56 protein-coding genes and 1 tRNA gene are annotated in these 55,075 nt (G+C 62.8%); 32 read left to right on the top strand and 25 right to left on the bottom strand.

The window, feature by feature from the left end:
- Positions 1 to 346 precede the first annotated feature (346 nt).
- Positions 347 to 420, bottom strand: a tRNA-Cys gene (locus Q7C30_RS10830).
- A gap of 144 nt (positions 421 to 564) precedes the next feature.
- Entirely contained in the window at positions 565 to 1,590 is a 1,026-nt protein-coding gene (gene sohB, locus Q7C30_RS10825; protein ID WP_029613253.1) for a protease SohB, read from the bottom strand.
- A gap of 199 nt (positions 1,591 to 1,789) precedes the next feature.
- On the opposite strand from sohB, the gene Q7C30_RS10820 reads away from it, so the two are divergent.
- The 5 genes from Q7C30_RS10820 to Q7C30_RS10800 all read left to right on the top strand — a co-directional run bounded on the left by Q7C30_RS10820 (position 1,790) and on the right by Q7C30_RS10800 (position 5,767).
- On the top strand, positions 1,790 to 2,503 hold the full coding sequence (locus tag Q7C30_RS10820; RefSeq protein WP_317871489.1) for a histidine phosphatase family protein: 714 nt from the start codon (positions 1,790 to 1,792) through the stop codon (positions 2,501 to 2,503).
- Positions 2,504 to 2,560: 57 nt separating this feature from the next.
- Positions 2,561 to 2,878, top strand: coding sequence for an SCP2 sterol-binding domain-containing protein (locus Q7C30_RS10815; RefSeq protein ID WP_039577097.1), 318 nt, complete (start codon positions 2,561 to 2,563; stop codon positions 2,876 to 2,878).
- A gap of 198 nt (positions 2,879 to 3,076) precedes the next feature.
- Positions 3,077 to 4,144, top strand: a complete 1,068-nt coding sequence (locus Q7C30_RS10810) for a phosphotransferase family protein (RefSeq protein ID WP_317871488.1) — start codon at positions 3,077 to 3,079, stop codon at positions 4,142 to 4,144.
- A 39-nt stretch (positions 4,145 to 4,183) separates the two neighbouring features.
- Positions 4,184 to 4,951: an SDR family oxidoreductase gene (locus Q7C30_RS10805; protein WP_317871487.1), complete on the top strand. Its 768-nt coding sequence runs from the start codon at positions 4,184 to 4,186 to the stop codon at positions 4,949 to 4,951.
- Between the two features lie 117 nt (positions 4,952 to 5,068).
- Entirely contained in the window at positions 5,069 to 5,767 is a 699-nt protein-coding gene (locus tag Q7C30_RS10800) for a YoaK family protein (RefSeq protein WP_029613247.1), read from the top strand.
- A gap of 1 nt (position 5,768) precedes the next feature.
- Here Q7C30_RS10800 and Q7C30_RS10795 read toward each other — a convergent pair whose 3' ends face one another.
- The gene (locus Q7C30_RS10795) at positions 5,769 to 6,119 is read right to left on the bottom strand and encodes a hypothetical protein (protein ID WP_317871486.1); all 351 of its coding nucleotides are present in this window, start codon (positions 6,117 to 6,119) and stop codon (positions 5,769 to 5,771) included.
- A gap of 112 nt (positions 6,120 to 6,231) precedes the next feature.
- Here Q7C30_RS10795 and Q7C30_RS10790 point away from each other — a divergent pair, with 112 nt between their 5' ends.
- Complete coding sequence (locus tag Q7C30_RS10790) at positions 6,232 to 6,540, top strand: RcnB family protein (RefSeq protein WP_029613245.1); 309 nt, start codon at positions 6,232 to 6,234, stop codon at positions 6,538 to 6,540.
- A gap of 65 nt (positions 6,541 to 6,605) precedes the next feature.
- Here Q7C30_RS10790 and betT read toward each other — a convergent pair whose 3' ends face one another.
- Entirely contained in the window at positions 6,606 to 8,576 is a 1,971-nt protein-coding gene (gene betT / locus Q7C30_RS10785) for a choline BCCT transporter BetT (RefSeq protein WP_029613244.1), read from the bottom strand.
- A gap of 267 nt (positions 8,577 to 8,843) precedes the next feature.
- Between betT and Q7C30_RS10780 the strand changes: the two genes are divergently transcribed.
- From Q7C30_RS10780 to Q7C30_RS10770, 3 genes are all read left to right on the top strand, one after another.
- Entirely contained in the window at positions 8,844 to 10,550 is a 1,707-nt protein-coding gene (locus tag Q7C30_RS10780; RefSeq protein ID WP_317871485.1) for an amidase, read from the top strand.
- Between the two features lie 79 nt (positions 10,551 to 10,629).
- Positions 10,630 to 11,334: a PAS domain-containing protein gene (locus Q7C30_RS10775; RefSeq protein ID WP_317871484.1), complete on the top strand. Its 705-nt coding sequence runs from the start codon at positions 10,630 to 10,632 to the stop codon at positions 11,332 to 11,334.
- A 13-nt stretch (positions 11,335 to 11,347) separates the two neighbouring features.
- Positions 11,348 to 12,268: a pyridoxal-phosphate dependent enzyme gene (locus tag Q7C30_RS10770; RefSeq protein ID WP_317871483.1), complete on the top strand. Its 921-nt coding sequence runs from the start codon at positions 11,348 to 11,350 to the stop codon at positions 12,266 to 12,268.
- A gap of 171 nt (positions 12,269 to 12,439) precedes the next feature.
- Here Q7C30_RS10770 and Q7C30_RS10765 read toward each other — a convergent pair whose 3' ends face one another.
- Positions 12,440 to 12,649, bottom strand: coding sequence for a DUF2945 domain-containing protein (locus Q7C30_RS10765; protein WP_317871482.1), 210 nt, complete (start codon positions 12,647 to 12,649; stop codon positions 12,440 to 12,442).
- 214 nt (positions 12,650 to 12,863) lie between these two features.
- On the opposite strand from Q7C30_RS10765, the gene Q7C30_RS10760 reads away from it, so the two are divergent.
- From Q7C30_RS10760 to Q7C30_RS10745, 4 genes are all read left to right on the top strand, one after another.
- Positions 12,864 to 13,961, top strand: a complete 1,098-nt coding sequence (locus Q7C30_RS10760; protein WP_029614858.1) for a carboxynorspermidine decarboxylase — start codon at positions 12,864 to 12,866, stop codon at positions 13,959 to 13,961.
- A 34-nt stretch (positions 13,962 to 13,995) separates the two neighbouring features.
- Positions 13,996 to 15,240 (top strand): saccharopine dehydrogenase family protein, encoded by a 1,245-nt coding sequence (locus Q7C30_RS10755; RefSeq protein ID WP_029614857.1) that lies wholly within the window; start codon positions 13,996 to 13,998, stop codon positions 15,238 to 15,240.
- A gap of 179 nt (positions 15,241 to 15,419) precedes the next feature.
- On the top strand, positions 15,420 to 16,640 hold the full coding sequence (locus Q7C30_RS10750) for a putative DNA modification/repair radical SAM protein (RefSeq protein WP_317871481.1): 1,221 nt from the start codon (positions 15,420 to 15,422) through the stop codon (positions 16,638 to 16,640).
- Positions 16,631 to 17,464 (top strand): TIGR03915 family putative DNA repair protein, encoded by an 834-nt coding sequence (locus Q7C30_RS10745; RefSeq protein ID WP_116888006.1) that lies wholly within the window; start codon positions 16,631 to 16,633, stop codon positions 17,462 to 17,464. Before Q7C30_RS10750 ends, Q7C30_RS10745 begins: the two co-directional genes overlap by 10 nt.
- Before the next feature lie 223 nt (positions 17,465 to 17,687).
- On the opposite strand, the gene Q7C30_RS10740 is transcribed toward Q7C30_RS10745, so the two are convergent.
- A complete protein-coding gene (locus tag Q7C30_RS10740) occupies positions 17,688 to 18,767 on the bottom strand; it encodes an ABC transporter substrate-binding protein (RefSeq protein ID WP_317871480.1) in 1,080 nt (359 codons plus the stop codon).
- 216 nt (positions 18,768 to 18,983) lie between these two features.
- Here Q7C30_RS10740 and Q7C30_RS10735 point away from each other — a divergent pair, with 216 nt between their 5' ends.
- From Q7C30_RS10735 to Q7C30_RS10725, 3 genes are all read left to right on the top strand, one after another.
- Positions 18,984 to 20,636: a nitrite/sulfite reductase gene (locus Q7C30_RS10735; protein ID WP_029614854.1), complete on the top strand. Its 1,653-nt coding sequence runs from the start codon at positions 18,984 to 18,986 to the stop codon at positions 20,634 to 20,636.
- On the top strand, positions 20,620 to 21,114 hold the full coding sequence (locus Q7C30_RS10730; RefSeq protein WP_029614853.1) for a DUF934 domain-containing protein: 495 nt from the start codon (positions 20,620 to 20,622) through the stop codon (positions 21,112 to 21,114). The genes Q7C30_RS10735 and Q7C30_RS10730 overlap by 17 nt, the downstream gene beginning before the upstream one ends.
- Positions 21,115 to 21,255: 141 nt before the next feature.
- Positions 21,256 to 22,836 (top strand): hypothetical protein, encoded by a 1,581-nt coding sequence (locus Q7C30_RS10725; protein WP_317871479.1) that lies wholly within the window; start codon positions 21,256 to 21,258, stop codon positions 22,834 to 22,836.
- Positions 22,837 to 22,923: 87 nt separating this feature from the next.
- Here the strand turns inward: Q7C30_RS10725 and ureG are convergent, their stop codons facing one another.
- The 8 genes from ureG to Q7C30_RS10685 are packed head-to-tail and all read right to left on the bottom strand — an operon-like array spanning position 22,924 to position 28,471.
- A complete protein-coding gene (ureG, locus tag Q7C30_RS10720) occupies positions 22,924 to 23,547 on the bottom strand; it encodes an urease accessory protein UreG (protein WP_295481499.1) in 624 nt (207 codons plus the stop codon).
- A gap of 11 nt (positions 23,548 to 23,558) precedes the next feature.
- Positions 23,559 to 24,233, bottom strand: a complete 675-nt coding sequence (locus tag Q7C30_RS10715; protein ID WP_039577072.1) for an urease accessory protein UreF — start codon at positions 24,231 to 24,233, stop codon at positions 23,559 to 23,561.
- Positions 24,233 to 24,778, bottom strand: coding sequence for a HupE/UreJ family protein (locus Q7C30_RS10710; RefSeq protein WP_039577069.1), 546 nt, complete (start codon positions 24,776 to 24,778; stop codon positions 24,233 to 24,235). The genes Q7C30_RS10715 and Q7C30_RS10710 overlap by 1 nt, the downstream gene beginning before the upstream one ends.
- Positions 24,779 to 24,808: 30 nt before the next feature.
- A complete protein-coding gene (gene ureE / locus Q7C30_RS10705; RefSeq protein ID WP_295481494.1) occupies positions 24,809 to 25,276 on the bottom strand; it encodes an urease accessory protein UreE in 468 nt (155 codons plus the stop codon).
- A gap of 10 nt (positions 25,277 to 25,286) precedes the next feature.
- The gene (ureC, locus tag Q7C30_RS10700) at positions 25,287 to 26,990 is read right to left on the bottom strand and encodes an urease subunit alpha (protein ID WP_317871478.1); all 1,704 of its coding nucleotides are present in this window, start codon (positions 26,988 to 26,990) and stop codon (positions 25,287 to 25,289) included.
- Positions 26,987 to 27,304 (bottom strand): urease subunit beta, encoded by a 318-nt coding sequence (locus Q7C30_RS10695; protein WP_317871477.1) that lies wholly within the window; start codon positions 27,302 to 27,304, stop codon positions 26,987 to 26,989. The genes ureC and Q7C30_RS10695 overlap by 4 nt, the downstream gene beginning before the upstream one ends.
- Positions 27,305 to 27,323: 19 nt before the next feature.
- Positions 27,324 to 27,626 carry an urease subunit gamma gene (locus Q7C30_RS10690; protein WP_029614848.1) on the bottom strand — a complete coding sequence of 101 codons (303 nt, stop codon included), beginning with the start codon at positions 27,624 to 27,626 and terminating at the stop codon, positions 27,324 to 27,326.
- 11 nt (positions 27,627 to 27,637) lie between these two features.
- Complete coding sequence (locus Q7C30_RS10685) at positions 27,638 to 28,471, bottom strand: urease accessory protein UreD (RefSeq protein ID WP_317871476.1); 834 nt, start codon at positions 28,469 to 28,471, stop codon at positions 27,638 to 27,640.
- Positions 28,472 to 28,981: 510 nt separating this feature from the next.
- Between Q7C30_RS10685 and Q7C30_RS10680 the strand changes: the two genes are divergently transcribed.
- From Q7C30_RS10680 to Q7C30_RS10670, 3 genes are all read left to right on the top strand, one after another.
- On the top strand, positions 28,982 to 29,350 hold the full coding sequence (locus Q7C30_RS10680) for a histone-like nucleoid-structuring protein, MvaT/MvaU family (RefSeq protein ID WP_116888000.1): 369 nt from the start codon (positions 28,982 to 28,984) through the stop codon (positions 29,348 to 29,350).
- A 223-nt stretch (positions 29,351 to 29,573) separates the two neighbouring features.
- On the top strand, positions 29,574 to 30,101 hold the full coding sequence (gene gloA, locus Q7C30_RS10675) for a lactoylglutathione lyase (protein WP_029614845.1): 528 nt from the start codon (positions 29,574 to 29,576) through the stop codon (positions 30,099 to 30,101).
- 97 nt (positions 30,102 to 30,198) lie between these two features.
- Complete coding sequence (locus Q7C30_RS10670; RefSeq protein WP_317871475.1) at positions 30,199 to 30,441, top strand: hypothetical protein; 243 nt, start codon at positions 30,199 to 30,201, stop codon at positions 30,439 to 30,441.
- Positions 30,442 to 30,480: 39 nt separating this feature from the next.
- Here Q7C30_RS10670 and Q7C30_RS10665 read toward each other — a convergent pair whose 3' ends face one another.
- On the bottom strand, positions 30,481 to 31,302 hold the full coding sequence (locus tag Q7C30_RS10665; protein ID WP_317871474.1) for a shikimate 5-dehydrogenase: 822 nt from the start codon (positions 31,300 to 31,302) through the stop codon (positions 30,481 to 30,483).
- A 160-nt stretch (positions 31,303 to 31,462) separates the two neighbouring features.
- On the opposite strand from Q7C30_RS10665, the gene Q7C30_RS10660 reads away from it, so the two are divergent.
- Positions 31,463 to 31,813, top strand: a complete 351-nt coding sequence (locus Q7C30_RS10660) for a hypothetical protein (protein ID WP_039577049.1) — start codon at positions 31,463 to 31,465, stop codon at positions 31,811 to 31,813.
- A gap of 105 nt (positions 31,814 to 31,918) precedes the next feature.
- Positions 31,919 to 32,101 carry a hypothetical protein gene (locus tag Q7C30_RS10655; RefSeq protein WP_029614841.1) on the top strand — a complete coding sequence of 61 codons (183 nt, stop codon included), beginning with the start codon at positions 31,919 to 31,921 and terminating at the stop codon, positions 32,099 to 32,101.
- A gap of 64 nt (positions 32,102 to 32,165) precedes the next feature.
- On the opposite strand, the gene Q7C30_RS10650 is transcribed toward Q7C30_RS10655, so the two are convergent.
- On the bottom strand, positions 32,166 to 32,810 hold the full coding sequence (locus tag Q7C30_RS10650) for a glycoside hydrolase family 19 protein (RefSeq protein WP_317871473.1): 645 nt from the start codon (positions 32,808 to 32,810) through the stop codon (positions 32,166 to 32,168).
- A 361-nt stretch (positions 32,811 to 33,171) separates the two neighbouring features.
- Between Q7C30_RS10650 and pbpG the strand changes: the two genes are divergently transcribed.
- Complete coding sequence (pbpG, locus tag Q7C30_RS10645) at positions 33,172 to 34,092, top strand: D-alanyl-D-alanine endopeptidase (protein ID WP_317871472.1); 921 nt, start codon at positions 33,172 to 33,174, stop codon at positions 34,090 to 34,092.
- A gap of 32 nt (positions 34,093 to 34,124) precedes the next feature.
- On the opposite strand, the gene Q7C30_RS10640 is transcribed toward pbpG, so the two are convergent.
- Together Q7C30_RS10640 and Q7C30_RS10635 are read right to left on the bottom strand one after the other, a co-directional pair.
- Positions 34,125 to 34,544, bottom strand: coding sequence for a hypothetical protein (locus tag Q7C30_RS10640; RefSeq protein ID WP_317871471.1), 420 nt, complete (start codon positions 34,542 to 34,544; stop codon positions 34,125 to 34,127).
- A gap of 65 nt (positions 34,545 to 34,609) precedes the next feature.
- Positions 34,610 to 35,311 (bottom strand): NUDIX hydrolase, encoded by a 702-nt coding sequence (locus Q7C30_RS10635; RefSeq protein ID WP_317871470.1) that lies wholly within the window; start codon positions 35,309 to 35,311, stop codon positions 34,610 to 34,612.
- Positions 35,312 to 35,445: 134 nt separating this feature from the next.
- Here Q7C30_RS10635 and Q7C30_RS10630 point away from each other — a divergent pair, with 134 nt between their 5' ends.
- From Q7C30_RS10630 to Q7C30_RS10610, 5 genes are all read left to right on the top strand, one after another.
- Complete coding sequence (locus Q7C30_RS10630) at positions 35,446 to 36,096, top strand: nicotinamidase (protein WP_317871469.1); 651 nt, start codon at positions 35,446 to 35,448, stop codon at positions 36,094 to 36,096.
- A complete protein-coding gene (pncB, locus tag Q7C30_RS10625; protein WP_317871468.1) occupies positions 36,093 to 37,292 on the top strand; it encodes a nicotinate phosphoribosyltransferase in 1,200 nt (399 codons plus the stop codon). The genes Q7C30_RS10630 and pncB overlap by 4 nt, the downstream gene beginning before the upstream one ends.
- A gap of 169 nt (positions 37,293 to 37,461) precedes the next feature.
- Entirely contained in the window at positions 37,462 to 37,902 is a 441-nt protein-coding gene (locus Q7C30_RS10620) for a nuclear transport factor 2 family protein (protein ID WP_029614835.1), read from the top strand.
- Positions 37,903 to 38,023: 121 nt separating this feature from the next.
- A complete protein-coding gene (ppnN, locus tag Q7C30_RS10615) occupies positions 38,024 to 39,397 on the top strand; it encodes a nucleotide 5'-monophosphate nucleosidase PpnN (protein ID WP_039577036.1) in 1,374 nt (457 codons plus the stop codon).
- 226 nt (positions 39,398 to 39,623) lie between these two features.
- A complete protein-coding gene (locus Q7C30_RS10610; protein ID WP_317871467.1) occupies positions 39,624 to 40,262 on the top strand; it encodes a TIGR04211 family SH3 domain-containing protein in 639 nt (212 codons plus the stop codon).
- A gap of 59 nt (positions 40,263 to 40,321) precedes the next feature.
- Here Q7C30_RS10610 and quiC read toward each other — a convergent pair whose 3' ends face one another.
- Positions 40,322 to 42,217 carry a 3-dehydroshikimate dehydratase QuiC gene (gene quiC, locus Q7C30_RS10605; RefSeq protein ID WP_317871466.1) on the bottom strand — a complete coding sequence of 632 codons (1,896 nt, stop codon included), beginning with the start codon at positions 42,215 to 42,217 and terminating at the stop codon, positions 40,322 to 40,324.
- Between the two features lie 277 nt (positions 42,218 to 42,494).
- Here quiC and Q7C30_RS10600 point away from each other — a divergent pair, with 277 nt between their 5' ends.
- Complete coding sequence (locus Q7C30_RS10600) at positions 42,495 to 43,865, top strand: MFS transporter (RefSeq protein WP_029614832.1); 1,371 nt, start codon at positions 42,495 to 42,497, stop codon at positions 43,863 to 43,865.
- On the opposite strand, the gene Q7C30_RS10595 is transcribed toward Q7C30_RS10600, so the two are convergent.
- The 4 genes from Q7C30_RS10595 to Q7C30_RS10580 all read right to left on the bottom strand — a co-directional run bounded on the left by Q7C30_RS10595 (position 43,855) and on the right by Q7C30_RS10580 (position 48,607).
- Entirely contained in the window at positions 43,855 to 45,279 is a 1,425-nt protein-coding gene (locus Q7C30_RS10595) for a DOPA decarboxylase (protein ID WP_317871465.1), read from the bottom strand. The two genes, Q7C30_RS10600 and Q7C30_RS10595, sit on opposite strands and share 11 nt — an antisense overlap.
- Positions 45,280 to 45,387: 108 nt before the next feature.
- Positions 45,388 to 46,332, bottom strand: coding sequence for a LysR family transcriptional regulator (locus Q7C30_RS10590; protein ID WP_116887995.1), 945 nt, complete (start codon positions 46,330 to 46,332; stop codon positions 45,388 to 45,390).
- A 76-nt stretch (positions 46,333 to 46,408) separates the two neighbouring features.
- Positions 46,409 to 47,119, bottom strand: coding sequence for a YebC/PmpR family DNA-binding transcriptional regulator (locus Q7C30_RS10585; RefSeq protein ID WP_317871464.1), 711 nt, complete (start codon positions 47,117 to 47,119; stop codon positions 46,409 to 46,411).
- Between the two features lie 96 nt (positions 47,120 to 47,215).
- Positions 47,216 to 48,607 carry an FAD-dependent oxidoreductase gene (locus Q7C30_RS10580; RefSeq protein ID WP_317871463.1) on the bottom strand — a complete coding sequence of 464 codons (1,392 nt, stop codon included), beginning with the start codon at positions 48,605 to 48,607 and terminating at the stop codon, positions 47,216 to 47,218.
- Between the two features lie 128 nt (positions 48,608 to 48,735).
- On the opposite strand from Q7C30_RS10580, the gene Q7C30_RS10575 reads away from it, so the two are divergent.
- A complete protein-coding gene (locus Q7C30_RS10575) occupies positions 48,736 to 49,611 on the top strand; it encodes a LysR substrate-binding domain-containing protein (protein WP_317871462.1) in 876 nt (291 codons plus the stop codon).
- Between the two features lie 18 nt (positions 49,612 to 49,629).
- Here the strand turns inward: Q7C30_RS10575 and tam are convergent, their stop codons facing one another.
- Positions 49,630 to 50,406, bottom strand: coding sequence for a trans-aconitate 2-methyltransferase (gene tam / locus Q7C30_RS10570; protein ID WP_317871461.1), 777 nt, complete (start codon positions 50,404 to 50,406; stop codon positions 49,630 to 49,632).
- Between the two features lie 165 nt (positions 50,407 to 50,571).
- Here tam and Q7C30_RS10565 point away from each other — a divergent pair, with 165 nt between their 5' ends.
- On the top strand, positions 50,572 to 51,306 hold the full coding sequence (locus tag Q7C30_RS10565) for a FecR domain-containing protein (RefSeq protein ID WP_317871460.1): 735 nt from the start codon (positions 50,572 to 50,574) through the stop codon (positions 51,304 to 51,306).
- A gap of 64 nt (positions 51,307 to 51,370) precedes the next feature.
- Here the strand turns inward: Q7C30_RS10565 and Q7C30_RS10560 are convergent, their stop codons facing one another.
- Positions 51,371 to 52,783: an amino acid permease gene (locus Q7C30_RS10560; protein ID WP_039577013.1), complete on the bottom strand. Its 1,413-nt coding sequence runs from the start codon at positions 52,781 to 52,783 to the stop codon at positions 51,371 to 51,373.
- 332 nt (positions 52,784 to 53,115) lie between these two features.
- On the opposite strand from Q7C30_RS10560, the gene Q7C30_RS10555 reads away from it, so the two are divergent.
- Both Q7C30_RS10555 and Q7C30_RS10550 read left to right on the top strand, forming a co-directional pair.
- Positions 53,116 to 54,531, top strand: coding sequence for a PLP-dependent aminotransferase family protein (locus Q7C30_RS10555; protein WP_317871459.1), 1,416 nt, complete (start codon positions 53,116 to 53,118; stop codon positions 54,529 to 54,531).
- A gap of 261 nt (positions 54,532 to 54,792) precedes the next feature.
- Positions 54,793 to 54,942 (top strand): hypothetical protein, encoded by a 150-nt coding sequence (locus Q7C30_RS10550; RefSeq protein WP_317871458.1) that lies wholly within the window; start codon positions 54,793 to 54,795, stop codon positions 54,940 to 54,942.
- The last annotated feature ends 133 nt before the right edge of the window (positions 54,943 to 55,075 follow it).

Raw genomic sequence — 55,075 nt, 5'->3', positions numbered from 1 at the left:
GGTCTTCTGGCTAAAATCAGGGGTGACGAGGTTCCACCCACCTCAGACCTGTCGCTGATGGAGGGAACCATGCCACACCAACACTGTATACTCAACCAGTATTTTGAGCATTGTACTCCGCGAACTTCGGCTCATTCACCGCTTTTGAGGCGATGGCAGATCGAGATGCATCCGGAGATGCCCGGCTTTGGAGGTCTATTGAGGCCCTCGGGGGGCAACAAAAAACAGCACTAGGTGGGGGTAGGTGCGAGCCTATTCCAAATCTGCCCCAAATGCAGCGGGAATGGACAATCCGCAGGCATGAAAAAAGCCCCGCAACCTCAATGGCTGCGGGGCTTTCGAATGGTGGAGGCCGAGGTCGGAATCGAACCGGCGTAGACGGATTTGCAATCCGGAGCATAACCACTTTGCTACTCGGCCTCAAAGCTGGAGTCAGCTTTCGCTATCTCCTTGAAACTGCTTAACTTTTTCAAGCAAGCTGCGTTTCGATGGACGCCATTATGTCGGCATTCCCCGCCCCTTGCAACCCCTTGGAAGAAAAAAATCTTCAAGGGGCTCAAGGTGTTAGCGCAGACGGCCGAGCTTGCTCAAAAGACCGATCAGCGCCTTCTCAACAGCGCCGCTGGCCGCCACACCGATACGCTCCTGCAGCGACTTGCGCTCGGCAAAATGCACGTGGAACAGGTTGGCTTCCCGAGCGCGCGTGCTCAGGTACTCATCGCTGGTGCTCAACTCATCCACCAGCTTGCGATTCAGTGCGGCAACGCCCAACCATACTTCGCCGGTGGCTACCTCATCGATGTGCAACTGCGGGCGGTAACGGGCGACGAAGTCCTTGAACAACTGATGGGTGACATCCAGGTCCTCCTGAAACTTTTCGCGTCCCTTCTCGGTGTTTTCACCGAAGACCGTCAGGGTACGTTTGTACTCGCCGGCGGTGAGGACCTCGAAGTCGATGTCATGCTTCTTGAGCAAGCGGTTGACGTTGGGGAGTTGGGCGACGACGCCGATGGAGCCGAGCACGGCGAAGGGCGCGCTGACGATCTTGTCGCCGATACAGGCCATCATGTAACCGCCGCTGGCAGCGACCTTGTCGATGCAGACGGTCAGTGGGATGCCCGCCTGGCGGATGCGGGCCAATTGAGAAGCGGCGAGACCGTAGCTGTGGACCAGACCACCGCCGCTTTCAAGACGCAACACGACCTCGTCCTGGGGCGTGGCGAGGGTGAGCAACGCAGTAATTTCATTGCGCAGGCTCTCGGTCGCCGAGGCCTTGATGTCGCCATCGAAATCCAGCACATAGACACGGCCTTTTTCCTGCGGTTTGGCCTTGCCCTTCTTGACCTGTTTTTCAGCTTTGGCCTGCTGCTTGCGCAACGCCTTGAGCTCAGCCTTTTCGAACAGACCCGCTTCCAAGCGCTCGCGCAAGTCTTTGTAGAACGTGTTCAGGCGCGTGACCTGCAATTGCCCACCCGGTTTGCGCCGACCTTTACCGCGCAGATTGGCGATCCCCGAGAGAATGACCAGGATGGCAATGACCAGCGTGGCCGTTTTGGCGAGAAAGCTTGCGTATTCGGCAAGAAACTCCACAGTGACTCCTTAATGAACCTACGCCCCAGGGCGCGAAACTGTTGCAAGCATACCGGTGCGCTTGGGCGGCTACCAGCGTGGGAAAATGCTGGCAACACAGTTCAAACAACCTTTTCAAACGCTTGTATGTTTTTCCATTGACAGCCTCCACAGGCCGCCCTAACCTCGCAGCAACTTCATCATCCAGCCGGACAATGCAGTGGGCGACATCTACCTGATCCGACATGGCCAAGCCTCCTTCGGTGCCGACGACTATGACGTCCTTTCGCCCGTGGGCATCCGCCAGAGCCAGGTGCTGGGCGATCACCTCGGCTTGCTCGGTGTGGATCTGGACCGCTGCCTATCAGGTCACTTGCGCCGCCAGCAAGACACCGCACGCCTGACGCTGGAGGCAATGACCGGCGCAGGACGCCAGGTCGCGGCTCTGGAGACCGACGCGGCATTCAACGAATTCGATGCCGAGAGTGTGATCCGCGCCCTGCTCCCGGCCTTGCTGCCAAACGAGCCTGAAGCGCTGCATGTCCTGCGCAATGCTGCGCAGCACCCATCCGAGTTTCAGCGGCTGTTCGCGCTGATGGTGCAGCGCTGGCACGACGACGAGCACGACGCGCACGACGGCCTGGAAACCTGGGGCAACTTCCTCGATCGTGTCGCAGGCGGTCTGGATCGCGTACTGGCCACAGCCGGCAGTGGCGACTCCATCGCCATCTTCACCTCTGGCGGCACCATCGCCGCCCTGCTCCATCTGCTGACCGGCATCCCGCCAGCCCAGGCGTTCGCGCTGAACTGGCAGATCATCAACACCTCGCTGAGCCACCTGAAGTTCCGTGGCAGCGACGTGACCCTGGCCACCTTCAACAGTCAGGCACATGTACGGCTGCTGAAGACACCCGAGCTCCTCACCTACCGTTAGAGCCCGGTACATCCCGTCCCTATGCGGACCTGACTATCCCTCAATAAGGAATGCACAATGACCTCCGTAGCCGATGCCGTGAAGAAGATGCAAGAGAAGTTCAACCCAGCTGCGGCCGCCGGCCTGGACCTGGTGTTCGGCTTCAACATCACCGACGAAGACAAGCACTACGCGCTGATCGTCAAAGATGGCACCTGCGCGCTGCAGGAAGGTGAGAATCCGGACGCCAACTGCACCTTGGTAATGGACAGCGAGACACTCAAAGGCATCGTCAGCGGCGAGACCGACGGCATGCAGGCCTTCATGGGTGGCAAGCTGCGTGTGGAAGGCGACATGATGCTGTCGATGAAGTTGAGCGAGCTGTTCCCCTCCTGAGTGCCGCGCCGCGCTGATCGAAAAGAACCGAAGCTGTAGCCGCTTCGGTTTTTTTTCGCCCGCGCCTTTGCGGGGTTCATCAGGGACAGTGATCGACCAGCAACACCCTCGTCGATGGGCCATCTGGCACGCTTGTCCCATACCGGCAGGGCCATTAGATTAGCCAATCATCCTTGCCAACCGGAATAAGGAAAAGGCATGACGCTCACCGATCAGCCCACCGAGGCACGCCGCGGCGAAGAACTCGACGCCGCTCGCATCGACCCGTATCTCAAAGCGCATGTGCCCGGCCTCGACGGCCATCCGATCATCAGCCAGTTTCCGGGTGGCGCGTCCAATCTGACTTACCTGATTGCCTATCCTCAGCGCGAGCTGGTACTGCGCCGGCCACCGTTCGGGCAAAAGGCCAAGTCGGCGCATGACATGGGCCGCGAGTTCCGCATTCTCAACCAGCTCCACGCCGGTTTCCCCTATTGCCCAAAAGCCTATGCGCACTGCACCGATGAATCGCTGATTGGCGGCGAGTTCTATGTGATGGAACGGGTCAAGGGCATCATCCTGCGTTCGGACCTGCCGCCCGAGTTGGGCTTCGATGCCCGTCGCACCGAAGCCCTGTGCAAGAGTTTCATCGATCGCCTGGTCGAACTGCACCAGGTGGACTACACCCACTGCGGGCTGGCAGACCTGGGCAAGCCCGACGGCTATGTGCAACGCCAGGTCGAAGGCTGGGCAAGCCGCTACGAAAAAGCCCTGACCCCCGATGCCCCGCGGTGGGAAACGGTAGTCGCCTGGCTACGCGAGAAGATGCCTGAAGACCACCCACGGCCAGGCATCATCCACAACGACTACCGCTTCGATAACGTGATCCTCGACGCAGAGAATCCCATGCACATCATCGGCGTACTGGACTGGGAGATGGCCACCCTCGGTGATCCGCTGATGGATCTGGGCAACAGCCTGGCCTACTGGATCGAAGCGGACGATCCCGCCGCCGTGCAACTGATGCGCCGCCAGCCCAGCAATGCACCCGGCATGCTCACGCGCAGACAATTCGTCGACTACTACGCCGAGCGCGCCGGCATTCGCATCGACAATTTCGACTTTTACTACTGCTATGGCCTGTTCCGCCTCGCCGGCATCGTCCAGCAGATCTACTACCGTTTCCACCACGGCCAGACCCAGGACAAGCGCTTCGCCCAGTTCATCCACATGAACCGGCTGCTGGAGCACATGGCGCTGCAGGTGATCGACGCGTCTTCTCTCTGAACTGCGCAGGCCCTGAACTTCACCACAAGGAACCCCGGCATGTCCAAGACCTCCCTGTTCGACCTCGATGGCAAGATCGCCTTCGTGTCCGGCGCCAGCCGCGGCATCGGCGAGGCCATCGCCCACTTGCTGGCCCAGCAAGGCGCCCATGTGATCGTTTCCAGCCGCAAACTGGACGGCTGCCAACAGGTCGCCGACGCGATTATCGCGGCCGGCGGCAAGGCCACGCCCGTGGCCTGCCATATCGGCGAGCTGGAGCAGATCCAGCAGGTCTTTGCCGGTATCCGCGAGCAGTTCGGACGCCTGGACATCCTGGTCAACAATGCCGCCACCAACCCGCAGTTCTGCAATGTGCTGGACACCGATGCCAGCGCCTTCCAGAAGACCGTGGACGTCAATATCCGCGGCTACTTCTTCATGTCGGTGGAAGCGGGCAAGCTGATGCGCGAACACGACGGCGGCAGCATCATCAACGTGGCCTCGATCAATGGCGTCACACCCGGGCTGTTCCAGGGCATCTATTCGGTGACCAAGGCGGCGGTGATCAACATGACCAAGGTGTTCGCCAAGGAATGCGCGCAGTTCGGCATCCGCTGCAACGCCCTACTGCCGGGCCTGACCGACACCAAGTTCGCCTCGGCGCTGGTGAAGAACGACGCCATCCTCAAGGCCGCCTTGCAGCAGATTCCACTCAAGCGTGTTGCCGACCCCAGCGAAATGGCCGGCGCAGTGCTGTACCTGGCCAGCGACGCCTCCAGCTACACCACGGGCACCGCCCTCAACGTCGACGGCGGTTTCCTGTCCTGATCGACACCAGCAGCGGCAAGCTGCCGTTGGTCAGTATCGCGCTGCCATCCTCGGATATACTCCGCCAGCCGCAACCGCCGGGCCACTGACGCCCGGGAAGACTGGAGGAACCCCGCGATGCTGCCCCGCAGTCCGTCACCCAACAGCCACCGCCAACGTCATCTGCAGCGTCGTGGCACGGTGGGGCTGTACTTCGTCGCCGCCTTGTCGGTACTGGCCGGCATGACCGACGCCATCGGCTTTTTGGCCACCGGCGACTTCGTCTCGTTCATGAGCGGCAATACCACGCGCCTGGCGGTATCCCTGGGCAATGCCGAGTGGGGACCCATCGTGCGCCTGGCGCTGGTGATTGGCGCCTTCATCCTGGGCAACGCGCTCGGCGTGATTGTCGCGGCCCGCAGTGGCCGGCGCCACTGGCCCTTGCTGGGCTTGATCGGCTTGTTGCTTGCATTGGCCGGGCTGCTGCCCGAAGCGCTGCAACTGGCCGCACTGCTGGCGGCGGTCACAGCGATGGGCATGATCAACGCAGTAGTCGAAGAAGTGAACGGCTTGCCGATCGGACTCACCTATGTGACGGGCGCTCTTTCGCGCTTTGGCCGAGGCCTGGGACGTACGTTGCTGGGTCAACAGCGCCTGGGCTGGCGTGTGCAACTGGTGCCGTGGAGCGGCATGTTCATCGGTGCCGTGCTCGGCGTACTGCTCGAGCAACGCTTCGAACGCGCCGCACTGCTGGCCAGCGCGCTAGTGGCCGTGATGCTGGCGCTGGCCTCGTGGAAAATTCCGCGGCGCTGGCAACTGCGCTACATGCCGCGATGACTTACAGGCAGGTCGCAGCCGCAGCCTTGCGCTGCAGCGCGACCATGTCGCTCTTTTGCGCGTAGTAGTCGACCCGCGTCCCGCCGGCCTGCGGGTAGACGTCGACGAACGATTCCGCCTCGCGCGTGTAGACGGTGAAGCCTCCGGCCTTGCGCGACTCCAGATAGCCGCTGGCGTCGACGCCGAAGCGCGCCTCCTCCTGCCAACTGAACTGTATGCACTGGGCGACTATCTCCGGCGCCTTCTGCGAATCCAGGCGCGCGCCGGGCTGACCGGTGCGTGCAGCCTCCATCGTCGACGACGCACAACCGATCATCAGCAGCGCCGCGGCCAGCGGCAATAGTGCTCGCATGTTGCATCCTCGGTAGAAAAAAGAAGCGACTGTAGCACTGCGCTTCGCATGGAGTGAATTGTCACGCACAGGTCGCTGTCGTATTTACAGAATGTCCATGAGGAAAGCCTGCATGAAAACCCGTTCCCTGATGTGCGCCCTGCTCTTCACGTTGCCCCTGACCCAACTGCCACTGAGCGCGCAGGCGGCCGAGTCCAACGTCGAGAGCGTCAAGGCGCCCGAGTCGCATAACCGTGAACTCAAAGTCGGCGACAAGGCGCCCGACCAGTACAAGCGTGACGACGAAGCCGTGCGCGACTGGAAGGCCAAAGGCCTGCCAGCACCGGAGAAAGAAAGTCACTGGGTGAAGATGGCCAACAACTATGTCCTGGTGCAGACCACCAATGGTGTCGTGCTGGCGATCCAGGCGGCCAAACACTGAGGCGTGTTTTACTTCAGCCTTGCCAATTGAAACGGGCCGCATCTGCGGCCCGTTTCGTTTGCGACTCACCCCACCAAATGCAGGTAATGCAGGTGACGTTCGTAGTGATCGAGAATGTCGCCGATCACCTCGTCTTTCGACCAGCCCATCACATCGTGATCCTGCCCACCCTCGCGCAAATGCACTTCGGCGCGGAAATACTTGCGCTCCTCCCCGGCCATGTCGCTGAGCACGAAGCTGGGCATGGCATAGGCGCGCGGACGAATCTCGTAGATGAAGAGGTCGTCGCTGGGGCCGAGCTTGAGCGTTACGCGCCCGCCTTCACCCTCTTCGACACTGCAGTCATAGCCCTGTCGGCGCCATTCTTCGACCAACGACTGGCAAGCCGGCAACGCCACTTCCGAGATGAAACGCTGCACGTGCGAACGGCGCGGGAACATCGCCAAGGTGCGCAGGCGCCGCTGCCAATTTCCAGCCGCGCGCGATGCCGTCGGCGAAATCGCCAGCGCCTGGTAGCGCAAGTCGCGCTTGGTGGCATCGAGCTTGAGCGCCTTGAGCAGCCCGCGCATGCTCAGGAGCAGTGCCACGGTGAACGGCAGCGCACTGGCGATGGTCGCGGTCTGCAGCGCCTTGAGACCGTCAGCGAGCAACAGGGCAATGGCCACGATGCCCATGGTCGAAGCCCAGAAAATTCGCTGGCGCATCGGCGTGCCTTCCTGGCCGCCGGAGGCCAGCATGTCCACCACCATCGCGCCGGTGTCGGCCGAGGTGACGAAGAACACCACCACCATCACCACTGCCAAGGTGCTGATCACGCTGGCGAACGGGAAGTGCTCGAGGAAGGCGAACAGCGCCAGCGAGGTGTCCTTTTCCACGGCGGCCGCCAGATCGGTGAGGCCTTGGTCGAGGATCATGTGGATGGCCGTGTTACCGAACACCGTCATCCACAGCAGGGTGAACGCGGTCGGTACCAGCAACACGCCGGTGACGAATTCGCGGATGGTCCGACCGCGCGAGATGCGTGCGATGAACAGCCCGACGAAGGGCGACCAGGCCAGCCACCAACCCCAGTAGAACAGCGTCCAGCCACCGATCCAGTCGGTCGGTTGATAGGCGTACAGGTTCAGGGTACGGCTGACGATTTCACTGAGGTAACCGCCAGTGTTCTGCACGAAGGTCTGCAGAATGAGCACGGTCGGCCCCAGCAGCATCACGCCCAGCAGCAGCAACACCGCCAGGCCCAGGTTGAGCTCCGACAGACGACGGATGCCCTTGTCCAGACCCGACATGACCGACAGCGTGGCCAGGAACGTAGTACCGATGATCAAGGCGATCTGCACCGGTATCGATACCGGCACACCGAACAGCGCATTGAGCCCGGTGTTGATTTGCGACACGCCAAAGCCCAGCGAGGTCGCCACACCGAACACTGTGCCGATGATGGCGAAAATGTCCACCGCATGGCCCAGCGGGCCATGGATACGCTCGCCGATCAAGGGGTACAGCGCAGATCGCAGGGTCAACGGCAAGCCGTGGCGATAACTGAAGTAGGCCAGGATCAACGCCACCACCGCGTAGATGGCCCAGGCGTGCAGGCCCCAGTGGAAGAAGGTGATGCGCATCGCTTCGCCCGCAGCCATCACCGTTCCACCCTCACCCAGCGGTGGCTTGAGGAAGTGCATCACCGGCTCGGCGACGCCGAAGAACATCAGGCCGATGCCCATCCCGGCGGAGAACAGCATGGCGAACCAGGTGGCGTTGTTGTAGTCGGGGGTGCTGTGGTCCGGCCCCAGCTTGATGTCGCCGTAGCGGCTGATCCCCAGGAACACCACCGTACCCAGGATCAGCGCCACCGCGAGAATATAGAACCAGCTGACATTGCCGATGATCCAGCCCTGAATGTGGGCGAACAACTCTTGGGCGTGATCGCGGAACACACTGGCGTAGAGCACCAGCAGCAGCAATATGACGGCAGAGATCCAGAAGACCGGTGGATTGATGGTGGGACTGCGCGGGGGTTCGGGGGATCTTGCCATGTACGATTACTCTCCAGCTTGGCGCTTCATGCGCACGGTTACCTACGACAAACGGTAGACGCTGAAGGTTTTATCGGACAAGAAATATCAGACCTTCTTTATTCTTACCCAGGGCTTTTTCCTACAGCGCTCGGTGGTATCCCCATGCCTTCGCTGCGCTGCCGTGCCCCGCTGCAAACGGGTTTTTCCCCTGCGCAAACCTGCGTCTGCGCAGGGCTTCTTGTACACTCGCCGGCATGAAATCCACCTGTACAGTTTGGTGACAGCATGATCGAGGTAACCGAGGTTTCCATTGCCGAGCTGCGCGATGCGCTCGAATCAGGTCGCACCACAGCGCTCGAGCTGGTCCAGGCTTACCTGGCCCGGATCGATGCCTATGACGGCGCCGATACGCCGACCGCGCTCAATGCCGTGGTGGTGCGCAATCCCCAGGCCTTCGAGGAAGCGGCGGCCTCCGATGCACGACGCGCCGCGGGGAAAACCCTCGGCCCGCTGGACGGCATTCCCTACACCGCCAAGGACAGCTACCTGGTCAAGGGTCTGACCGCCGCCTCCGGCAGCCCGGCATTCAAGCACCTGGTCGCCCAACGCGACGCCTTCACCGTCGAGCGCCTGCGCGCAGCCGGCGCCATTTGCCTGGGCAAGACCAACATGCCGCCCATGGCCAACGGCGGCATGCAGCGAGGCGTGTACGGCCGCGCCGAGAGTCCGTACAACGCGGCCTTCCTCACCGCACCGTTCGCCTCTGGCTCCTCCAATGGCGCCGGTACCGCCACGGCGGCCAGCTACAGCGCGTTCGGCCTGGCCGAGGAGACGTGGTCGAGCGGACGCGGCCCGGCCTCGAACAACGGGCTGTGCGCCTACACCCCCTCGCGCGGGGTGATCTCGGTGCGCGGCAACTGGCCACTGACGCCGACCATGGACGTGGTAGTGCCATATGCACGGACTATGGCTGACTTGCTGGAGATCCTCGATGTGGTGGTGGCCGACGACGCCGACACCCGTGGCGACCTGTGGCGCATGCAGCCCTGGGTGCCGATTCCCCCTGCCTCCAGCGTTCGCCCGCAGAGCTATCTGGCACTGGCCACCGGCAGCGCCGCGCTCAAGGGCAAGCGCTTCGCAGTGCCGCGCATGTACATCAATGCCGATGCCGACGCTGGCACCTCGGAGAAGCCCGGGATCGGCGGGCCGACCGGCCAGCGCATCCGTACCCGCGCCAGCGTGATCGACCTGTGGCAACAGGCTCGGCAGGCCCTCGAAGCCGCAGGCGCCGAAGTGGTGGAAACCGATTTTCCACTGGTTTCCAATTGCGAAGGCGACCGCCCGGGTGCCCCGACCGTGTACAACCGTGGCATCGTCACGCGGGAGTTTCTGCATGACGAACTCTGGGAGCTTTCAGGCTGGGCGTTCGACGATTTCCTGCGCGCTAACGGCGACCCTCAGCTCAACCGTCTGGCCGACGTCGACGGACCGCAAATCTTCCCCCACGACCCTGGCACCCTGCCCAACCGCGAAGACGATCTCGCGGCCGGCATGGACGAGTACGTGAACATGGCCAAACGTGGCCTCAAGGCCTGGGACCAGATCGCCAGCGTCCCGGAAGGTCTGCGCGGCCTGGAACAGACCCGCAAGATGGATCTGGAAGCGTGGATGGATCAGCAGGATGTCGACGCTGTGATCTTTCCCACCGTCGCCGATGTCGGCCCCGCCGACGCCGACGTCAACCCTGCATCGGCGGACATCGCCTGGAGCAATGGTGTGTGGGTCGCCAATGGCAACCTGGCGATCCGTCACCTGGGTGTACCCACTGTCACCGTGCCGATGGGTGTAATGGCCGACATCGGCATGCCAGTGGGCCTGACCTTCGCCGGACGTGCCTATGACGACAATGCGCTGCTGCGTTTCGCTGCGGGGTTCGAGGCGACTGGATCGCGGCGCATGATTCCACCGCGCACACCCGCGCTGAACCGTTAACCCTGGAAACTCACGCACGACTCGCCAAATTCAACTAATTGTGTAGAATTCAACATAATTGTGAATTTGGCGACCCCCTATGCCACCCCGATCTCTCCAACAAGAGCGCCAGCTCACACTCACCGTGCTCAAAGCTGCCCTACAAGCCTTGGGCAGCGTCGCGCCGGGCAACCTGGAAATCCTCCTGCACGACCTTGATCGACCGGAGCACTCGGTGATCGCCATCGTCAACGGTCATCTCTCGGGCCGACGTGTAGGCAGTCCGATTCTGGCCGCTCCTGAACAGGACCAAGGCTTCAAGGCACTGATGCAAGCCAGCCGCGATCAACAGGGTTGCGACCCGGTGGTGTTGAACGATTACCCCACCTCACTCAAAGGCCGCAGCCTGCGCAGCGCCACCGCAATCTTTCGCGACAGCAGCGGGCATCCTTTCGCCAGCCTCTGCGTTAACACTGACCTGACCGGCCTCGACGCTGCGATGACCTTCCTTCGCCACTTCCAGCCATTAGGCGCTGGAGGTGTTGAGCAAACGCCTGGGGATGCCGCCGACCTGCCGCAATTGATGGCCGAGATCATCGAAGACGCCCTGCAGCATAGTGGCCAAGGTCGTCTGAACAAGCAGGCCAAGGTCGAGGCAGTGCGCCTGATGCAGGAACGTGGATTGTTCATCGTCAAAGGCGGCGTGGAAAAAGCCGCCGACGCCTTGGGCGTGACCCGCTACACCATCTACAACTACCTTGAGCAGTTGCGAGGCGACGCCACGCCCACTGCCCGCCAACGCTGAACGCGGAGCGCCCATGACCTTGCACATCGCTACCCCCCTGATCGAATCCCGTCCGCTGTCACTGGCAGCGGGACGCGCCGTGTGGCTCAAGCTCGAAGCCCTGCAGCCGCCCGGCTCGTTCAAGTTGCGCGGCGTGGGACATGCCTGCGAGGTGCACCATGCCCGAGGCGCCCGTCATTTCATTTCGTCGTCGGGCGGCAATGCCGGCCTGGCCGTGGCCTATGCCGGACGCGCGCTCGGTGTGCCGGTGACGGTGGTGGTGCCTGAAACCACCAGCGCCCGAGCCATCGAACTGCTCAAGCTCGAACAGGCCGAAGTGGTGATCACCGGCAGCTCCTGGCAGGAAGCCAACCAGCATGCCCAAGGCTTGCTGCAGCCAGGCGATGCGTTCATCCACCCGTTCGATGAACCACTGCTGTGGACGGGTCATGCCAGCATGATCGACGAAGTCGCCCAGAGCGGCGTGAAGCCCGACGCGGTGGTGCTGTCGGTAGGCGGTGGCGGGCTGCTCAGCGGCGTGGTCGAGGGCTTGCAGCGCAACGGTTGGCACGATGTGCCGGTACTGGCGGTGGAAACCGAGGGGGCCGCGTCGCTGCAGGCGGCCATGGTCGCCGGCGGCCCCGTCGAGCTGACAGCGCTCAGTTCGGTAGCGACCTCTCTGGGGGCCAAACGGGTGGCCGATCAGGCGTTCGCGTGTACACAGCAGCATCCCGTGTTCAGCGAACAGGTCACCGACCGTGCCGCGCTGCAAGCCTGCGAGGATTTCCTGCGCGATCACCGACTGCTGGTCGAGCCAGCCTGCGGTGCAGCATTGGCGCTGGCCTACGAGCCTGGACGACTTGCAGGCTATGAGCGTGTCTTGATGATCGTCTGCGGCGGGGCCACCGCGACGCTCGAGCAGATTCGGGACTGGCTGAACAAACAACCGTACTGAGCAAGCACCGCCTCCCGGAAACTTGAACGGGCCGGCATTCACCGAGGCGTGCGTGATAGGCAAAAAAAAACCGCGCCGAGGCGCGGTTCAAGGGAGGGATAAGGTAGGCGGGACCGTCACAATGGTCCATTTCGTCCTCGGTGATCTTGCCGCTGTGCGGCTTGGCCCGTTTCAGTTCCTATGCAAGGCCGACTCTTTGTGCATCGCCAGATGCCCGGTCTTGTCGCTCTTGACTTCGTACTGCGGCGCCTCTTTCGAACAATGCCGCTGGCGCCCCATGAACGCCACATCGCGGGTATGCACTTTGACCACCGAGCCGTGGATGATCCCGGCCTCGGAATTCCAATGCACCTTGTCGCCCGCCTTGTATTTGGAACTCATGGGTTTCTCCTTCGCCAACCTGTTCGGTTGATTCAGATGGTCACAATCCTCTGTTCAACTGAGTGGACGTCGACAGAAAAGATTCAATCCAGATGAACGCGCACCCGCACAGGGCATGCACCACGCGAAATCCGTCTCGTGCCCTTTCGATCTACGGCGAGGGCAGGCACAATGCGTGTCCTTTTTTTGGCCGGCCTGGCCGGGGGCCTTTGAAATGATCAAGACGCCGTATTACCTCATCGACAAAACCAAGCTGCTGGGCAACCTGGAGAAGATCGCCTATGTGCGCGAGCACTCCGGCGCCAAGGCCCTGCTCGCCCTCAAGTGCTTCGCCACCTGGTCGGTGTTCGACCTGATGGAACAGTACATGGACGGCACCACCTCGTCTTCGCTCTACGAGCTCAAGCTCGGCCGTCAGAAGTTCGCCGGCGAGACCCACGCCTACAGCGTGGCCTGGGCCGATGATGAAGTGCCGGAGATGCTGGAAAATTGCGACAAGATCATCTTCAACTCCATCGGCCAACTCGAGCGATTCGCCGAGCAATCCGAAGGCAAGACCCGCGGCCTGCGCGTCAATCCGCAGGTGAGCAGTTCCGACTACCTGCTGGCCGACCCGGCGCGTCCTTTCAGCCGTCTCGGCGAATGGGACCCGGAAAAGATCGAAAAGGTGATCGGGCAGATTTCCGGTTTCATGTTCCACAACAACTGCGAGAACGGCGATTTCGCCCTGTTCGACAAGATGCTGTCGCATATCGAAGAGCGCTTCGGTCATTTACTGCACAAGGTGCAGTGGGTGAGCCTCGGCGGTGGCATCCACTTTACTGGCGAAGGTTATGCGCTCGAGGCGTTCTGCGCCCGCCTCAAAAGCTTCTCCGAACAGTACGGTGTGCAGGTGTATCTGGAGCCAGGCGAAGCGGCAATCACCAACAGCGCTTCGCTGGAAGTCACCGTGCTCGACACGCTCTACAACGGCAAGCACTTGGCCGTGGTCGACAGCTCGATCGAAGCGCACATGCTCGACCTGCTGATCTACCGCCTCAATGCCAAGATGGCGCCCAATGACGGTGAGCACACCTATATGGTCTGTGGCAAATCGTGCCTGGCCGGCGATATCTTCGGCGAATATCAGTTCGAGCGGCCACTGGCCATCGGTGACCGTTTGTCCTTCGTCGATGCGGCGGGTTACACCATGGTCAAGAAGAATTGGTTCAATGGCCTGAAGATGCCGGCGATCGTCGTCAAGCAGCTCGACGGCAGCATCGAGGTCAAACGCGAGTTCGGGTTCGACGACTACGTTTCCAGCCTGTCGTGACGACAGGCCTTTTCAACAAGGAGCATCGAGTAAATTGAAGAAGAACGTTCTTATCATTGGTGCAGGAGGTGTCGCCAAGGTGGTGGCCCACAAGTGCGCACAGCATAACGACGAACTCGGTCGTATTGCCATTGCGTCACGGAACATCTCCAAATGCCAGGCCATCATCGACAGCGTCAAGGCCAAGGGTAGCCTCAAGGTACCCGCCGACATCCAGGCCTTCTCGCTCAACGCCCTCGATGTCGAGGCGACCAAGGCTTTGATCCGCGAGACCGAATCGCAGATCGTGATCAACGTCGGTTCCGCCTTCCTCAACATGTCGGTGCTGCGTGCCTGCATCGATACGGGTGTCGCTTATCTGGACACCGCAATTCACGAAGAACCGGGCAAGATCTGCGAAACCCCGCCCTGGTATGGCAACTACGAGTGGAAGCACCTCGAGGAATGCCAGCAGAAGAACATTACCGCCATTCTCGGCGTCGGCTTCGACCCGGGTGTGGTGAACAGCTACGCCAAACTGGCCCAGCAGCAGTACTTCGACCACATCGAGTCGATCGACATCCTCGACGTCAATGCCGGCTCCCACGGCAAGTACTTCGCCACCAACTTCGATCCGGAAATCAACTTCCGCGAGTTCACCGGGCAGGTGTGGAGCTGGCAGAACAGCCAGTGGACCCGCAATACCATGTTCGAGGTCAAGCGCACCGACGATCTTCCAGTGGTTGGTTCGCAGAACCTGTACCTGACCGGGCACGACGAAGTGCATTCGATCTCGAAGAACCTGGACGTGCCGAACGTGCGCTTCTGGATGAGCTTCGGCGAGCACTACATCAATGTGTTCACCGTGCTGAAGAACCTCGGCCTGCTCTCCGAGCAGCCGGTCAAGACCGCTGAAGGCCTCGAAGTAGTGCCGCTGAAAGTGGTGAAGGCGGTTCTACCCGATCCAGCCTCCCTGGCCCCGGGCTATACCGGCAAGACCTGCATTGGCGACCTGGTCAAGGGCACCAAGGATGGCCAGCCACGCGAAGTGTTCATCTACAACGTCGCCGACCACGAAGAAGCCTATGCCGAGACCGACAGCCAAGGCATTTCCTACACCGCCGGTGTGCCGCCTGTAGCCGCTGCATTGTTGGTGGCGCGTGGCGAATGGGATGCCAAGCGCATGGTCAACGTCGAAGAGTTGCCGGCAGAGCCGTTCCTCAAGGCGCTGGACGTGATGGGTCTGCCGACCCGGGTCAAGGACGAACACGGCGACCGCGCGTGGGATGCTGAAGTCTAAACCATAGACGCTCCGACACCACGCCTGCAGACGGCCCGCTCCGAACGAGGACTTTGTTCCTCATCCTCGGGCGGGCCGTCTTGCTACAGGGCATCCATTCGCCCGCTGATCGGAAAGGCTCTTGCAAGCAAGCCATTCTCTCAATACTGTATGAAAAACCAGTATATCGAGAAGCCTGCATGCAACTCATTGCCAAGCTCGGCATTCTTGCCGACGCCGCCAAGTACGATGCGTCCTGCGCCAGCAGCGGCGCGCCCAAGCGCAGTTCTCGCGGGCAAGAGGGGCTGGGCGCAACCAATGGCATGGGCATCTGCCACAGCTACACGCCTGACGGTCGATGCGTGTCGTTACTCAAGATACTGCTCACCAACTTTTGCTTGTACGACTGCCAGTACTGCGTGAACCGCCGCTCCAGCAATGTACCCAGGGCGCGTTTCAGCCCCGAGGAGGTGGTGCGTCTAACGCTGGATTTCTACCGCCGCAACTGCATCAGTGGTCTGTTCCTGAGCTCGGGCATCATCCGCTCGGCCGATTACACCATGGAGCAGTTGAACCGCGTCGCACGCCTGCTGCGCGAAGAACATGGTTTCCGCGGCTACATCCACCTCAAGACCATTCCCGATGCCGATCCGATGTTGATCGAGGAAGCCGGACGTCTGGCCGATCGCTTGAGCGTGAACGTCGAATTGCCCACCGACGCCAGCCTCAAACGCCTCGCGCCGGAGAAGCAGGCGCACACGATTCGCCAGGCCATGGGCATCATTCATCAGGGCCAGCAGGCGGTGGCCGGCGAGCCGCGAGCACCGCGCTTCACCCCGGCCGGTCAAAGTACTCAGGTGATCGTGGGTGCCGATGCCACTGACGACAGTACGCTGCTGCGCAATGCCGAATCGCTCTACCAGGGCTATGGCCTCAAGCGCGTCTACTATTCCGCCTTCAGCCCCATTCCTGACAGCCCCAACAGCGTGCCATTGGCCGCCCCACCGCTGCTGCGTGAGCACCGCTTGTACCAGGCCGATTTCCTCATGCGCGGCTATGGCTACAAAGCCGGCGAACTCCTCGGCAAGACCGGCAACCTGGCGCTGGACGTCGACCCCAAGCTGGCCTGGGCCCTGGCCAATCGCGACGTCTTCCCGCTGGATCTGAACCGCGCCGAACCCGCCCTGCTCGCCCGCATTCCCGGCATTGGCCTGCGCAGCGTTCAGCGCTTGGTGGCGCTGCGACGCGAGCGGCGCATTCGCTACGATGACCTGATTCAATTGCGCTGTGTGCTGGACAAGGCGCGCCCGTTCATCGTCACCACCGATTACCGGCCTGCCCAAAGCGAATTGCGCAGCGGTTTGCTGAGAGAGCGCTTGCGCGAACCGCAAGCGCCCGTGCAGATGGGCCTGTGGGCATGATCGCGCTGGACTGCGACGACCTGTTCAGCACCTGGCGCTCTCAGGCGCGTACGCTACTGGGGCACGGCATCGACCCGAGCGAGGTCACCTGGGGCCAAGGCCCAATCGACGATCTGCTCGCACTGCCGACTCCGCTACCCGAAGGACCAGGCCCGTTCAGAGCGCGCATACCGGCTACGCTGCTCGAGCAGCTCGAACAGGCCGCACGTTACCGGGGTGATCAACGCTGGAACATGCTGTACGAGGTGCTGTGGCGCGTCGCCCATGGCGACCGCACGGCCATGCTGGCCGGCGACCGGCTTGGCAGCGAGTTGCACAGGCGAATCAAACAGGTCAGTCGTGAAGCCCACCACCTGCACGCGTTTCTTCGTTTCGTCCCGTTGCCAGAACCGATTGCCAGCCATTTGCAATTGGATCTGGTGGCCTTTCACGAGCCCGCACACGACATTCTCGAAAGCGCCAGCAGTCACTTCGCCGACCGCCTCGGACGCCAGCGCTGGCTGATCGCGACGCCAGAAGATGGCATCCGTTTCGATGGGGCGCAATTGGATTACCGCCGACGCTGTCCGCCCGAATGGATCGAGTGGGCCAGGCACGCCGAAGATCCCGGCGCGGAACTCTGGCGCACTTACTACCGCTCCACATTCAATCCTGCTCGGCTCAATCCCGACGCATTACGCTTGCACATGCCTGGCAGGTTCTGGCGGCACTTGCCTGAGGGCATGCTCATTCCGCAACTTGAAGGACTCGCTCGCCAAGGTAAACAACGCGACGGGCAGGCACTGGAAGTCGGCCAGCAACGGGGTAAACGGGTGGGGCGCTAAGCCCGGCGTGAACCGACAGCTTTGCGTCAGGGATGTCCGAGCCAATAGACAGCGGTCACCACCACCAGCACGATCAGACACAGGATCGCCCAGGTGTCGACGCTGACGGCGGGTTTGCGCAGCTTGGTAGGATTAGCCATTGCATTGCCTCTTGGAGTGATTATCGGAATGCACGTCACCCAGCAGTAAAGCCCAGCAATGCCCTTTGCTCAAGCAAGGTCTTTCAGTAATCGACGGGTGACGTCAAAAATGGGTAACGGTAATCACTGGCCTTGCCCTGCGCGCTGTAGCGACGGAAATCGATGCCGTAGTCTGCCCGCTCTTGCAATGCCAACCAGCGCCGCGCCTTCGCCGGGTCGATCGGCTGCAATACCGGTAGGGTGCGCTCCGTGTGACCGTCACGATCAAGCGGCAGGCCCAAGGCATCATCGTGCAGCATCACCATCGCCCAGCCGCCCAGGCTGAAATGCCCACCGACCAGTGCGCTTAGTCGCCCATCGATTCGCGCCCGCAGCGCTTCGGGGGAACTGTTGATCGCGCTGAACAGCACATCGCGGCCCGGCACCCTGCCCGCCGCTTCGAACGCCTGCATGGCCCCAAAGGCCATCTCGTCGTTTGCCGACCACACCAGACGCACCTTCGGATAGCGTTGCACCAGAATCTGCGCCTGCTCGAAAGCCCGCTGGCGGCTCCAGCCACCGGAAACCACCTGACGCAAACGGACTTGGGGAAAATCAGCGAGCGCCCGGCGCATGCCCTGCTCACGCAATTGCGAGGCGGGCGTGGTGCTGATGCCCGAGAAGGCCAACAACTCGATGGGGCCGCTCGTCACTGGAAGACTGGCTACCAGATCGCGCAGCATCTGGTAACCGGCCTGCTCGTCGTTGGTGATCAGCGCACCCAGCAAAGGTGCATAGCTACCAGACTGCGCCTTCACCGCATCGGCCTGGCTGCGCGTCAGGCCGTTGTTGACCAGCACCAGCTTGATCCCGCTGCCACGGGCCAGGCGCATCACCTCCGGCGCTGCATATTGTTCGTTGACCAGCATCAGATAGTCGGGTTTGTGTGGGCTGCGCAGCAATGCACGCACCTGTGCCAGTTGCCGTTCGGCCTGGCGCTCACCGTATTGCACCTGCAACTGCATGCCCAGATTGTCCGCAGCCGCCTGCATGAATCGCGTATAGCTGACCCAGAATGTTTCATCTGAAAGGCCCGGGTTGAGAAACATTACCGAGGCCGCCTGCGCGTTGGCCATCAACGCCAACCCGAGACAAAGGCCGTGACACAGTGCTCTGAAGAGCATTAGGAAAATCCCTACAGCACAAAGGGAAACAGTATACGGGCCTAGCTGGAGGGTTAGAGCAAATAGCAGACAATCTCACTTAGTCCAAATGGTTCTTTTCATATGCAAAAACATCACTTTTGCGCATAAATGCACTCTGCTATCGTTCCCCCGCTCCGATCCGGAGTGCGCGGCCGTGCGCGCGATTAGCTGCATGCAGCCTGAGACAGGACTTTTATGTACGTATACGACGAGTACGATCAGCGGATCATCGAGGACCGCGTCAAGCAGTTCCGTGATCAGACCCGCCGCTACCTGGCCGGTGAGCTGAGCGAAGAAGAATTCCGCCCTCTGCGCCTGCAGAACGGCCTCTACATCCAGCGTTTCGCCCCGATGCTGCGCGTCGCCGTGCCTTACGGTCAGTTGAACGCGCGCCAGGTCCGCATGCTGGCCAAGATCGCCCGCGACTACGACAAGGGCTACGCACACATCAGCACCCGGCAGAACGTGCAGTACAACTGGCCGGCGCTCGAGGACGTTCCCGAGATCCTGGCCGAGCTGGCCACGGTGCAGATGCACGCGATCCAGACCAGCGGCAACTGCCTGCGCAACGTCACCACCGACCAGTTCGCCGGCGTCGCGGCGGATGAACTGATCGACCCGCGCCCATGGTGCGAGATCGTGCGTCAGTGGACCACCTTCCACCCCGAATTCGCCTACTTGCCGCGCAAGTTCAAGATCGCCGTCAACGGCTCGAAGGACGACCGCGCCGCCATCGAAGTGCACGATATCGGCCTGGAACCGGTGTATAACGCGGCCGGAGAGCTGGGCTTCCGAGTCTTGGTCGGCGGTGGCCTGGGCCGTACCCCGGTGATCGGTGCGTTCATCAACGAGTTCCTGCCCTGGCAGGACCTGCTCAGCTACCTCGATGCGATCCTGCGCGTGTACAACCGTTACGGCCGACGTGACAACAAGTACAAGGCGCGCATCAAGATCCTGGTCAAGGCGCTCACCCCTGAGGTCTTCGCCGAAAAGGTCGAGGCCGAGATGGCCCATCTGCGCGGCGGCAGCACCACGCTGACCGAGGCGGAGCTGCAGCGCGTGGCCAAGCATTTCGTCGACCCGCAGTATCTGGCGCTCGACAACGTCGACTTCACTGCCCTGGAGCAGGAAAACCCAGGTTTCGCCCGCTGGCGCTCGCGCAACACCCGTGCCCACAAGAAGCCCGGCTATGTCGCCGTCACCCTGTCGCTCAAGCCCACCGGCGTGGCGCCGGGCGATCTGACCGACAAGCAGCTCGATGCCGTCGCCGATTTGGCCGATCGCTACAGCTTTGGCCACCTGCGCACCTCGCACGAACAGAACATCATTCTTGCCGACGTCGAGCAGCGCCAGTTGCATGCGCTGTGGCTGGAACTGCGCGAAAGCGGTTTCGCCACGCCGAACATCGGCCTGCTGACCGACATCATCTGCTGCCCGGGCGGCGACTTCTGCTCCCTGGCCAATGCCAAGTCGATCCCGATCGCCGAATCCATCCAGCGCCGTTTCGACGACCTGGACTATCTGTTCGACATCGGCGAGCTCGACCTCAACATTTCCGGCTGCATGAACGCCTGCGGCCACCACCATGTGGGCCACATTGGCATCCTCGGCGTGGACAAGAAAGGCGAAGAGTTCTACCAGGTCTCGCTCGGCGGCAACGCTGCGCGCGATGCGAGCCTGGGCAAGATCCTCGGCCCGTCCTTCGCCCAGGACGACATGGCCGATGTGATCGAGAAACTGATCAACGTCTACGTCGAACGACGCAACGAAGACGAACGCTTCATCGACACCTATCAGCGTATCGGCATCGACCCATTCAAGGAACGCGTCTATGCAGCGAATCATTAAGCACAACGAAATCGTCGACGAGACCTGGCACCTGCTGCCCAAGGACGCCTCTTTCGATGAGCTGAGCAACTGCGACGACTACATCGTACCGCTGCAGATGTGGCGCGATCATGGCCACGCGCTGCTCGCGCGTGACGGCGGACTGGGCGTATGGCTGGACAGCGACGAGGAAGCCGAGGAAATCGGCGAGCAGGTGCAGCACTTCCAGGTCATCGCGCTGAATTTCCCGGCCTTCACCGACGGACGCAGCTATTCCAACGCCCGTCTACTGCGTGATCGCTATCAGTACAAGGGCGAATTGCGTGCCATCGGCGATGTACTGCGCGACCAGCTGTTCTACATGGCGCGCTGCGGTTTCGATGCCTTCGCTATCCGTGCCGACAAGGATCCGCAGGATGCACTGCAAAGCCTGAAAGACTTCTCGGTGACCTACCAAGGCGCCACCGACGAGCCATTGCCCCTGTTCCGACGCCGCTGATCGTCGCCGCTTATCCGTTACACCACGGTGAAAGCCGCTCTTCTCGGAGCGGCTTTCACCGCCCCAACGCTCCGCCATTTTCCTCATGCATTTCATTGCCCGGCCGATACCCCGATATCCACTCGAATCGGCAGGACGCTCATGACTTCGATCACCGCCGTGCAAACCCTCGCCCCGAGGGTCGCCCTCGCGCAACCGCCCACAGCACTGACCAGGGCCGCAGATACCCTGACCGCCGCCGCCAATGTGCCGAGCAGCACCGTCTCCCTGGGGCAGCCGACCATCGCCAGCGAGCCGCAGACCTACACTCGCCAAGGGCTGCTGCCCGGGCAGACGCGCTATGTCTGGGAGAACGACAGCCAGGACAAGCTGGCTACCTCGCTGCTCACAGCGTTCAAGACGTCCAGTACCGCCGGACGTTTCAACGGCATCGGCGCGGCGTTGATCGAGCAGTTGGTACGCAACGGCGGCAGCGGCATTTCGCAATCGGTTTTCGCCGTTAGCGACGACTCGCCCATCAACCCTGCAGTGCTGAAGTTGCAGCAGACACGCTTGCGCGAGAACCCCGACAATGGCGTCAGCTTCAGCCTGACCACGGCCTCTGGCGCGACCATCAGGCTGTCGCTGGCCAGCGGCGAGAAAGGCCTGGCGGTCAGCGCCGAGGTGGATGGCGGCGAATTGAGCGACGACGAACTGCGCGGTTTGGGCAAACTCGCCGACAGCTTCCAGTCGACCATCGATGGCTTGAAGGCACAGCCCCCGCAGTTGAAGTTGGGCGCACTGGCCAAGCTCGACACCACCCTGTTCTCGTCGCTGCAGATGAACGCCAAACTGCAGACGCCCACCGGCGAACAGCGTTTCACCCTCGACCTCAACGAGCGCACGCGCAAGCTCAGCCTGGAAGGCCCCACGGGGGAGGTTCGCCTGAGCCTCGACACCCATGACGGCGAGCTGCTGGGCAGCGCAGATCAACGCAAGGCCGCGATCGCCAACTACCTGACCCAGTTCGATGCCGCCCAGCGTCGCGGCCGCGCCGATGAGAATCTGATGGGCCTATTCAAGGACGCCTTCAGCCAGCTCAACAGCCTGGACGACACCCGCCCGACCGCTGTGCAGAAACCGTTCTCCATGACCGACAAGGACCGCGCCCTGCTCAGTGGCCTGGCCGATTTCAGCGCCTCGATCAGCGAAACTGCACAACGTAACAACCCGATGCGCCAGGACGAAACGGACAGTTTCACCTTCAGTGCGTCGCAGCAGACCGATATTCAACGCCAGGGCCTGCAGGACTATTCGGTGCAGCAGCGCCAGCAAAGCAAGCTCGATGCCTCGTTCCACCAGGGTGCCAATCCACTCATGGCGCTGTCGCTGGGCAGCGACCGCGAATCGCAGAACTACAGCTACCATGTGATCGACGACCAGGCCAGCAGCACCACGCGCCTGGGCTTCGACAAGGGCAAGCTGGTCGAAGCCAGTGCTACCCAGCAGGCCAGCCAGAAGGAGCGCATCCTCACCTACGTCAACGGCGACCTGAAGAGCGACGTGACCACACCCAAGGCCGTGACCCAGTCGCGCAACCTGCAAAGCCTGCTCAAGGACGCGTTCGAGCAAGAGCGCATCGCTCAGCGCGACCGCGGCGACTCGGTGCTCGAAGGGCTGTTGCAGGGCCAGCGCAGCCAGTGGTGGCTGCAGACGGATCCGGCGAAGATCGCGGCGGGATGAGCGACACCGTGCGGCGCCTGCCCTGCGGCCACAGCCGCGATGCAGGCGCCGCGATTGCACGCACCGCCTACGCCCAGACGACCCACACTACCCCCTGACCCCGAGCATGCCGCGATCAACGATGAAATCGATGATCGCCTGCAAGCCTTCGCCTTTCTTCAGGTTGCTGAATGTCCACGGCCGCGCTGGGCGCATGCGGTTGGTATCGCGCTCCATCACCTCCAGCGACGCACCCACGTAAGGCGCCAAGTCCGTCTTGTTGATGACCAGGAAGTCCGACTTGGTGATCCCCGGTCCACCCTTGCGTGGAATCTTCTCGCCTTCGGCCACATCGATCACATAGATCGTCAGGTCGGCCAACTCGGGGCTGAAGGTGGCGCTGAGGTTGTCGCCACCGCTCTCGACGAAGATCACTTCCAGGTTGCCGAACTTGCGCGCCAGCGCTTCTACCGCCGCCAGGTTCATCGAGGCGTCCTCACGGATTGCGGTATGCGGGCAGCCGCCGGTTTCCACACCGACGATACGCTCGGGCTCCAGCGCGCCGGCTTCGGTCAGGATGCGCTGGTCTTCCTTGGTGTAGATATCGTTGGTGACCACGGCGATGTGGTAGTGATCGCGCATGGCTTTGCACAGCGCTTCGAGCAGCGCGGTCTTGCCGGAGCCGACCGGGCCGCCGACACCGACGCGCAGGGGTTGCTGATAGCTTTGCATGCAGGTAGTCCTCAAGAACGGAACAATCGGGTGTATTGGGTTTCGTGACGCGAAGAAGCAATGGCCAGCAATGGCAATCCGCCGCCGAGCTGGTGGTCTTCGAGTATCAGCGCCTGATCGAGCACAGTGGGCAACTCGGCGCTCAGATCGCGTAGCAGGGTCTGGGCCGCCTGCTGGCCGAACGGCACCAGCTTGACACCGGCCATCACCGCACCTTCCAGCCAGGCGAAGCCGTGGCCCAGGGCCAAGTCGCGCAAGGGAATGGCCCAGTGCGCGCCCAGCCAGGCCATGCCGCCGAGCTGCGACAGCTCGAGACTGTCGCGCCAGGCCGGGGCCTGAGCGAGTTGCCAGCCGTCGAGCAGACGCGCAAACGCGCTGCCGCGCTGGCGCTCCTCCAGGCGCAGCTCGGCCGTCTCGCGGTTGGCCAGGAGGAAGCGGGTCCAATGGCCGAAGGCGTCGGCATCATCGTCTTGGCAGGCCTGATACAAGCGCGCCAACAGCGGCCAGTCCAGCCCGCCGAGGGTGTCGTGCAGTTGCTCGCGCTGCCAGGTGCAGAAGCCCGCGGTATCACGTACCCAGCCTGCTTCCACGGCCCACTCGAGGCCCTGCGAATAGGTGAAGCCACCCACTGGCAGGCCGGGGCTGGCCAGTTGCAGCAGGCGCAGCAGCGCCAGGTCGGCGCTCATCAGCCGACCAGCACGAAGGCAGCGCCCGCCAGCAGGCCGCCGCCGAACAACTGCTGCAACTTACTATGGCGACGCAGCAGGCAACCGACGCCGAAGCCGGCCACCAACAGCAACGCGCTGACGCTGACGAAACCTGCGCTGAACACCCAGAAGGCGCTCGGGGTGGCCTCGACACCGTGGGCCCAGCCGTGGAACAGGGCGAACACCGGCATGACCAAGGCCAGCAGCATTTGCCGGCTGGGCAGCAACAGTGCGCCGGCAGCCACGACCAGCGACAGGGTGATCAGGGTTTCGACACCGACCAGGTCACCGAACAGATGACCCAGCACAGCGCCGCCGAACATCGCCGACAGCGTGGCCAGAGGCAGCGACAGGGTACGACCCGTCAGCGCGGCCAGTACGCCGGTCCCCAGCAACATCAGCAGATGGTCCAGGCCGGTCAAGGGGTGCAGCAAGCCATCCTGCAACGGGTTGCTGTCGTGACCGGGATGAGCGAAGGCTGGCAGGGCAATCATCAGCAACGCGAGGGCTAGGGCTTTTTTCATCGTGTGCTCCAAGGCAGTTCTTCAATAGATTTACAGGCGGACGAAGGGGTGATTGTGGTTGTGTCCGTGCGCAGCGCTCTGATAGGCGCCCGCCTCCGGCTCGAACGGCGCCTGCTCCTGCAGCACATCGAGGCCCAGGCCGCTGACCATTTCGTCCAGCACATGGTCGTGCTGGTAGCGCAGCAGGCCAGGCTCGATCTGCAGCGGTACGTGACGGTTGCCCAAGTGATAGGCGGCGCGGGCCAGCAGCAGCGGATCGGCGCAGCGCACCGTCGACACCTGCTCGGGCGCCGCCAGCACGCGCACTGCGTGCAGGCCGTCGGCATCGGCGAGCAGTTCGCCGCCGCGCAGCAAATGCCCGCGCGCCAGCATCAGGCCGGCCTCACGGCCATCGTCGAGGGTCACGCGCAGGCGGCTCTTGATCCGGCTGTCCACGTCCAAGGTAACGGTGCCGGTCACCGAGGCGGCCTCGGCGATGCGGCGAGTCAGGACAATCATGCTTGCTCCTTCAAAACAGAAAATAGCGCTGGGCCAGCGGCAGCTCGCTGGCCGGCTCACAGACCAGCAGTTCGCCATCGGCACGCACCTGGTAGGTCTGGGCATCGACTTCGATCACCGGTTGCAGGCCGTTGTGCACCATGTCCGCCTTGCGCACCCGACGACAGCCTCGGGTCACGCCGATGAGGCTGCGCAACCCCAGCTCGTCGGGCAGCCCGCGATCCAGGGCGGCCTGGGGCAGAAAGGTCATGCGCGTGGCGTGGCGCGCATCGCCGAAACTGCCGAACATCGGCCGGTAATGCACCGGTTGCGGCGTGGGGATCGAGCCGTTGACGTCGCCCATGGGGGCGGTGACGATCATCCCACCCTTGATCACCAGCGCCGGCTTGACGGCGAAGAAGGCGGGCGACCAGAGCACCAGGTCGGCCAGCTTGCCCACTTCCACCGAGCCCACTTCGTGGGCGATGCCATGGCTGAGCGCCGGATTGAGGGTGTACTTGGCGATGTAGCGCTTGACCCGGAAGTTGTCGCTGTAGTCGCCATCAGGCGCCAGCGGGCCGCGACGCAGCTTCATCTGGTGCGCCACCTGCCAGGTACGCAGCACCACCTCACCCACCCGGCCCATGGCCTGGGAGTCGGAGGAGGTCATGGAAAACGCCCCCATGTCGTGAAGGATGTCTTCGGCGGCGATGGTTTCGCGACGGATGCGCGACTCGGCGAAGGCCACGTCTTCGGCGATGCTCGGGTCCAGGTGATGGCAGACCATGAGCATGTCCAGATGCTCATCGACGGTGTTGCGGGTGTAGGGCAGTGTCGGATTGGTCGAGGATGGCAGCACGTTGGCCTGGCCGGCTGCGCGGATGATGTCCGGTGCATGCCCGCCACCAGCACCCTCGGTGTGGAAGGTGTGGATGGTGCGGTCGCCGATGGCCGCCAGGGTGTCTTCGATACAGCCGGACTCGTTGAGGGTATCACTGTGAATGGCCACCTGAATGTCCATTTCCTCGGCCACCCCCATGCAGCAATCGATGGCCGCCGGCGTAGAACCCCAGTCCTCGTGCAGCTTCATGCCCATGGCCCCGGCGGCAACCTGCTCGCGCAGGGGCTCGGGTCTGGAGACATTGCCCTTGCCCAGCAAGCCGATGTTGATCGGCAGACCGTCTGCGGCCTGGAGCATGCGTGCCAAGTACCAGGGGCCCGGGGTGCAGGTGGTGGCGTTGGTGCCGGTAGCAGGTCCGGTTCCGCCGCCAATGAAGGTGGTGACGCCGCTGGCCAGCGCTTCATCCACCTGCTGCGGACAGATGAAGTGAATGTGGCTGTCGATGCCGCCGGCGGTGACGATCTTGCCTTCGGCGGCGATCACCTCGGTGCAGGCGCCGATCGGGATGGTGACCCCAGGTTGCACATCGGGGTTGCCAGCCTTGCCGATGGCCACGATACGCCCGCCACGTACGCCGATGTCGGCTTTGACGATCCCCCAGTGGTCGATGATCAGCGCGTTGGTCAGCACCAGATCGACCGCGTCGGCGGCGACCATCTGCCCTTGCCCCATGCCGTCGCGAATCACCTTGCCACCGCCGAACTTGACCTCTTCGCCATACAGCGTGAAGTCCTTTTCCACCTCGACCCACAGCGCGGTATCGGCCAGGCGTACGCGGTCGCCCACGGTGGGGCCGAACATGTCGGCGTAAGCCCGCCGAGAAATGCGGCTCATGCCCTGCCCTCCAGCGTGCCCATCACCTGGCCTTGGAAACCATAGACTTCGCGCTTGCCGGCGTAGCACACCAGTTGCACGGTGCGCGATTGGCCAGGCTCGAAGCGCACGGCTGTGCCGGCGGGAATGTCCAGGCGAAACCCGCGCGTCGGTGCGCGTTCGAAGACCAGCGCCTGGTTGACCTCGAAGAAGTGATAGTGCGAGCCGACCTGGACAGGGCGGTCGCCGTGGTTGGCCACACTGACGCTGACCCGCTCGCGGCCGACGTTGAGTTCGATGTCGCCCGCGGCGACCTGGATTTCTCCGGGAATCATGCTTGCCTCCTGGGCAGGTTCAGACGATCGGCTCGTGCACGGTCACCAGCTTGGTGCCGTCAGGAAAGGTCGCTTCGACCTGGATGTCATGGATCATCTCCGGCACGCCGTCCATGACCTGATCGCGCCTCAACACCTCGCGTCCCAGACTCATCAGTTCCGCGACCGTACGGCCATCGCGGGCGCCTTCCATCACCGCAGCACTGATCAGCGCCACCGCTTCGGGGTAGTTGAGCTGCAGTCCACGGGCCAGGCGACGCTCGGCCACCAGCGCGGCGGTGAACAGCAGCAGTTTGTCTTTCTCTCGGGGGGTCAGCTCCATGGCGGGCTCTCTCAGGTGGCCCAGATGCGCGGCGGGCACGGTGCCAGGCCGAGAACGGCCGGGCGCAGCACATGCCAGAGGCGCTGCAGGGTACGTTGCAAGTGTTGGTTGTCGTGGTCGAGCAGGCGGATGACCAGTAAAGGCCCGAGCAGCGTGGCGCCAGCCGGGATGTTCAGTTCCTCGAGCAACTGACGCACCTGGTCGAGCAGGTGCGTGTCGGCCGGCGCGGCGCAGAACGTCGCCACGAGGGGGTGACCGCCGAGCTTTTCCAGCCGCCCGCCTTCGATGCGCAAGCGCTCGTGCAGGCCAGGATCGTCCGGCAGGTCGATGCGCAAGCAACTGTCCAGGGCGCCGTGGTCGAAACGTTCGTTCATGGCCGGTCGGCCCAGGCACAGCGTTTCCCAAGCCAGTAACCGAGCGCCAGGTTCAAGCGTGAAACGACTCTCCAGGCGCACTCGGGCCCCGTCGAACAGGATGCTGTCCTGGGGCAGCCACTCCAGTGTGCTGCCGGCCTGCAGATGGAAATGTTGGGCGACCTGGGCGGTCGGCCCGATACTGCGGTAGAACTTGCTCGCGCCGGGCATGGTGAGCAAAGCATGGCTGCCCGGCTCCAACTGTATGTCGAGCTCCAGACGGTCACCGGCCACGATCCCGCCGGGCGGATGGAGAATATAGACGTGACAGGGCGCGCCCTCCGGATAGAACGGACGCTGCACCAGAAGAGGGCCAAAATGCTTGCGCGCACCAAGACGAGTCACAGTTTCGCGTTGAACAAAGCGCAACTGCAGGAACGCACTCCAGCCTTGATCATGGTGCAAATTATCGAGTTGTAGCGCGAACGCCATCCTGCCGCCCCTGAAATCCGTGGTTCGGGCCACCTTCGAGTCACCGACGCGCCTAAGTGCGAGGCTGGGTGTGGGTGGCCTGTGCGAGATCGCCATCGAGATATTGCAGGTTGCGGGCCAACCGCGCGCATGAACAATGATGAAGAGTACGCGCCGGCATGGGGCGCACAGGGCCAGCGTGCTCAATCTCAGGGCTGGCGTGAGCGCGTTTTCGGTGCCAGACCGGCAATCGGGATCGAGCGCCGGATTAGCGCAATAGGTTATGCATCGGTTCGCATCCCGTTCCGAAGGCTGAATCCCGACCACGGATGAATGCGATAAACACCCCAAAGATGCAGCACGGGCTAACGGGAAAGTTCAAACATTCAGATATAAAAGTTGAGGTTTACCGAACTCCAGCACCCGACTACACTCCCAACACATAAGCAGTTTCTTTATCCAAGCGGCCAGCCTTAATTGTTCGAGCATGCTTTTTACAGCCTGCCGCGCCCACTGACGGGAGTAATCATAGTGTCCAGACTTGCAGAGTTTCGCGCAGCGGAAAAAGCACTCCAGGAGCAAATCGCCCAACTGGAAGCCATGAAAAAGGATTCCAGTCTCAAACGTGAAATGGAATTCGAACAGAAACTTCTCGGGCTGATGAAGACCTATGACAAGGGCCTGCGTGAAATCGTCGCGATCCTTGATCCAAAGGCCTCCAAAGCGCCCGCAAAGACGACAGGGAGTGCGCCGAAACAGCACCGCAGGCCTCGTGTGGTCAAGGTCTATGAAAACCCGCATACCGGCGAGCTGATCGAAACTAAAGGGGGCAACCATCGGGGCCTCAAGGCCTGGAAAGAACAGTACGGTGCAGCCACCGTGGATTCTTGGGTTCGCTGATGAAACGTCAACGCCCGCTTCACAGTTTTTTCACAAGCCGTGGGCGAATATTGAACCAGCTAAAGGATTAGCGACCCCATCAAGCGCCCGCACATGCGGGCCTCTAATTCCAGCGCCCTGCTCATGCAGGGCGCTTTCGTTTGCGCAATCGGTTCAGTGCCGTATCATGGGCGTTCTGTTTTTCCGTCGACACTCAGCTGTCGACCCCGTCTGTGGAGTTCCCATGAGCCTGAATGATCTGCAAACACTGCCTGGCGTTACTGCCCAGCCCGACAGCGCAACCGCCCAGTTCGTGTTCAACCACACCATGCTGCGGGTCAAGGACATCGAGAAGTCGTTGGACTTCTACACCCGCGTTCTGGGTTTTCGCGTTGTCGACAAACGTGACTTCCCCGCTGCCGAGTTCAGCCTGTACTTCCTGGCCTTGGTGGAGCCGGCACAGATTCCCGTCGATGACGCCGCACGTCACCAGTGGATGAAATCAATTCCCGGTGTTCTGGAACTGACCCACAACTACGGCACCGAGAAAGATCCCGAGTTTGCCTACCATGATGGCAATACCGATCCACGCGGCTTTGGTCACATCTGTGTCTCGGTACCCGATGTACGCGTCGCCTGCGAGCGCTTTGAAGCGCTCGGCGTGCCCTTCCAGAAACGCCTGCAGGACGGGCGGATGAACCACTTGGCTTTCATCAAGGATCCGGACGGCTACTGGGTCGAGGTGATCCAACCTACCGAGCTCAAAGGCTGACTCCAGCCCACACGCTCGTCGGGGCCGGGAACTTCCGGCCCTTCGTTGTGGTACATAGCAAGAGGCCCTTGCACACCACCACAGCGAGGTAATCACGATGCAATCCCTTCATTGCGAGTACCGCGATCACACCATCACCGCCAGCGTGATGCCGCACCCTGACTCTCCCCTCCCCTACGCCGCTGGCTGCCTGATCACTGATCCAGAGGGTCATACCAGCCGACGATTCTCGATACCCATGAAGTTCTTCTCGGATCTGGAGAACGCCCAGCATGTGTCACTGGCGCACGGACGGGCGCTCGTGGATGAGCGCTTGGACCGGGGACAACAGGTTATCTGAACCTGTAGCGGCCATCACGGGCTGATCCGTGATGGCCGCTTAACCTTCCCGTGCGTAGGCCACGGCGGATTCGACTTGCTCGGCCGTCGGCCTGATCCCGGTGTACAACACGAACTGCTCGAGCGCCTGCAACGCGATCACCTCCAACCCTGTGATCACAGGTTTACCCAGCTTCTCGGCCAGTTGCACCAAGGGCGTACGGGCCGGCAATGCCACCACATCGAATACCCGCTCGGCAGCGGCGACCGCCGCATGCGGGAAGGCAAGCGCCTGCGCGTCCGCGCCACCGGCCATCCCGATGGGCGTGACGTTGATCAGCATCGGCGGACATAGGTCGTCCATCTCGGGCTGCCAGGCGTAACCGCAGACATCTGCCAACTGGCGCCCTGCCTGCTCGTTGCGGGCGACGATCAGCCCCTGGTTGAATCCGGCATCGCGCAAGGCACTGGCTACCGCCTTGGCCATGCCGCCGCTGCCGCGTAGGGCGAAGGCCGTTTGCGGGTCGAGCCCGTGCTGCTCCAACAACTGGCGCACCGCCAGGTAGTCAGTGTTGTAGGCTTTCAGACGGCCCTGCGTGTTGACCAGCGTATTGACCGATTCGATTGCCGCAGCGGAGGGATCGATTTCGTCCACCAGCGCCATGCACGCCTCTTTGTAGGGCATGGATACGCCACAGCCGCGAATGCCCAGGGCGCGGATGCCGGCCACTGCGGCCGGCAGGTCCTCGGTGGTCATGGCCTTGTAGTAATAGTCCAGACCTAACTGCTGGTAGAGATGATTGTGAAAGCGCACGCCAAAGGTGCCCGGCCGACCGGCCAATGAAATGCACAGTGTGGTGTCCCTGCTGGGTGCGATGGTCATCTTAGCTGAAGTCCTTGCGAGCTGAATCGATTCGCGCAGCGTAGCAGAGACGACCGCCGGTCGTCCTTACATAACCTTTACCTTGTCTTCGCACTGGCTTGACGGTTTTCCCGGTCTTATGAGCAAGCCCCATAGGTGGGGTCATCGCGAGGATCCATTCATGAATCGTCTCATCCCCGGAATCGCCCTGCTGGTCGGTGCCCTGGCCGTCAGCGGCCCTGCGGCGGCCCATGGTCACGGCTGGGGTCCAGGTCCGGTGCTTGGCGCCGCCGTGGTCGGTGCAGTCGTTGGCGCTACGGTCTACGGAGGGCATGACCGCACGGTGTATGTCGAGCGCGCGCCGACCTACTACGCGCCTCCACCGGTGTATGTACAGGCACCGCCACCCCCGCCGCCACCTCCGGGTTATTACCAACCTTACGTGGTCGAACGTTACGTACCGGCGCCACCCCCGGTGTATCGCCGCTACTACGGACCACCGCCGGTGTATTACGGCCCGCCGCGGTGGTGAGCCACGGCGACCGTTGATAAAACTAATGACCACTATCGATGAAGTTGATTTTCACCCACCCCAGGTACTCGGTAAGTTAGCAACATGTTCTGCAGGAGGTTCATCATGCCCACTATCCAAATCGTCTCAGTCGTAGGCAGTGCAGTCCCGGCCACGCTACGTGCGCAAGGACTGCTGGCTTGCTGGTATCTGGTGCGCAATGGCGAACCGGTCGGCGGCCCGGTGACGTCGCGGCACATGGCACAAGCCATGGCAGACCGACTGGAAGCGGATGTGCTGACCGCCTGAAACACCTGTTATTGCGTTGCTCCCTACGCTCTCTTGACCCGCCTTTTGGCGGGTTTTTTTTGCGCTACGCTGAGCCGATCGGTTTACCGAGCACCTCCAGCGCTGTCTGGTACAGCGCCATCCGTTGCGCGGCGCCATGCGCAACACGTCCGGGCTGGCCGGTGTTGATGATGCTGCCTATATCGGCGATTCGCTGCGCATCGGCCAGTTCATTCAGGCCATGACTGGCCCACCACCAAGCTGCGGACTGCGCAGCGGCTTCGGCCCCCTCCAGCAGCTCCGGTTGCTCTTCCAGGGGCAGCCCAAGCGCCTGAGCGGCCGCACAGTAGTTGTCCCGTCCAGTCAACTGGATCAGACCGCGCCCACGATAGCGCCAGCCATCGCCGGAGTCTGCCGGACCATTGCCCATACGGGCGCTGTAGACATGATTGGCAATTTTCTCTGGCTGACGCGCGCAGGCTTCAGCGGTCTGCGCGTCAAACCGCTTGGGCCAGGTCCGCAACAAGGCTTCGGCGCTGTAGTTGAGGTTTTCTACAAGGCAGCACAAATGTGCCGACTCGTGTCCCACCTGGGCGATAAAGGCGGCGAGTCGCAGAGGGCGGTCGATTTCCCACTGCGATACAGCACCATTGAGGGCGGGCAGGAACGATTCGGCGACGGGGCGCGAGTGGGGAAGTATGTGCAGCAATTGCTGCTCGGTAATCCGCATTGGGCAGTCTCCAACCAAGGAACACATGATGAACGTGGCTCGATCAGGCCGCATATGGCGGGATGACCGAAGCCGCCGTCCAGGTTGCGCACCCTAGTTGTGCGGTACAACACGGCAACGTTTCCTGTCCTCGCTCCAGCGCAGCGAGAGACTGCAGGTGGTGTCACCTCAGCGCTGAATGGACCAGTAGACCTGTCCAGGTCACCGGCGCGAAACCGAAACAAGAATTAAATTTCCTTCACCTTGCGCCCATTCGGAATAAGGCATTCGACAGGGATCGGGCCATACTCCAGAATGCGCCGATCAGCCAAGGGGAAACCCTTGCCCAGCAACGACATACCCAAGAGTAGTGAGCCTCAACGTGAAAACTTCCCTGTCCATCTTCAGCCTCTTGCTGGCGCTCACAGGAACAATGACATTCCCGACGACTGCGGCTGCGCAGTCTTCGATTCAGGAGCAGCGTGACCCTTCCAAGCTGCACCTGGCGTCCGGCAGCGCGCTGCTGATCGACCTGAACACCAACAAGGAGCTGTACGCCAGCCACGCCGATCGTGTTGTTCCTATCGCTTCGGTCACCAAGCTGATGACCGCGATGGTGGTGCTCGACGCCAAACTGCCGATGGACGAAATGCTCACCATGACCATCGCCAACAACCCAGATCTCAAGGGCGTGTTTTCCAGGGTCAGGCCCGGCAGCGAACTGAACCGCCGCGAGACCTTGCTGATCACCCTGATGTCGTCGGAAAACCGCGCGGCCAACAGCCTCGCCAACCACTATCCTGGCGGCTATCCGGCGTTCATCAAAGCGATGAACGCCAAGGCGCGCAGCCTGGGGATGAGCAAGACGCGCTATGTCGAGCCGACGGGCCTGTCGACTCAGAACGTCTCGACCGCCCACGACTTGGCCAAGCTGCTGATCGCCTCGCGCAAGTACCCCATGCTCAGTGAACTGTCGACCACCCGCGAGAAGACCGTGGCGTTCAGAAAGCCCAACTACACCCTGGGCTTTCGCAACACCGACCATCTGGTCAACAAGAGCAATTGGGACATCAAGCTGACCAAGACCGGCTTCACCAATGAAGCAGGGCATTGCCTGGTGCTACTGACGCGCATGGACAACCGTCCGGTGGCGATGGTGATCCTCGACGCGTACGGCAAATTCACCCACTTCGCCGATGCCGGGCGCCTGCGCCAGTGGCTGGAAACCGGGTCGGCCAAGGCCGCACCGGCGGTGGCGATGCAGTACAAGTACGATCGCCAGGGTCGGGCGCGGGTGGAGTGACACACGCGGGCGGCCACCCAGGGCCGCCCGTTTCAGGCCTGGGTGCTGACCATACCGCCCGAACTGCTGCCACCCGATTTGGTCAGGGCCTTCAGCAACTCAGCGGTGGCCTTGAGAATCTGGCCATTGATAGCCGCGATCTGCCCCTGAGCGCCTGCAACTGCAGCCATCTTGGCCTTTTCCTCCATCGGCTGCGCCTGAATCTCGGCCAAGCGTTTCTGTGCCTCGGCCAACTGCTTCTGCAATTCTTTGATCAGGTCACGCATCTGCTTGATATGCGCTGGCTCATCGCTCTGCTCGCTGGCCTTGGCCTGTTCGGCCTTGCTCGCCTGCGTGGGCATCTGCACCTCGACGGTGTTCGCCTTTGCAGTCGTCTGCTCACTGTCTCCACTGGCCTGAGCAGAGGATTGCGCCCCTTGAATCGTGAAGTTGACGCCGGTGATTCCGACCATTTCCTGTCTCCGCAAAGCGTTTGATCAAGCCTGTTTATCGGCCGCAAACCGCCGTTCTTGAGCCCTCAGCCCTCCGGCAACAGGCTGCGCTCGAACAGAAACGGTCCGTTAGTCTGCGGTAGATGCTCGTAGACCTGCTGCGGTCGACCCAACCGTGGCTGAATGCGCTCGCCCGTATCACGCACCCAGCCCGCGTCCTTCAGGCGCTCCAGGCGTTTGCGCAATGAGGTGTTATTGACCGTTCGCCCCAGACACGCCTGGGTCGCACTCAGCGCCTCGAGCACGGTGAAACGTGCGGGCAACAGGTACAGGGGCAAGCTGCTGTAGAGGCTCTTGGCGGCCAGACGCTCACAGGCTCGCTGGATCAGCAGGGCGTGGTCGAATGGCAGCACCACCTTGCGCGCCGACAAGTCGTCCAGGTCGAAGAACGCCTGCTGTTCACCGTCGAGCACCTGTGCCGGATCGAGCAGGGCCAGATAGTAGGTGCTCAGCGACCAACCCCGTGGATCGCGAAACGCATTACCCTCGGTACCCACCTGCTCCAGGTGCCGTGGCAGCACCTGAGCTTTTTCCTGCAACGCTCGCGCGGCGGCGGCATCCAAGCTGTTGTCTGGTGTACGGCCATTGACGATCACCCCCGGCAACGCCCATTGGCCCAGATGCGGTTCGCGTTCGCGGCGATGCAACAGAACCTGAAGGCGCTGCGCCTGCAAATCCAGGCGCAAGGCAACGATGTCCACGCTGGCCATGACGGCTATCGAACTCATCCCGACTCCTTTTTTTCAGCCTATATTCCACCAGGTATTTTTTATGATGCAAGCCAAATCCCATAAATAAAAGCGCTTGACACACTTAAACCACCAGATGGATTATATAGCCATTCCGGCCGAGGAGCCTTCCGATGAAAATCGCCAGTTTCGACGTAGACGCCCAGAACGGCTTCACTGCCAACGCCCCGCTCGAGCTGCCTGTGCCTGACGGCCATCTGATCGTCCCGGCACTCAATGCCATGGCCCGCCGCGCCGATCTGCGTCTGGGCAGCAAGGACGCTCACCCGGCCAAGGCGGCCTGGACAGTCGATGAGGCCAGTCAAATGCTGCAACCCTTGCCGCTGGCCAACGCCGACCTGACCTGGGTCAGCCACTGCGTGCCGGGCACGCCAGGCTTCGAACTGCTGCCTGGCCTGCCGGCCCCGATCGACTACGACTACTTCGTCTGGAAAGGCGTGGAACCCGATCTGCATCCTTACGGCGCCTGCTACCACGACCTGGCCGAGCGTCGCTCCACCGGGGCGATCGAATTTCTCAAGGTGCAAGGCGTGGAAACGGTGATCGTCGGCGGCCTGGCGCTGGATTACTGCGTGCGAACCACCGCCTTGCAGCTCAGGCGCGCGGGTTTCCAGGTGTTGCTGTACCTCCCAGCCTGCCGCGCCCTGAGCACCCAGGGCGGCGAAGACGCCTGCTCCGAATTGATCCGCGCCGGCGTGCTGACATGCCCTGACGAAGCCGCACTCGACCGCCAACTGGCCCTGCTCAAGGAGACCCGCCCATGAGCGACGACGTATTCGCCCCACGCATCATCCAGAACTTGCTGGACACCGATTTCTACAAGATCACCATGATGCAGGCGGTCTTGCACAATTACCCTAACGCCGAGGTGGAGTGGGAATTCCGCTGCCGCAACGCCGAAGACCTGTCGCCCTACCTTGCGGAGATCCGCTATCAGATCGAACAGTTGGCCGATGTCTCGGTCACTCACGACCAGCTCGCCTATCTGGAGAAGATCCCCTTCATCAAGCCGGACTTCATCCGCTTTCTCAGCCTGTTCCGCTTCAACCTGCGGTATGTCCAAGTCGGCCTGGACGATGCCGGGCAACTGGCGATCCGCGTGCGCGGGCCCTGGTTGCACGTGATCCTTTACGAAATCCCTCTGCTGGCGATCATCTCCGAGGTGCGCAACCGCTACCGCTATCGCGAAGTGACCATGGAGCAGGTCGGCGAACGCCTGTATCAGAAGCTCGACTGGCTCAAGCGCGAAGCCAGCGCCGATGAACTGGCGGGCTTGCAACTGGCCGACTTCGGTACCCGCCGTCGATTCTCCTATCCGGTCCAAGAGCAGGTGGTACGCATCCTCAAGCACGATTTTCCGGGCCGTTTCGTCGGCACCAGCAACGTGCACCTGGCCCGTGAATATGAACTTCGGCCGATTGGCACCATGGCCCACGAGTGGTTCATGGCCCACCAGCAACTCGGTCCGCGCCTGGTCGACAGCCAAGTGGCCGCACTGGAGTGCTGGGTGCGTGAATATCGCGGCTTGCTGGGCATCGCGCTGACCGACTGTATCGGCATGGATGCATTCGTCAGGGACTTCGATCTGTATTTCGGCAAGCTCTTCGATGGGCTGCGTCACGACTCGGGCGATCCGCTGGCCTGGGCGGAAAAAGCCATCGCCCACTATCAGCGCCTGGGCATCGATCCGTTGAGCAAGACCCTGATCTTCTCCGACGGCCTGGACTTCGCCAAGATGCTGCAGCTCTACCGCGCCTTGCATGAGCGCATCAACGTCAGCTTCGGCATCGGCACCCACCTCACCTGCGACATTCCCGATGTGACACCGATGAACATCGTGATCAAGATGACCGCCTGCAACGGCGCGCCGGTGGCGAAAATTTCCGACAGCCCGGGCAAGACTCAATGCCGTGACGAAAACTTCGTCGCCTACCTGCGTCATGTGTTCAGCGTGGTCTGATGCAGACCACTGCTGTCGCCGGCACCGGCAAGGCCGGGCGGCGATAGCGGTATGCCGGTCGGCGGGGCTCTGGACAGAAGCGTTCTGACAAAGCTGAAAATGTTATATTATAACAATAATCAGCTCTCAAATCGTCTTCTCCCCTCCTACCCTCACTCCAGAGCTCAACATGACCCAGCACCCAGCAGTCGCCTCCCACCCAACCGACCTTTACGCCGACACCGAGATGGCCTGCCTCGCCGGCGCCAAAGCCGCGCTCTATCGCTGGGCCGCGACCGTGGCCACGCGCGATGTCGACCAGGTGCTGGCCCTCTACGCCGAAGACGCGATCCTGGTGCCGACCTTGTCCAATCAGGTACGCGATTGCCAGGACAGTCGCCGCAACTACTTCGAGAACTTCCTGGCCAACGACGGCCTGGTCTGCGATATCCAGGTGTTCAAGAAGCGCGTCAGCCGCAAGCTCGGCACCGTGGTGGTCGGCGGCCTGTACACCTTCGTCTACCGCCAGGCCGGCGAGCAGCGGGTGGTGCCTGCGCGTTTCCTGTTCACCTTCGAACGCATCGAAGCGCAGTGGCTGATCACCGGCCATCACTCCTCCATCGAGGCCTGAGCAGCCCCGCGCACGCCGAGCGCGCAGCCGCAGATTCTTTGCCGGCCCTCTCGTTGCCAGGTGCAATTGTCGGTATGGTGGTGTCAAAGAAGGATGTTTTACCCGCACAGGAAAGACTTTGATGCCCCACCGCAATGTCATCAACGCCTCCGTCAGCCCCAAGGGCAGCCTGGAGACACTGTCGCAACGTGAAGTCCAGCAACTGAGTCAGGCCGGTACCGGCAGCCTCTATACCCTCTTCCGCCAATGCGCCCTGGCCATCCTCAACACCGGCGCGCATGTCGACAACGCCAAGACCATCCTTGAAGCCTACAAGGACTTCGAGGTGCGCATTCACCAGCAGGACCGAGGCGTGCGCCTGGAGCTGCTCAATGCACCGGCCGACGCGTTCGTCGACGGTGAAATGATCGCCAGCACCCGCGAAATGCTGTTCAGCGCGCTGCGCGACATCGTCTACACCGAAAGCGAGTTGGCCAGCCAGCGCATCGACCTGGAGAGCTCACAGGGCATCACCGACTATGTCTTCCACCTGCTGCGCAACGCGCGCACCTTGCGCCCGGGCGTGGAGCCGAAGATGGTGGTGTGCTGGGGCGGTCACTCGATCAGCACCGAGGAATACCAGTACACCAAGAAGGTCGGCCACGAACTGGGCCTACGCAAGCTCGACATCTGCACCGGCTGCGGCCCCGGCGTGATGAAAGGTCCGATGAAGGGCGCCACCATCGCCCATGCCAAGCAGCGCATGGCCGGCAGCCGCTACCTGGGTCTGACCGAGCCGGGCATCATCGCCGCCGAGGCGCCCAACCCCATCGTCAACGAACTGGTGATCCTGCCGGACATTGAAAAACGCCTGGAGGCGTTCGTACGTGTCGGCCACGGCATCATCATTTTCCCCGGTGGCGCGGGCACGGCCGAAGAGTTCCTGTACCTGCTCGGCATTCTCATGCACCCGGACAACCACGACCTGCCCTTCCCGGTGATTCTTACCGGACCGCGCAGCGCCGAGCCATTCCTGCAGCAACTGCATGCGTTCGTCGGCGCCACCCTCGGCGAGGCCGCGCAGCGTCATTACCAGATCATCATCGACGACCCAGCCGAAGTGGCTCGACACATGGTTGAAGGCCTCAAGGCGGTCAAGCAGTTCCGCCGCGAGCGCAACGACGCCTTCCACTTCAACTGGCTGCTGAAGATCGACGGCGGCTTCCAGCATCCGTTCGACCCCACCCACCAGAACATGGCCGACCTGGCCCTGCGCCGCGACCTGCCGCCCCACGAACTGGCCGCCAACCTGCGTCGGGCGTTCTCCGGCATCGTCGCGGGCAACGTCAAGGACAAGGGCATCCGCCTGATCGAGGAGCATGGTCCTTACCAGATCCGCGGTGACCAAGCGATTCTCGACCCGCTCGGCAAGCTGCTGCAGGCTTTCGTCGACCAGCACCGGATGAAGCTTCCTGGCGGTGCGGCCTATGTGCCGTGCTATCAGGTCGTGACCTGAGTTCCTGGCATTTTGCCTCTGCCGCAGCGGCGCTTCGTCGCTGCGGCTTCCTTCACCGAACGATGTCGTGGGTAATACATTTCTCGCAACACCTCGCAGACTTTTCCTCCGCTGAGCAGTGAACCAGCCCACAAAAAAAAGGTCTTTGGCTGACGGTCAATTCACCGATCGGCTCACGGCCCATTCACCGGGCTTTTCATCCGTTACTGCTTCTGCGAAGACCACCATGCCCGAATTCCGCCGCGCCACCCTCGCCCTCCCCGTGCTGTTCGCCTCGCTGCTCGTTGCGGCCCCCTTGGCCGATGCCGCAGAGGCCAGCACCGATGCGCGCTGGGTCAGTGACAGCCTCAGCACCTACGTGCGCAGCGGTCCGACCGACGGCCACCGCATCGTCGGCACGTTGAAATCCGGACAGAAGGTGACGTTGGTCAGCAGCCAGGGCAACTACAGCCAGGTGCGCGGCCAAAGCGGCGACCTGGTGTGGATCCTCACCAGCGACCTGCAAGCGGTGCCCGGCCAGAATGAGCGCCTACCCCAGCTCGATGCTCAGGTGGCGGAGCTCTCTGGTCAGCTCAAGACCATCGACGACAGTTGGAAGACCCGCGTGCAAGGCATGCAGGAGACCCTTGACTCACGCAAGGCGTTGATCGACGAGCTGCAAGCGCGCAACAAAACCTTGGATGAGCAGCTCGAGCAGTCCCAGTCGACTCTGCGCGATACCCAGGCGCGCCTGGGCGACGAGAACAAGCAGGTGATGATGCGCTACATGGTGTACGGCGGCAGCATTGCCGGCGCCGGCCTGTTTGTGGGCCTGATCTTGCCGGCGCTGACCCGCGGCCGTAAACGCAATGACCGCTGGTTCTGACCTGGCGCTCGAAGGGCTTCGCCGCGACGCCTGAAGGCCGCAGCGAAGCCCACATCTGGCTACTTCGTCGCACTGCCGCGCAGCTTGGCCAGCGCCGCCAGACGCACCGCCACGTTCGCCGCGCCATACCCTGCATAGCCGCCCCTGCGCTGGATGATCTCGAAGAAGAAACGTCCCTCGAACGGCTCGGTGTACACATGGAACAACTCACCGCCTTGGGCATCGCGGTCGTACAACACGTTGTAGTAGGCCAGCTCACTGAGAAATTCGTCGTCGAAGTCGAAGCGCGCCGCCAAGTCATCGTAGTAGTTCAGGGGGATCTCCAGCAACGGCACCCCGGCGTCCTTGGCACGCGTGACCTCGGCGAAGATGTCTGCACAATCGAAGGCAATATGGTGTACGCCCGAGCCGCGATAGCTCGATAGCGCATGGGCGATGGCAGTATTGCGGTTCTCCGAGATGTTCAGCGGCAGACGCAACGTCCCGCAGGGACTGCGCAGCGCCCGACTCTTCACCAGGCCATAGGGGTCGGGTAATACCACTTCGTCATCGGCCGTAAAATCGAACAGGCTTTTGTAGAACAGCACCCAGCTGTCCAAGGCATCGGCCGGCAGTGCCAGGGCCATGTGATCGATGCGTTGCAGCCCACCCGTAGCGCTGGCCTGTGGGTCCACACGGAAGTCGCTGTCATAGATGCTCTGCCCGGCCGTGGCAGACTCGACCAGGTAGATCAGGCTGCCATCGGGCGCGCGCACGGCAGCGAGCTCACGCTCGTTGGGCCCGACCAGCCCGCGAAACGGCTGACCACCGTAGGCCACCGCGCGCTGCAGCGCGGCCTGCGCATCGTCCACCCGCAGCGCCGCCGCGCACAGCGACGGGCCATGCGCCTCGAAAAAGTTGTGGCTGAACGAATAGGGTTCGGCGTTGAGCACGAGATTGATGTCACCCTGGCGCAGCAGCCTGACCGCCTTGCTGCGGTGCTGGCCCGCCTCGGCAAAGCCAAGCCGTTTCAACCAGCCGCCCAGACGCGCACCGACCGCCTCGTCCACCGCGAATTCGAGAAACTCGACGCCGTCGTAGCGACTGGCCGCGGGCGGCGCGAACAAGATACCGGGCTCCACCGCCTGGGCTTGCTCAGCCAGGCGCAGACGTGCCTTTTCCTCCAGATACAACAGCGAAAGCAGTCCGTCAGCGGCATTCTGGCGAGTCGGCGCCGCACGGAAGCCATCGTTGAAGATTTCCAGCGACAGCGGGCCGCGATAGCCACTGGCAATGATCGGCGCGAGAAAACCCGCCAGGTCCAGTTCACCCTGGCCGGGGAAGCAGCGGAAATGTCGGCTCCACTCCAGCACATCCATGGCCAGGATCGGCGCATCGGCCATCTGCACGAAGAAAATCTTGTCGCCGGGCAGGTCGCGGATGCCGCGCGGATCGCCCTTGAGCGAGAGGGTATGGAAACTGTCGAGAATCACGCCCAGCGCGGGGTGATCGGCCTGGCGCACCAGGTTCCACACCTGTTGCCAGGTGTTGACGTGTCGGCCCCAGGCCAGACCTTCGTAGCCGATGCGCAAGCCACGTGCACCCGCGTGCTCGGCCAGTAACCTCAGGTCATCGACCAGCACCTGTTCCTCGCCCAGGGCATCGGCCTGCACATTGCTGCACACCAGCACCAGATCGGTGCCCAGTTCCTGCATCAGGTCGAACTTGCGCTCGGCCCGGTCGAGGTTTTTCTGCAGGCGCTCGCGCTTGCATCCCTCGAAGTCGCGAAACGGCTGAAACAAGGTGATGGCAATGCCCAAGTCCGCGCACAACTGGCGGATCTCCCGTGGGGAGCCGGCGTAGTGCAGCAGGTCGTTCTCGAAGATCTCGACGCCGTCGAAGCCAGCGGCAGCAATGGCTTCGAGCTTCTCAGGCAGGGTGCCGCTCAAGGATACGGTGGCGATGGAGCGCTGCATGGTAAGTCCCTAGTTGTTCGCGCAGGCACCGGTTCGTCTACCGAAGAGCCCGCTTGTTCTCGACGATGGCAGGATCGATTATTCGCAGGTAAAGTCGCATCGGCAACGCTCTTTGTACGAAATGGTTAGTTTGCGTTCGATAATCGAACAGAACCCATCAACGCCAATTGATTCACTCTGAATCTCTGGACAACCATGCGTTCGTCGCTGCCATCCGGGCCCATGCCTGCCCGAGGGCGACTGCCTTCCGACAACAGACAAGAACAACGGAGACACCATGGCCCATTCTTCCCAGGCCAAGAAAGCCACCGCCAGTGGCTGGATCGGCTCGGCCCTCGAGTACTACGACTTTTTCATCTATGCCCAGGCGGCAGCACTGATCTTCCCGCAGATCTTCTTTCCATCCACCGACCCGAAAATGGCCATCATTGCCTCCCTGGCCACCTATGGCGTCGGCTACCTGGCCCGCCCCGTCGGCGCCTTCGTGCTCGGGCACTGGGGCGATACCCGCGGGCGCAAGAACGTGCTGCTGCTTTGCATGTTCCTGATGGGGCTGTCGACCATGGCCGTGGGCCTGCTGCCCACCTACCATGACATCGGCCTGCTCGCCCCCGCGCTGCTGGTGGTGCTGCGCCTGATCCAAGGCTTCGCCGTGGCCGGAGAAATTTCCGGCGCCAGCTCGATGATCATGGAGCACGCGCCGTTCGGTCGCCGTGGCTACTACGCCAGCTATACCTTGCAAGGCGTGCAGGCCGGCCAGGTGATGGCGGCGGCCGTGTTCCTGCCGCTGGCCTACTTCATGCCCAGCGAGGCCTTCAACGATTGGGGCTGGCGCATCCCGTTCCTGATGAGCGCCGTGGTGCTCATTGCCGGCTTCATCATTCGCAAAGAGGTGCATGAAACTCCGGCGTTCGTTCAGGAAGAGCGCCAGGACAAGGTGGCCAAGTCGCCCATCGGCGAGGCCTTCCGCCACAGCTGGAAGCACATGGTGCTGGTGATGTTCATGGCGCTGATGAACGTGATCCCGGTGGTGGCGACCATCTTCGGCGCGGCCTATGCGGTGCAACCGGCCTACGGCATTGGCTTCGACAAGAGCGTGTACCTGTGGATCCCGGTGGTGGGCAATATCGTCGCGGTGCTGGTGATTCCCTTCGTCGGTAACCTGTCCGACCGTATCGGACGCCGCCCGACCATGATCGCCGGCTGCCTGGGTTCGGGGCTGCTGGCGTTCGTCTACCTGTACGCCATCAGCATCCAGAACGTGCCGTTGGCCATCGCCGGCTCGATCCTGATGTGGGGCCTGGTCTACCAGGGTTACAACGCGGTGTTCCCCAGCTTCTACCCCGAGCTGTTCCAAACCCGCTACCGGGTTTCGGCCATGGCCATCGCGCAGAACATCGGCACCATGCTCACCGCCATGCTCCCGGCGCTGTTCGCAGCCGTCGCACCGCCGGGCTCGACGCACATCTGGCTAGTGGTCGGCGGGCTGGCGTTCGTCATCACCTGCGTCTGTGCGCTGGCCGCTTACTTGGCCCCGGAAACCTACCGCCTGGCCATGGACGACCTGGGTAATCCGCAGGCCAAGCCCTTGGAGAAAGCCGCATACGATGCCAGTCGCAAGAGCAGCTTCGAGGTGGTCAGCCCCTGACAGGGGCCTTCACCACCGCCTGCAGATTCGCCCAAAGACGCTCGACATCCGGCCGTTCGGTCGGCAACGCGCCGACCGACACCCGTACCATCCAGCGGCCGTCCAGGGTCGCGGGGGTGACATAGGCCTTGCCCGAAGCATTGAGCCGGTCCGCCCAGCCGCGCGTATGCGCGTCCAGGGCGTCGCCGTCCAGCGTTGCCGGACGGTGACGCAGGCACAGGGTCTGCAACCGCACCGGTGCCAGCAGTTCCCAGTCTGGCGCTGCGCCGACCTGCTCGGCCAGCCAGCGGGCGTTGTCCAGGTCGCGGCGCAAGCGCTGCTGCAACGCCTCGACCCCTTCGCTGCGCAACATGAACCACAGCTTCAGGGCACGGAAGCGCCGGCCCAGCGGTATGCCCCAGTCGCGCAGGTTCTTCACCTCACCGTCCACCGACGACTGCAAGTAGCTGGGGTTGGTACTCATCACCCGGATCAGGTGCTGTGGATCGCGCACGTAGTACAGCGAGCAGTCGAAGGCCACCCCCAGCCATTTGTGCGCATTGACCACCAGCGAATCAGCCAGCTCGATGCCGTCCCACATCCAGCGGCACTCCGGCAGGATCATCGCCGAGCCGGCCATCGCCGCATCGACATGCAGCCACACGCCCCTCGCCTGAACGATGTCACCGATGCCCCGCAGCGGGTCCAGTGCGGTGGTCGCGGTAGTGCCGAGAGTCGCGACCACCGCGCAGGGCTGATTGCCGTCAGCCAGGTCCTGGTCGATGGCCGCTTGCAGCGCCTCGGGACGCAGCGCGAAGTGCTCGTCGGTCGGGATCTGGCGGATGTTGTCGCGGCCGAAGCCGGCCAGCAGCGCCGCTTTGTCCACCGAGCTGTGGGCCTGGGCACTGACGTACACGATCAACGGTTTGTCCTGGCTTTGCAGACCACCCCGGGCCAAGGCATAGCCGCTACTGCGTTCACGGGCACTGATCAGCGCGACCAAGGTGCTGGTCGAGGCGGTGTCCTGGATCACCCCACTCCACTGCGGCGACAGGCCCAACAACTGGCGCAGCCAGTCGAGCGTGACTTCCTCCAGCTCGCTCAAGGCCGGGCTGGATTGCCAGGACAAGCCCAAGACGCCTAGACCGGTGCTGAGAAAATCGCCGAGTACCGACGACAACGTGCCATTGGACGGGAAGTAGCCGTAGAAATCAGGATGCTGCCAATGGGAGAGGCCAGGCATCACCTGCTGGAGCACATCGTCGAGAATCGCGGCGAAAGGCTCGCCTTGTTGTGGCGCTTGCTCGGGCAGCGCCGCCTTCAAGTAGCCCGGCTCGACCTGAGCCATCACCGGATGCTCGCCAACGCGCTGGCGGTAATCGGCGATCAGGTCGATGAGCTGGTGGCCGTGCTGACGGAATTGTTCGGGGGTCACAAGAGGGCTCCTGGGCGGATGAAGTGTCGGGGCAGCCCCTGACACGCGGCAATCGGTCCAGTCTAGGCCAGCCGCCTTCCAGCAATAACCCCGCTTCGCGCATAGCTGCTATGGCACGTGCGCATGCCCACCCTCGACTCCGAAGGACGACTGACGCCACAGCTCGAACACTCGATTGCGCAACCAGCGGTGCTCGGCAGACGCCTGCAAGCGCTGGTGCCAGACCACCCAGTAGCGCTGGCTGTGGGCGACGAAACCCAGCGGTCGCCAGGCCAGGCCGTGCAGACGGCACAGTTGTCGGGCGATGTGTTCCGGCACGGTAGCCAGCGCCTGACCCTGGCCAACCACCTTGACCATGGCGCCGAAGAACGGCACCTGCAATTGCAAGCGTCGCTGCAGGCCTTGAGTGCGCAAGTGGCGATCGATGAAGCTGTCCTTGTCACCGCCGCCAGACACCCGCACATGCCGATAGGCCAGATAGTCCGCTTGACTGACGGCGACGCCTGCGGTCAGTGGGTGATCGGCGGCCATCAGGCACACCGCCTGATCCTCGCCGAGCAGGCGGCCATGCAGGTTCGCCGGAGACTCGTCGAACAGGGTGGTGGCGAGGTCAACCTCACCGCTGGCCAATAGCCCATATTCCCCGGCCTGCCAAGTGCGGTACTCCAGCGACACGCCTGGTGCTTCGCGCTCCAACGCTTCCACCAGCACGGGCAGCATGAACTCGGCCACGTAGTCGGATGCAGCCAGACAGAACCGACGCTCGCACCGGGCGGGATCGAACACCGGCGGCTGGCGCAGCGCACTGAGTTCTTCGAGTACCTGACGCAGCGGCTCGACCAAGGTTTCGGCATGCTCACTGAGTACGTAGCCACGGCCCTGACGCACCAGCAGCGGATCGTCGAAAGCGTCGCGTAGATGGGCCAGTTGACGGCTCAGTGCCGGCTGACTGCAGCCCAGGCGTTCGGCGGCATGGCTGAGATTCTTCAACCGCAGCAGACAGTCGAGGGTACGCAGGTGGGCAAGACTCAGGGAGGCGAAAGTGGGGGTCATGGCGGGCCTTCCTGAAACGCTGGCCGCCCCGTGGCGAGCGAATTGGCCAAAGGGCGGCAGCGGCGCTTGGTGCTGATCAGTCGGCCAGGCCGACATACACGTTCTGAACGTCGTCATTCTCGTCGATCGCTTCCAGGAACGCCTCGACCTCGGCCAGGGCCTCGGCGCTCAGGCTGGCCGCGCTCACCGGGTTCTTGGGCGTGTAGCCGATCTTCGCCGACGTCACGGTGAAGCCGTGATCAGGCAGGGCTTTCTGCACCGCGTCCAGGTCGGTGGTGTCGGTGATGAACAAGGTCGAGCCTTCTTCGTCTCCTTCCTCGAAATCCTGGGCACCGGCTTCGATGGCAGCCATTTCCGGGTCGGCGTCGCCCACCGGGGTGGCTTCGATCAGACCGACGTGGTTGAAGTCCCACGCCACCGAGCCGCTGGCGCCCAGTTGACCCTTGCGGAACAGCACGCGGACCTGCGCGACAGTGCGGTTGACGTTGTCGGTCAGGCACTCGACGATCAGCGGCACCTGATGCGGTGCGAAGCCCTCGTAGCTCACGGCCGAGTACTGCACCGTATCGCCATCCAGGCCGGCGCCCTTGCGGATCGCGCGCTCCAGGGTCTCGCGGGTCATCGACGCCTTTTTCGCCTGCTCCACGGCCAGGCGCAGGCGCGGGTTCATGTCCGGGTCGGCGCCAGACTTGGCCGCGATCTGAATTTCCTTGGCCAGCTTGCCCATGATCTTGCCCTTGGCATTGGCGGCGGCTTCTCTATGTTTGGCTTTCCACTGTGCGCCCATCTCGACTCTCTTGTCTGCGCGGCCGGTTCAGGAAGCGACCGGCCAAAAAGTGGGGAGAGTTTATACGCCCTCGCCGACCGGTTCGACAAGAAATCCTCACCCCTTGTCGGCCTTCCCCGCCGCGGCCGCGAACTTGGCCAGGCGGACATCGAGCCGCCGAGGCCGTTGCCCTCGGTCTTCGGCGCGCTCCTTGCGGCGGATGGCCTCGCGCACCAGCAACGAACCGAGGTAGCGGATGGGCTCTGGCGGAAATAGTCCCAGCGGCCCACGCACCAGCGGTGAGCGGGTCCAGGCATTGTCCAGGCCCAAGGCCAGCGACGAGAGGATCTGTCCGCCCATGTGGCAGGGTCCGACACCGCTGCCGGAGTAACCCAAGCCGTAGAACACGTTGGCTTGCCCGTCCAGTCGGCCGAAGAACGGCAGGCCGCTGACCGATCGATCCGATGGGCCGTTCCAGCTCGCCGCCAGCGGCACCTCGGCAAGACTCGGAAAGAACTCGCCCAGGGTGCGTTGCAGCAGCGCACGATACGGCGAAGGCTGGTCGAACACCTTGGACAGCCGCCCACCGTAGGCGAACGTATTACCGCCCTTGCCCAGCATCAGCCGACCATCGACGGTAGTGCGGTAGTAATGTACGAAAATCCGCGAGTCGAGCACGCTGATGCCGCTGTCCAGTCCGGTCTGGTGCAACAACTCAGCACATGGCTCGGTGATGACCATGTCGCTGGAAACGATCGCCACGCTGCGCTCGAACGCCCGGAACTGGCGCGCCATCGCGGCATTAAGCCCCAGCACCACGCGATCGGCGCGGACAGTGCCGTGAGGCGTGTGCAGCGCCACCACTGGGCCATGCTGCAACTGCGTCATCGCCGTGCCTTCATGAATTCGCACGCCGTGCTGCAGCGCCACCCGGCGCAGCCCGCGCACCAGTTTCGCCGGTTGCACGGTGGCCGCCGCTGGCGAGAACCAGCCCTCCAGGTGCCGGCGCGAGCCGGCGCGGCGCTGCACCTGCGGCAACGGCAGACGCTGGAAGCTGCTGATGCCCTGGCGCTCGAGCGCCGCGATCACCGCATCGGTGCTGCCCACCTGTGCGGCATTAGTGGCCGTATACAGCGTGCCGTCACGGCGGTAATCGCAGTCGATGCCGTGCGCCTGGCAGAACGCGCCGATGGCGGCGATGCTGCGCTCGGACTCGCTCACCAGGCGCACCGCCTCGGCCACACCGAACAGCCGTTCCAAGGTGAAATACTTGGCTGACCACGACAGCGCACAGCCGCCATTGCGACCACTCGCGCCGGCCCCGCAGATATCCGCCTCGATCAGCAGCACATCCAGCGTCGGCTGGGCCTGCTTGAGCATCAGCGCGGTCCACAGGCCGGTGTAGCCGCCGCCGACGATGCAGACATTGCAGCGGACATCGCCCTGCAACGGGGGACACGGTGACTCGGACTGTGACGCCAGCGCCTGCTGCAGCCAGAACGGTCTCATTGCGCGAGTTCCTTGTAGACGAAAGCAAAAGACAGGGGGTATCAAAACAAGCGCTGAACGATAAGAAAAATCGATTTATCGTATGTCAGTCATAAGCCGAGCTTTTACTACTGTCGTTGGAGACGTCCATGTCGGTCTCGCATGCTCAACTCAAAGCCTTCCACGCCGTCGCCCTGCATCACAACTTCACCCGTGCCGCCGAATATCTGTGCCTGACCCAGCCTGCCGTCTCCGATCAAGTACGCAAGCTGGAAGAACGCTTCGGCATCCTGCTGTTCCAGCGCAACAAGCGCACCGTGGGGCTGACCGACCTGGGTGAGCGCCTGTTCGGCATCACTCGACGGCTATTTGCCTGCGAAGCCGAGGCCGTCGAGCTGTTGCAGGACTCCCGCGCCCTGGACACCGGCAGCCTGGTGCTGGCGGTGGACGCGCCGGTGCATGTACTGCCGCAGATCGCACGCTTCTGTCAGCGTTACCCGGGCATCCAGGTCAAGGTCGAAACGGGCAACAGCGACCAGGCGCTGGCCCGGCTCTTTCGCTACCAGGCCGACTTGGCGCTGCTCGCCTGCGAGGTGACGGATGAACGGCTGTTCTGCCTGCCGATCCGCAGCGACCCGCTGGTGGCATTCGTTTGCGCCCAGCACCCCTGGGCGACACGCGGCGCCCTTCGTCTTGCCGACCTGGACGACACGCCACTGGTGCTGCGCGAACCCGGCTCGGTGACCCGGCAGGTACTGGAAGAGGAAATGCAGCGCGCCGGCCTGCGCGTGCGCACGGCCATCGAGGTGCAAGGCCGCGAAGCCGCGCGCGAAGCGGTCGTGGCGGGAATTGGCGTGGGCGTGGTGTCGGCGGCCGAATTCGGCGCCGATGCCCGCTTGTGCGCACTGCCGATCGAGGACTGCCATCGGCGCTTGAGCGAAACCCTGGTGTGCCTGGATGAGCAGCGCTCGCGCCGGGTGGTGGCGACGTTCCTGCAGATGGTCCAGGAAAATGCCGAGGATTGATGCTCGCCGGCGCCGCACTCAGCGCGTGGCCACCACGAACAATCGTGGAAAGGGTAGCAGCACCTTGCCGTCGGTCGCGGCTGGGTAATCCTGCTGCATCGCTTGCAGGTACAACTGCAGGAACGCCGCGCGTTCGTCCTCATCCAGGCGCGCCAGGTAAGGCCGCAGACCCGAGCCCTTGAACCACTCCACCACCGCTTCGGCGCCACCGCTCAGTGGGTGGTGATAGGTGGTGCGCCAGACGTCTACCCGTGCGCACAGCGGGCTGAGCAGGTCGTAGTAGAATGTGGCGCTGTGCCGTGGCGGCAGGGCGAAGTCGCTGAATTTTTCTTTCCACGGTCCTTGGCCGGCAATCTCGCGCATGCGCCGATGAGCAGGCTCGTCCAGGTTGTCAGGGGTCTGCACCGCCAGGCTGCCACCTTCGGAAAGCTGTTGCACCAGGTGTGGGTACAGCGCGCCATGCTCGGGCAGCCACTGCAAGGAGGCGTTGGCGAGAATCAGGTCCTGAGGTTCGGCGGCGTTCCAAAGCGCGATGTCCGCCACCTCGCAGCGTACCCGGGGCACCTTCAGACGGGCACGCTCACGGGCCTTGTCGATCATGTCCTGATCACTGTCCAACGCCACCACCAACGCATCACCGTACTGTTGCAGCAACACTTCGGTGGAGTTGCCGGGGCCACAGCCCAGGTCGGTAGCGTGACGAACCGGGCGCGGCGGCACCGCCGCAAGCAAGTCGCGCACGGCGCGGGTGCGCTCGTTTTCGAACAACGAATACTGAGTGGCAGACCAGGCCATGGGCAGCTCCTTGGGCAGGGGGAAGTATCAGCATATGCCTTTCGGTGCTCGTCTGGGGTAAGTGCCGCACCGATTCGTTTCGTCAGAAACAGATCATGCCTGCGAAGGCTGGAACTGACAGGCGAATGCGAAGGTCATCCGCTTAGTCCATACATGCTGTCAACCATGAAATCCTTGCGCTCCTCACCCCTTGCCTTGCCCATCGCTCTCCTCGCTCTGGTCGGCGCATCGCTGCTGCTCGCCTCGCCCTGGATGGGCCAAGGCTTCGACGTGTCGGATCTGTCCACCGATAGCCAGAACCGTCTGACCCGGCAACTGGAAGACGGCAGTCTGCTGACCCTGGATAACGGCTCGGCCGTGGATCTGGAGTTCGACAGGACGCAACGCCGCATCCACCTACTCAAGGGGCAACTGCTGCTGGAAGCGGCCAGGGGCGACACCCGACCGCTGTACATCGTCACCCCGTACGCCACCCTACGGCCACTGGACGCCACGCTGATCGTCGAACGGCTGCAGGACAGCAGCGAGGTGACCGTGCTCGACGGTCGGGTCGAATTCCAAGGCAATGATGGGCGCCTGTCACTGAACCGCAGTCATTACCTGCGCTTCGATGCCCAAGGCCACAGCACACCGATCAAGGCCGATGGTGGCGATGCCCAAGCGGCCTGGTATCTGGAACGCCTGCCGGGCACTGGCCAAGCGTTGAACGAAGTGCTCGAACGCCTGGCTCGACATCACCGTGGCGTGCTGCTATTCAGCGCCGCCTCGCTGGCCGACCTGCGAGTGGCCGACGATCTGGCGCTGGACGACAGCGACCAGGCCTTGCAGTCGCTGGAAGCCGCGCTGCCCATTACGGTCAGCCACTACACCGACTGGATCACCGTGGTCAGGCGCCGCTAGCGGCCACCTACAAAAACGCGGCCGACCCTGGGAGAGTCGACCGCGCGTGGCGAACCGCGAAACGTCAGTGACGCTTGGCGCTGCGGATCTGATGCACGACACCCATGGCCACCACGACGGCCGCGGCAATGCCGGTGGACAGCACGATTTCCTGGTAGTCAGCCATGAACGCCATGGTCACCAGTGCGGCCACGATGAAGGCGATCACCAGGTAGGTCAGCCAGGGGAACAGCCACATCTTCAGGCGTACCTCGCGGCCTTCGGCAATCAGCTTGCGACGCATGCGCAACTGCGAGAAGGCGATCACCAGGTACACCAGCAAGGCGATCATGCCCGTGGTGTTCATCAGCGTGTCCAGGACATCCTTCGGACGCAGGGTGTCGCTGAAGTTGATCAGTGCGCAGAAAATCGCCACCACGCACGACCCCATGATCGCGTACACCGGCACGCCAGTACCGGCGCGGGTGATCTTGAAGAACGACGGTGCGTCGCCGCGCTGGGACAGCGAGAACAGCATGCGCGAGGCGGTGTAGTGGCCGGAAATCAGGCAACTGCTCACCGAGGTCAGCACCACGAAGTTCATCAGCAGTTCGGCATAGGGCACGCCCAGCAGTTCCAGGGTGCGACGGTAGGCGCCGTAGCCGGAAACGCCCAAATGCGGGTCGTTCCACGGCACCAGGCAGACGATCAGGAAGATCGAGCCGACATAGAACAGGCACACGCGCCAAACCACCGAGTTGGTCGCCTTGACGATCTGGGTGGCCGGGTCCTTCGCTTCGGACGCGGCAATGGTGACGATCTCGGCGCCGAGAAAGGCGAACATCACCCCGAGCAGGGCCCCGATCACCGTGGTGATGCCGTTGGGCATGAAGCCTTCGGCGGTCAGGTGGGTAATCCCGCGCACCTCACCGAATTGCCAGATGTTCAGCACCGCCGCGGTACACACCACCAGGAAGCAGACAATCGCCACCACCTTGATCAAGGCGAACCAGAATTCGAACTCGCCGTAGTGCTTGACGTTGAAGAAGTTCACAGTGATCAGCAGCAAAGTGGTCGCCAACACGAACACGTTGACGCTGACGCCGGGGAAGAAACCGTGCAGGATCTTGCCCGCCACGTAGGCTTCCCAGGCCATGAGGATGACCCAGTACCACCAGTACAGCCATCCGATGGTGAAACCGGCCCAGCGCCCGATGGCGCGGTCGGCGTAGGTGGAGAACGAGCCGGTGTCCGGCGAGGACGTCGCCATCTCGCCGAGCATGCGCATGATCAGCACCACCAGGATGCCGCCGGCGAGATACGCCAGGACAGCCGCTGGACCGGCGCTGTGGATCACGCTGCCGGAGCCGACGAACAAGGCGCCGCCGATCACCCCGGCGATCGACATCATCGTCAGGTGGCGCGACTTGAGCGAGGCACTGAGCTGGCTCTCGTGCCCCCCTTTCGCGGTGGTGGAGGATGTGGATGTTGCGTCCATCAGTTGTGTACCCCGTGTTTCTTTTTATCCAAGGAAAACTGTGAAACCCCGATGGTTATCGGCCTCACCTTTACATCAGCGCTAATGCGGGCAGGAGGTGTGAGAAACACACGCAGACCTTCCATGGCGGCCTGCTGACGCGTCCGAACGTGGCCGCTCGGACGTACTGAACGTGCTACATCTGGCGATATCTGACACCTAATGTAAAAATGTCCGACACAGAGAGCCATGCACAGTGGCATGAAATCCGCACTGCACTGTACAGGCCGCCCATGCAATACACCTGCGACACCGCGCAGGCGCCCGCCGCTCTGCACCCCTGAAGGCCCCCCATGCTGCGACTACACCCCGACGCCCCTACCCCGCTGGTCAACCAGATCATCGACGGCCTGCGCGCACTCATCGACAACCAGACCCTCAAGCCCGGCGCCAAGGTGCCGTCGATCCGCGCGTTCGCCTCGACCTACTCGGTGAGCACCTTTACCGTCGTCGAAGCCTACGACCGTTTGGTGGCCCAAGGGCTGCTGGTCAGTCGCGGCAACGCCGGCTTCTTCGTCAGTCGCACGGCCGGCGAGGTGCTCGACGCCCAGACCCCGACCGCAGACGCAACCCGACCATCGTTCAACTCGGAATGGTACCTGCAGCAGATCTTCGAAACCCGCCAGTTGCCGTTCAAGCCCGGTTGCGGCTGGCTACCCAACGACTGGATGTATGAAGACGGCCTGCGCCGGGGCATGCGCCAGGTGGCAGGCAGTCCGCTGGAGCTGTCCGGCTACGGCGACCCGATGGGCCTGCCGGAGCTGCGCGCGCTCACCGCGCAGAATCTGCAGCAGGAGCTGTCGATCGTGGTCAACCCGGCGCAGCTGATGCTCACCCACGGCGCCAGTCAGGCACTGGACCTGGCGGTACGCACGCTGGTGCGCCCGGGTGACGTGGTGCTGGTCGACGACCCGGGCTATCCCAACCTGATGAGCATCCTGCGCTTTCAAGGTGCCACGCTGGTGGGGGTGCCGCGCACGCCGGGCGGTTATGACCTGGACCAACTGCAGCGGCTGCTGGCCGAACATCGACCGACGGTGTTCTTCACCCAGCCGCACCTGCACAGCCCAACCTGTTCGCGTACGCCGCTGGCGCAACTGCACCGTCTGCTGCAACTGGCGTCGCAGCATGGGGTGCGCTTGGTGGAGAACAACTTGTATGCGGACATGATCGCCAATCCGCAGCCTTGCCTGGCCAGCCTCGACCACTTGCAGCAGGTGGTGTATGTGGGCAGCTATTCCAAGAGCATCTCGCCGAACGTGCGGGTCGGCTATCTGGTGGCTGAGTCGGAACTGATGCAAAGGTTGTTGCAGTTGAAGATGCGCTCGGGGCTGACCACCTCTCAGGTGATGGAGCGGGTGGTGTATGCGGCGGTGATCGATGGGCGCTGGCGCAAACACCTCAAGCGTCTGCGCCAGCGCCTGGCGCAAGCGCACCAAGTGGTCGGGGGGCGCTTGCAGCGGATGGGGTTCGAGCTGTTCACCGAGTCGGATGAGGGGATGTATATCTGGACGCGGCATCCGGGGATTCCTGATAGCGCGGCGTTGTTGGACGAGGCGCTCGAGGCGGGGGTGATGTTGGGGCCTGGACAGTTGTTCATGGTCGATGCGGGGGTGACGGGGTGGATGAGGTTCAATGTGGCGTTTAGTTTGGACGAGGGGATGTGGGGGGTCTTGGAGCAGGTTGTTCGGGGGCGGTTGGGGTTGTAGGGGGGCTGGTGGTGTCTGCTATTTTTTGTTGCATCTCTTTGATTTGCATTGGGTTTTAGTCACCTTTTCGCCTTTACGGCGACCCCCTTTTTTTCTTGGAAAAAAGGGGGGCAAAAACCGCTTGCTCCCGCATCCGGCCCCTGCGCTGCGCGCAGGGGTTCCCTCGCGCCGGCGTCGCTCCGGGAGGACCGCGCTTAGGGACCATCGTGGTCCCAAGCGCTTGACGGGCATCCATGCCCGTCACCTCCCTGCGCAACGCCTATGCTCGGCCTCCTGAGGTCGCGGTTGGCGGTGTTGGAGCTACCGCGCACTAAGATCAAGGGCAACGGCAACGGCAACGGCAACGGCAACGGCAACGCCGATTTGATCGCGCAGCGCTCCAGAACATCTGCCCCACCGCCCAGCTTCTAAGCGCGCGCCAGTTCAGACGCCGCCCATCGCGACCTCAGGAGGCCGAGCAGAGGTGGCATGGAGGGGGTTGACGGGCATGGATGCCCGTCAAGCGCTTGGGGCCATGGATGGCCCCTAAGCGCGGTACCCCCGG

Source organism: Pseudomonas sp. RAC1 (assembly GCF_030658255.1).
In the GTDB taxonomy this organism is placed as follows: domain Bacteria; phylum Pseudomonadota; class Gammaproteobacteria; order Pseudomonadales; family Pseudomonadaceae; genus Aquipseudomonas; species Aquipseudomonas boreofloridensis.
This window is presented reverse-complemented; position numbering and strand designations above follow the sequence as displayed.

What these genes read in the sequence shown, in the direction of transcription:
- Q7C30_RS10815 (WP_039577097.1), top strand. Translation starts at nt 2,561, where the DNA reads ATGACCTCCGTAGCCGATGCCGTGAAGAAGATGCAAGAGAAGTTCAAC.
- Q7C30_RS10810 (WP_317871488.1), top strand. Translation starts at nt 3,077, where the DNA reads ATGACGCTCACCGATCAGCCCACCGAGGCACGCCGCGGCGAAGAACTC.
- Q7C30_RS10805 (WP_317871487.1), top strand. Translation starts at nt 4,184, where the DNA reads ATGTCCAAGACCTCCCTGTTCGACCTCGATGGCAAGATCGCCTTCGTG.
- Q7C30_RS10800 (WP_029613247.1), top strand. Translation starts at nt 5,069, where the DNA reads ATGCTGCCCCGCAGTCCGTCACCCAACAGCCACCGCCAACGTCATCTG.
- Q7C30_RS10795 (WP_317871486.1), bottom strand. Translation starts at nt 6,119, where the DNA reads ATGCGAGCACTATTGCCGCTGGCCGCGGCGCTGCTGATGATCGGTTGT.
- Q7C30_RS10790 (WP_029613245.1), top strand. Translation starts at nt 6,232, where the DNA reads ATGAAAACCCGTTCCCTGATGTGCGCCCTGCTCTTCACGTTGCCCCTG.
- betT (WP_029613244.1), bottom strand. Translation starts at nt 8,576, where the DNA reads ATGGCAAGATCCCCCGAACCCCCGCGCAGTCCCACCATCAATCCACCG.
- Q7C30_RS10780 (WP_317871485.1), top strand. Translation starts at nt 8,844, where the DNA reads ATGATCGAGGTAACCGAGGTTTCCATTGCCGAGCTGCGCGATGCGCTC.
- Q7C30_RS10775 (WP_317871484.1), top strand. Translation starts at nt 10,630, where the DNA reads ATGCCACCCCGATCTCTCCAACAAGAGCGCCAGCTCACACTCACCGTG.
- Q7C30_RS10770 (WP_317871483.1), top strand. Translation starts at nt 11,348, where the DNA reads ATGACCTTGCACATCGCTACCCCCCTGATCGAATCCCGTCCGCTGTCA.
- Q7C30_RS10765 (WP_317871482.1), bottom strand. Translation starts at nt 12,649, where the DNA reads ATGAGTTCCAAATACAAGGCGGGCGACAAGGTGCATTGGAATTCCGAG.
- Q7C30_RS10760 (WP_029614858.1), top strand. Translation starts at nt 12,864, where the DNA reads ATGATCAAGACGCCGTATTACCTCATCGACAAAACCAAGCTGCTGGGC.
- Q7C30_RS10750 (WP_317871481.1), top strand. Translation starts at nt 15,420, where the DNA reads ATGCAACTCATTGCCAAGCTCGGCATTCTTGCCGACGCCGCCAAGTAC.
- Q7C30_RS10740 (WP_317871480.1), bottom strand. Translation starts at nt 18,767, where the DNA reads ATGCTCTTCAGAGCACTGTGTCACGGCCTTTGTCTCGGGTTGGCGTTG.
- Q7C30_RS10735 (WP_029614854.1), top strand. Translation starts at nt 18,984, where the DNA reads ATGTACGTATACGACGAGTACGATCAGCGGATCATCGAGGACCGCGTC.
- Q7C30_RS10730 (WP_029614853.1), top strand. Translation starts at nt 20,620, where the DNA reads ATGCAGCGAATCATTAAGCACAACGAAATCGTCGACGAGACCTGGCAC.
- Q7C30_RS10725 (WP_317871479.1), top strand. Translation starts at nt 21,256, where the DNA reads ATGACTTCGATCACCGCCGTGCAAACCCTCGCCCCGAGGGTCGCCCTC.
- ureG (WP_295481499.1), bottom strand. Translation starts at nt 23,547, where the DNA reads ATGCAAAGCTATCAGCAACCCCTGCGCGTCGGTGTCGGCGGCCCGGTC.
- Q7C30_RS10715 (WP_039577072.1), bottom strand. Translation starts at nt 24,233, where the DNA reads ATGAGCGCCGACCTGGCGCTGCTGCGCCTGCTGCAACTGGCCAGCCCC.
- Q7C30_RS10710 (WP_039577069.1), bottom strand. Translation starts at nt 24,778, where the DNA reads ATGAAAAAAGCCCTAGCCCTCGCGTTGCTGATGATTGCCCTGCCAGCC.
- ureE (WP_295481494.1), bottom strand. Translation starts at nt 25,276, where the DNA reads ATGATTGTCCTGACTCGCCGCATCGCCGAGGCCGCCTCGGTGACCGGC.
- ureC (WP_317871478.1), bottom strand. Translation starts at nt 26,990, where the DNA reads ATGAGCCGCATTTCTCGGCGGGCTTACGCCGACATGTTCGGCCCCACC.
- Q7C30_RS10695 (WP_317871477.1), bottom strand. Translation starts at nt 27,304, where the DNA reads ATGATTCCCGGAGAAATCCAGGTCGCCGCGGGCGACATCGAACTCAAC.
- Q7C30_RS10690 (WP_029614848.1), bottom strand. Translation starts at nt 27,626, where the DNA reads ATGGAGCTGACCCCCCGAGAGAAAGACAAACTGCTGCTGTTCACCGCC.
- Q7C30_RS10685 (WP_317871476.1), bottom strand. Translation starts at nt 28,471, where the DNA reads ATGGCGTTCGCGCTACAACTCGATAATTTGCACCATGATCAAGGCTGG.
- gloA (WP_029614845.1), top strand. Translation starts at nt 29,574, where the DNA reads ATGAGCCTGAATGATCTGCAAACACTGCCTGGCGTTACTGCCCAGCCC.
- Q7C30_RS10670 (WP_317871475.1), top strand. Translation starts at nt 30,199, where the DNA reads ATGCAATCCCTTCATTGCGAGTACCGCGATCACACCATCACCGCCAGC.
- Q7C30_RS10665 (WP_317871474.1), bottom strand. Translation starts at nt 31,302, where the DNA reads ATGACCATCGCACCCAGCAGGGACACCACACTGTGCATTTCATTGGCC.
- Q7C30_RS10660 (WP_039577049.1), top strand. Translation starts at nt 31,463, where the DNA reads ATGAATCGTCTCATCCCCGGAATCGCCCTGCTGGTCGGTGCCCTGGCC.
- Q7C30_RS10655 (WP_029614841.1), top strand. Translation starts at nt 31,919, where the DNA reads ATGCCCACTATCCAAATCGTCTCAGTCGTAGGCAGTGCAGTCCCGGCC.
- Q7C30_RS10650 (WP_317871473.1), bottom strand. Translation starts at nt 32,810, where the DNA reads ATGCGGATTACCGAGCAGCAATTGCTGCACATACTTCCCCACTCGCGC.
- Q7C30_RS10640 (WP_317871471.1), bottom strand. Translation starts at nt 34,544, where the DNA reads ATGGTCGGAATCACCGGCGTCAACTTCACGATTCAAGGGGCGCAATCC.
- Q7C30_RS10635 (WP_317871470.1), bottom strand. Translation starts at nt 35,311, where the DNA reads ATGAGTTCGATAGCCGTCATGGCCAGCGTGGACATCGTTGCCTTGCGC.
- Q7C30_RS10630 (WP_317871469.1), top strand. Translation starts at nt 35,446, where the DNA reads ATGAAAATCGCCAGTTTCGACGTAGACGCCCAGAACGGCTTCACTGCC.
- pncB (WP_317871468.1), top strand. Translation starts at nt 36,093, where the DNA reads ATGAGCGACGACGTATTCGCCCCACGCATCATCCAGAACTTGCTGGAC.
- Q7C30_RS10620 (WP_029614835.1), top strand. Translation starts at nt 37,462, where the DNA reads ATGACCCAGCACCCAGCAGTCGCCTCCCACCCAACCGACCTTTACGCC.
- ppnN (WP_039577036.1), top strand. Translation starts at nt 38,024, where the DNA reads ATGCCCCACCGCAATGTCATCAACGCCTCCGTCAGCCCCAAGGGCAGC.
- Q7C30_RS10610 (WP_317871467.1), top strand. Translation starts at nt 39,624, where the DNA reads ATGCCCGAATTCCGCCGCGCCACCCTCGCCCTCCCCGTGCTGTTCGCC.
- quiC (WP_317871466.1), bottom strand. Translation starts at nt 42,217, where the DNA reads ATGCAGCGCTCCATCGCCACCGTATCCTTGAGCGGCACCCTGCCTGAG.
- Q7C30_RS10600 (WP_029614832.1), top strand. Translation starts at nt 42,495, where the DNA reads ATGGCCCATTCTTCCCAGGCCAAGAAAGCCACCGCCAGTGGCTGGATC.
- Q7C30_RS10590 (WP_116887995.1), bottom strand. Translation starts at nt 46,332, where the DNA reads ATGACCCCCACTTTCGCCTCCCTGAGTCTTGCCCACCTGCGTACCCTC.
- Q7C30_RS10585 (WP_317871464.1), bottom strand. Translation starts at nt 47,119, where the DNA reads ATGGGCGCACAGTGGAAAGCCAAACATAGAGAAGCCGCCGCCAATGCC.
- Q7C30_RS10580 (WP_317871463.1), bottom strand. Translation starts at nt 48,607, where the DNA reads ATGAGACCGTTCTGGCTGCAGCAGGCGCTGGCGTCACAGTCCGAGTCA.
- Q7C30_RS10575 (WP_317871462.1), top strand. Translation starts at nt 48,736, where the DNA reads ATGTCGGTCTCGCATGCTCAACTCAAAGCCTTCCACGCCGTCGCCCTG.
- tam (WP_317871461.1), bottom strand. Translation starts at nt 50,406, where the DNA reads ATGGCCTGGTCTGCCACTCAGTATTCGTTGTTCGAAAACGAGCGCACC.
- Q7C30_RS10565 (WP_317871460.1), top strand. Translation starts at nt 50,572, where the DNA reads ATGAAATCCTTGCGCTCCTCACCCCTTGCCTTGCCCATCGCTCTCCTC.
- Q7C30_RS10560 (WP_039577013.1), bottom strand. Translation starts at nt 52,783, where the DNA reads ATGGACGCAACATCCACATCCTCCACCACCGCGAAAGGGGGGCACGAG.
- Q7C30_RS10555 (WP_317871459.1), top strand. Translation starts at nt 53,116, where the DNA reads ATGCTGCGACTACACCCCGACGCCCCTACCCCGCTGGTCAACCAGATC.
- Q7C30_RS10550 (WP_317871458.1), top strand. Translation starts at nt 54,793, where the DNA reads ATGCTCGGCCTCCTGAGGTCGCGGTTGGCGGTGTTGGAGCTACCGCGC.